Below are 52,163 nucleotides of genomic sequence, written 5' to 3' on the forward strand. Positions count from 1 at the left end.
AACTTGAACCTCGACGGCCTGGTCCCGGTGCTCAACAACCTGGGACTGCTGTCGCCGGGCACCACCCTGCACAACCTGAACATCCAGTTCGGTGGGCTGTTCAGCCCGGGTTCCACGGGTGTGGACCCAATGACTGGCGAGCCAGTCGACACCACGTCGAAGACGGCCGGCGCCGGTGAGAGCAGCACCGACAGCGGCGACGGTACGGACTCCGCGAGCGGCTCGCAGGAGTAGCTTTATCCGACCAGTGGGCCCTCGCGGTGCGGGGGCCCACTACGTTTCGCGCTAGATCAGTTCGATCGCGCCATCGACGCCGACGGCGTCGATGGCGGTGTTGGCTCGTCTAGCCCGAAACCTATTGGGGCCACCAGCGTTCCAGCACGCGGGCCACGCCCTCCTCGTTGTTGGTCGAGGTGACCTCGTCGGCGACGGCCAGCGCTTCGGGGTGGGCGTGGGCCATGGCCACCCCCAGCCCGGCCCACTGCAGCATCGGAATGTCGTTGGGCATGTCACCGAACGTCACCACTTCGTCGGCGGCGATCCCCGGTGGCCGGGCCACCTCGTCGATCCCCGACGCCTTGCTGACGCCCAGCGGCATGACCTCGATCAGGCCGTTGTTGGTGGAGTAGGTGATGTCGGCGAGGTCGCGGACTTCGTCGGCCAGGACGGCGGCCATGTCGGCGCTGTCGGCACCGGCCTTGCGGACGAGCAGCTTGATGGCCGGCGCGCTGAGCAGGTCCTCCATCGACACCTCGGTGTTGTCCGGGTTGAGCCAGGCGTGCTCGTAGCCCGGTGAGCTGACGAACTGTGGCGTCGCGGCGTCGTGTGCGCTGTTTCCCACCCGTTCGACCGCCAGCCCGGCACCCGGGATGGCCCGGGTGGCGATGTCGGCGAGTTCGGCGAGCAGTTCGGCGGACAACGTTCGCGCGGAGACGATCCGGTCGGTCGACGGGTCGTAGATCACTGCGCCGTTGGCGCACACCGTCATCGGCGCGAACCCGAGCGCGTCGACGACCGGCTGCACCCAGCGCGGCGGACGGCCGGTCGCCAGCACGAACTGCGCCCCGTCCTCGACGGCCGCGTGCACGACGGCGCGGGTGCGCGGCGTGACCTTCTCGTCGTCGTCCAGTAACGTGCCGTCCACGTCGGAGGCGATCATCGCGGGCCGGTTCATCAGCGGCTCTTGGCTTCTCGCTCAGCGCGCCGTCTGGCGCGTTCCGCGAGTTCGGCTTCGTCGAGCGCCCTGGCCTCCTCCGGCGTCGGTGCGCTGCCGCCCAGCCGCCGCGGCACCCAGAACGCGCCGGGCGGATGTGGGTACTGCCGTTGCGCCTTGTCCAGCAGCGCGTTCATCGACGCCCGTAGTTCTGTCAGGGTCTGCTCCATGCTCTCCGCGGCGCGCAGCGGCGCACCGACCTCGACGATGATCGGGATCTTGCTGCGGCCCAACTGTCTTGGGTGGTCCTTGGTCCACATGCGCTGGGCACCCCAGACGATGAGCGGGATCAGCGGGACGTCGGCGTCGCGGGCCATCCGGGCGGCGCCGGTCTTGAACTCCTTGAGCTCGAAGCTGCGGCTGATGGTGGCTTCGGGATACACGCCCACGAGTTCGCCCGCGCGCAGCCGATCGACCGCGACCGCGTACGCGCCGGCGCCGGCACGGCGGTCCACCGGAATGGTGCCGGTGTGGCTGATGAGGAAGCTGACGATTTTCACGTCCAGCATCTCCTCTTTGATCATGAACCGCAGGCGCCTGCCGCGGTAATGCGCGGCCAAGGCGGCCGGCAGCCAGTCGATGTAGCTGGTGTGGTTGATGGCGATCACCGCGCCGTCGTGAGCGGGTATGTGCTCGAGCCCGTTGTAGGTGATGCGGATCCCGTTGACCCTTACTGCCGCCTTGACGAGAACCTCAAGCGTCCGGAATACGGGTTCCATCGACGCTACTCCGGCGCGCCCGTCGTGTCGGGAGGGCCCTGACGCCGCGAGGCCTTCTCGGCGGCCTCCTCGGCGTCCATCCGGCTGGCCTCGGCCAGCGAGGGCGCCCCGCCGCCCAGCCGGTGCGGTACCCAGTACTCGCCGGGCGGATGCGGGCCGTACTCGTCCTGCACGCGCTCCAGCAGATGCTGCATTCGTGAGCGCAGCAACGCGGTCAGCTCGGCGGCGGGCAGCGTTGGGTAGATCGGCTCGCCGACCGCGACCGCGATGGGCACCTTCGGGCGCCGCAGGTTCTTCGGGTGGCCCTTGGTCCAGATGCGCTGGGCGCCCCAGATGATGTGCGGCACGATCGGCACGTCGCAGGCGATCGCCATGCGGGCCGCACCCGACTTGAGCTCCTTGATCTCGAAGCTGCGGCTGATGGTGGCCTCCGGGTAGACCCCGACCAGCTCCCCGTCCTTCAGCTTCTGGCAGGCCATGTCGAACGACTCGGCGCCGCTGTTGCGGTCCACCTCGATATGGCCCAGGCTGCGCATCAGCGGTCCGCCGATCTTGTGGTCGAAGACCTCTTTCTTGGCCATGAACCGCACCTTGCGCCCGAGGCCCTGCCGATAGGCGGGCAGCCCGGCGAACGTGAAATCGAAGTAGCTCGTGTGGTTGACGGCCACCACCGCCCCGCCGCTGGCCGGCAGGTTCTCCAGGCCGGTGACGGTGAACGTCAACCCCTGCGCACGCCACACCAGCCGCGCGAGTTGGATGACTGTGCCGTATACCGGTTCCACAGCCGCCAGCGTAGTGCGCCCGCGCGGGTGCGACTTCTGCCGTCTGCTCCCGTTAAGCTCGAAAGGTCACCATCATCGAGGGGAAAGGGCGTTAGTGCAGGTCACAAGCGTCGGGCATGCGGGTTTCCGCATCGACACCAAGGCCGGAAGCATTCTGTGCGACCCCTGGCTGAACCCGGCATACTTCGCGTCATGGTTCCCGTTCCCCGACAACAGCGCGCTGGACTGGTCCGCCATCGGCGACTGTGACTACCTCTACGTCTCGCACCTGCACGCCGACCACTTCGATCCGAGGAATCTGCGCGAGCACGTGAACAAGGACGCGGTGGTGTTGCTGCCGGACTTCCCGGTGCCGGACCTGCGGCGCGAACTCGAGAAGGTCGGCTTTCACCGGTTCTTCGAGACCACCGACTCGGTCAAGCACCGCGTCAGCGGCCCCAAGGGCGACCTCGAGGTGATGATCATCGCGCTGCGGGCCCCGGCCGACGGGCCGATCGGCGACTCCGGGCTGGTGGTCGACGACGGCGAAACGGTCTGCTTCAACATGAACGACGCCCGCCCGGTCGACCTGGACGTGGTGCACGCCGACTTCGGCCAGGTCGACGTGCACATGCTGCAGTACTCCGGGGCGATCTGGTACCCGATGGTCTACGAGATGCCCGCGCGCGCCAAAGAGGCGTTCGGCATCCAAAAGCGCCAGCGGCAGATGGACCGCTGCCGGCAGTACATCGCGCAGGTGGGGGCTCCCTGGGTGATTCCGTCCGCGGGCCCGCCGTGCTTTTTGGATCCCGAGTTGCGCCACCTCAACGACGATGCGGGGGATCCGACCAACATCTTTCCCGACCAGATCGTGTTCCTCGAGCAGATGCGCGCGCACGGTCACGATGGCGGATTGCTGATGATTCCCGGGTCGATGGCGGATTTCACCGGCTCGCAACTGAATTCGCTCACCCACCCGCTTCCCGATGACGAGGTGCAGGCCATCTTCACCGGTAAGGCGGCCTACATCGCCGACTACGCCGAGCGGATGGCGCCGGTGCTGGCCGCCGAGAAAGCGAGCTGGGCGCCCGCGGCCGGTGAGTCGCTGCTGGAGCCGTTGCGCGCGGTGTTCGAGCCGATCATGATCCAAAGCGACCAGATCTGCGACGGTATCGGCTACCCCGTCGAGCTTCGGCTGCGGGGCCGCGAGCATTCCGAGACCGTCGTGCTCGACTTCCCCAAACGCGCGGTACGCGAACCGATTCCGGATGAGAAGTTTCGCTACGGTTTCGAGATCGCCCCAGAGCTGGTGCGCACTGTGCTGCGCGACAACGAGCCGGACTGGGTCAACACCATCTTCCTGTCGACGCGGTTCAAGGCGTGGCGGGTCGGTGGCTACAACGAGTACCTGTACACGTTCTTCAAGTGCCTGACCGACGAGCGCATCGCCTACGCCGACGGCTGGTTCGCCGAAGCCCACGACGACACGGCGACGATCACGTTGGACGGCTGGGAGATTCAGCGCCGTTGCCCCCACCTGAAGGCCGACCTGTCGAAGTTCGGGGTGGTGGAGGGTGCCACGCTGACCTGCAACCTGCACGGGTGGCAGTGGAACCTCGAGAACGGTCGGTGCCTGACCAGCAAGGGCCACGAGCTGCGGTGCAAGAAACTGTGAGCGCGCCGCGACAGTACTACGACGACGGCCTGATCCAACTGGATCGCGAGGCGATCACGTTGCGCCGCTATCACTTTCCCTCCGGTACGTCGAAGGTGATCCCGCTGTCGTCGATTCGCGACTACACCGCGACACCGCTGAACTGGCTCCACCGGTTCCGTATCTGGGGCAGCTCGGACCTGCGCCGTTGGCTACCGCTGGACGTGGGCCGGCCGCTGAAGAAGACCCTGATCACCCTCGACGTGACAGACAACCGGTGGCGGCCCGCCTTCACGCCTTCCGATCCCGAGCAGTTCACCTCGATGCTCGACGAACTGCTCGCCCACTAATCTTCGCTCCAGCTACGCCAAGTCGGCTTTAAGTCGTTCTTAAGCGCCGCCGGTCACTGTCGTCGCAGCACTCGATCAACCGACGAAGGAGCGTGCCCCATGAGTTCGACGACCCGGCCGACCGTCACCCCGCGCCGAGCGGGCGACCCGGAACCGGACCTGACCGGTATCAGGCTTTCGCACCGCGCGATGGTCAGGGATTGCGGGCGCATTGCCGCTGTCGTGGCGGCGATCGCAAGTGGCCGCCGGCACTGCACACCGGCTCGGGCACGTGCCGTCAGCCGTTACGTGGATCTGCTGTGCGAGTCGATCCACCACCACCACAGCACCGAGGATCAGGTGGCCTGGCCGGTGATCGAGGCCAGCGCGGGCAGCCACGTCGACCTGACCGAGTTGACCGAAGACCACGCGGCGCTGGATCCGCGATTGGCTCAGTTGCGTGCGCGGGCCGCGGCGTTTCGCATCTCGGACGGCGATGCCGCGACGGCCAGGCCGTTGGCCGAGTTGAGCGACCTGCACACGTTGATCGGCGAGCACATCGTCGAGGAGGAGCGTGAGATCTTCCCGGTGATCACCGCGCACGTGTCGTTCTCGGACTGGGAAGGCGTCGAAAAGGCGGCGCAGAAGCGCGGCCGGATGTCGTTCGACGCGCCGCGGCATCTGGCGGTCATGACCGAAGAAGAGTGGATCCGATTGGGCGCCACCATCAATCCGCTGTTGCGTGTGCTCTTCGCATTGTTGTCGGTTCGACACCGCCGCATCGAACGCGCCGTGTTCGGATGAGCCTCAACCGATCAGGCGTGCCGCGTCGGCCGCCAGCGGCGGAGCAACGCCAGCGCCGACGCGTGCAGGCGGGTGCGGCGCAGTAGCGACGTGTCCTCGTAGAGGGTGTCGCGGATCAGCGCGTGCGTGAACCGGACCCGCGACGGCCCCGGCTCGTCGAGCAGCCCGGCCAGCATTGCGGGTTCCAGCGCGTCGAGCAGATCATCGGCGTCGCGGCCGCTGAGTTCTGCCAGCACGTCGACGTCGATCTCGCGTCCGAGCACGGCTGCCTGCCGCAGTGCCGTCACCGTCGGACCCGGCAGCCGGGCCAACCTGCGCCGCAGGACATCTCGCACGCCGACGGGCACCGTACCGATCGCGTGCCAACCCTCAGCCGTGATCAACCGGGCCGCCTGACGCCACGCAGCACATCCAGGGCAGCCGCCTGGTTTCCCGTCCGGTGCAGCGCGGTCGCAAGCAGACACGCGGCGCTCTCCCGGCCGGGATGCTGGTCGACGTGGCGCTGCATCGTCGCGATCACTTGGCTGTCGTGTCCGAGCGCGAGGCGGGCTTGCGCAATGGCCTCGAGGGCGCCGAGATGCAGTTCCTCGAGCCGCGCGACCTCCGCACTGGCCCACAGCGCGTCGCGCACGTCGAGGAACGGGTCACCACCCCACAACATGACGGCGTCCTCGAGGAGAGCGAGACGGCGCTGAGCTTGTTGTTCCTGCTGAGCCTCGGCCAGCCTGGCTTCGAAGTGCCACGCGTCGACGTGCTCGACGGGCAGCTTCAAGCAGTATCCCGGTGCCGCGCTCACGATCACGGTCGCGGGCGTGCGGCGGCGCCTGTCGGGTTCCAGTGCCTTGCGCAGGTGGGACACGTAAACCTGGAGCGCGGCAAGCGCTTTCGGCGGTGGCTCACCGGACCACAGGTCGTCGGCGAGCCGGTCAACCGACACCACCTGGCCTCTCGCCAAGACCAACCGAGCCAGCAGCGCGCGTTGGCGTCGTCCACCGAGGTCGACTTGCTGGTCTGCGATCCGCGCCCGCATCGGGCCGAGCACGGCGAGGCGCACGGGCGCGGACATCGACTGGCCGCGTTACTTTTTCGGCTCAAGCACCTCGGTGCCGACGAACGGCACCAGCGCTTCGGGAACGCGCACGCTGCCGTCGGGCTGCTGATGGTTCTCCAGGATCGCCACCAGCCAGCGGGTGGTGGCCAACGTGCCGTTGAGCGTCGCGGCGATCTGCGGCTTGCCGTTCTCGTCGCGGTAACGCACCGCCAGCCGGCGGGCCTGAAAGGTCGTGCAGTTCGAGGTGGAGGTCAACTCGCGATAGGTCTGCTGCGTGGGAAGCCACGCCTCACAGTCGTACTTGCGGGCCGCCGACATCCCCAGATCCCCGGCGGCGATGTCGATCACGCGGTAGGGCACGTCGATCTTGGCCAGCATTTCGCGCTGCCAGCCGAGCAGCCGGTCGTGTTCGGCCTCGGCCTGATCAGGGGTGCAGTAGACGAAACCCTCGACCTTGTCGAACTGATGCACGCGGATGATGCCGCGGGTGTCCTTGCCGTGACTGCCCGCTTCCCGGCGGAAGCACGACGACCAGCCGGCGTAGCGCAGCGGGCCGCCGGACAGGTCGAGGATCTCGTCGGCGTGGTAGCCGGCCAACGGGACCTCGGAAGTGCCGACCAGGTAAAGGTCGTCGGAGTCGATGCGGTACACCTCTTCGCTGTGAGCGCCGAGGAACCCGGTGCCCGCCATCACCTCGGGTCGGACGAGCACCGGCGGGATCATCAGCGTGAAGCCGTTGTCGGTGGCCAGCCGCGCCGCGAGCTGCATGAGACCGAGTTGCAGTAGCGCACCCGCGCCGGTCAGGAAGTAGAACCGCGCCCCGGACACCTTGGCGCCGCGCTCCAGATCGATCAGCCCCAGCGACTCACCGAGTTCGACGTGGTCCTTGGGATCGTCGATGGCGCGCGGTTCGCCGACCGTTTCCAGCACGACGAAGTCGTCTTCACCGCCGGCGGGCACACCGTCGATGACCACGTTGGCGATCGCCATATGCGCTGCGGTGAACGCCTTTTCAGCCTCGGCCTGCGCGGCTTCGGCGGCCTTGACCTTCTCCGCGAGGCTCTTGGCCTCTTCGAGCAGCGCGGGCCGCTCCTCCGGTGAGGCCTTACCCACCTTCTTGCTGGCGGCTTTCTGCTCGGCACGCAGGTTGTCCGCCGCTGTGACCGCGGCCCGGCGTGCGGCGTCGGACTCGAGAAGCGCGTCGACGAGCCCCGGATCCTCGCCACGGGCGCGCTGCGAGGCGCGGACGACATCCGGGTTTTCGCGCAGCAGCTTGAGGTCGATCACGGGCGTCACACTACTTTCGGCCGGCGGCATCGGGCATCTCGAGGTCGTCTCGAGGTCGAGCCAGGGCGCCCGGTGTGCCGATTTCTGCCGCGGGGCTGTGCTGCGGCGACGGCAACGACCCTGGTGTAGAAGTCGCGGCGCGCCCGGCGCAGCCACAACCACATAACTTTACAAACGCATCACTTGTCGCAGTCCCCGACACGCCTGTCACAATGGAGCAGATGTTGGACGAACCCGAACGCGACGAGCGGCCGCAGCGGGTGGCGTGGTGGCACAGCCTGCATGCCACGCCGACGCGCCGCGGTCTCCTGCTGACCGCGCTGGGTGCGCTGCTCGTCGCGGGTCTGATCATCGCGGTACCGCAGCGTGAGGGCACCGCAGGCCTGACCGCCAGCACGATCTCGCTGGGCCCCCGCGGCAACGAGACCTTCGAGCACGCCAAGGCCGGCGACTGCCTGAACTGGCCGGATCGCACGCCGGACGCCGCCGAGATCGTCGACTGCAAGGACGAACACCGCTTCGAGGTGGCGCAGTCGGTGGACATGCGCACCTACCCGGGCCGCGAGTACGGCCCCGACGCCGAGCCGCCGTCGCCGACGCGGATCCAGCAGATCAGCCAGGAGCAGTGCTCGACGTCGGTGCGGCGCTACCTCGGCGCCAACTACGACCCGAACAGCCGGTTCACGGTGAGCATGCTGTGGTCCGGCGACCGGGCGTGGCGTAACCAGGGCGAACGCCGGATGCTGTGCGGTCTGCAGCTGCCCGGTCCCAACAATCAGCAGCTGCCGTTCAAGGGCAAGGTCGCCGAGATCGACCAGTCCAAGGTCTGGCCTGCGGGCACCTGCCTGGGGATCGATCCGTCGACCAACCAGCCGACCGACGTTCCCGTCGACTGCGCGGCCCCGCACGCCATGGAGGTGACGGGGGCGGTCAACCTGGCCGAGAAGTTCCCCGACGCGCTTCCGCCCGAGCCCGAGCAGGACGCCTTCATCAAAGACGCCTGCACCCGGATGACCGACGAGTACCTGGCGCCCATCGAGCTGCGCAGCACCACGCTGACGTTGATCTACAGCACGATCTCGCTGCCGAGTTGGTCGGCGGGCAGCAAGCAGGTGTCCTGCAGCATCGGGGCCACGCTCGGCAACGGGGGATGGTCGACACTGCTCAACAGCGCCAAGGGACCGCTGCTGATCAACGGCCAGCCACCGATCCCGCCGCCCGACATCCCCCAGGAGCGGCTCAACTTCCCGCCGATCCCGATGCCCGAGACCAGCTCGTCGGCGGTGACCAGCGACCAGTCCTATAGCGGCAGCGGAAGCAGCAGTAGCAGCGGAAGCAGCAGCGGCACCACGCACGGCGGCGGCAGCAGCGCCACCACCGACTCGACCCAGCACGGCAGGCAGGCCGGCACCGAGGGGACTTCGGAGGAGGCCACCGAGCCGGAGCAACCGGGCAACACCTTCCTCAACGGACCCCCGCCGCCGCCCGATGCCCCGCCGCCACCGCCTGGTGTTCCGCCCCCACCGCCGCCGCCAGGCGTGCTGCCACCGCCGCCGGCACCGGCGCCTCCGCCGCCGCCCGCCCCGGCACCTGTGCCACCCGCACCTGCACCTGTGCCGCCGCCACCGGGGCAGTAACCACGTGGCCGTGCCGATGAGCCCGCAACGGTTCGACGAGTTGGTCTCGGAGGCGCTCGATCTCATCCCGCCGAAGCTCGCGGAGGCGATCGACAACGTCGTCGTGCTCGTCGAGGACCGCAACGACGAGGAGCCCCATCTCCTCGGCCTCTACCAGGGCATCGCGCTGACCGAGCGCGACTCCTGGTACGCCGGCTCGCTACCGGACACCATCACCATCTACCGCGGGTCGCTGCTGGACAGTTGCGACACCGAGGAACAGGTGGTCGAGGAGGTGGCGATCACGGTGATCCACGAGATCGCGCACCACTTCGGCATCGACGACGAGCGCCTGCACGAACTGGGTTGGAGCTGAGCGGGCGCGGCATCCCCGAATTGTCGCCGCGCAGTGCTATGAACGGGCCATGAGCAGTGACTGCCGCGACTGCCGCGCCGGTCTCGAACACTGCCACGGCACCGTCATCCACCACGCGGCCGATCGTGCCGAATGCACCGAACCGGACTGCGCGGCGCCGGAGGTGGTGCACACGTTTCGGATCGACTGCGAGGCAGTCGGCTGCGCCTGCGCCGTGGTGGTGGTGTCAGCCCATCGGGTCGGCTGACTGCAGCGCGTCCTCGACCGGCCGCACGTCGGGCTCCGGATAGAACGGCGGAATCCGTGCGCCCCACTGCACGCAGCTCCAGCGGCCGTCGGTGATCGGCGCCAACACGATCGCTTCCGCGTTGCCGAGGTGGTGGTCCAGCGCGAAGCTGCTGTCCACGCCGGCCAGCACCGCCGACACCAGCCGGATCGCCGCGCCGTGGCTGACGACGACGATGTCGTGGTGCCAGGAGTCGTCGTCGAGATGGCGCAGCCGCAGTTCCGTGATCGTCGGCAGGTAGCGGTCCAGCACGTCGCGGCCCGATTCGCCGTTGGGCATCGCCACGTTCAGGTTGCCTTGATGCCACTGCTGGTAGACGGTCTCGAACTCGGTGATGGCCTCGTCGTCGTTGCGGTTCTCGAGGTCACCGACCTGGACTTCGTGGATGCCCTCGAACTCGTAGGCCTCCAGCCGGAGCTCGCCGGCGATCTCGTGGGCGGTCTGTGTCGCCCGCACGGCCTCGGAATGCGCCAGCAGCGCGGGCCGCTGGGCCGAAACCGAGCGCCTGGCGAACGTGCGCGCCTGGTTGCGCCCCAAATCGGTCAGCTCGGCGCCTGGCGGGCGGGTGTCGAGTCGCCGTTCGACGTTGGCATGTGACTGCCCGTGCCGGACCAACACCAACCGCCCACTCACTGCTTGCCCTCCCGAAGTCGCGTCAGCCAGCGCGATGCCTCGTCCAGTTGCGGCGGCACCGCGCCGACGGCCGATCCCGTCGGCCAGGAGCCCAGATAACGCACATCAGCACAACGTCTGTGCAACGCCTTTAGTGCCTCGGCGACCGCCGCGTCGTCGATGTGCCCGACGCAATCGAGGAAGAACACATAATTGCCCAACTCCGTTCGGGTGGGCCGTGATTCGATGCGGGTGAGGTCGATGTCGCGCACGGCGAACTCGGTCAGCGCCGCCACCAGCGCGCCGGGCACGTTGTCGAGACGAAGCACCACTGAGGTGCGGTCGGCCCCGGTGCGTTCCGGCGGCGCCGCGGGCGATCCCACCAGGACGAACCGGGTGCGGGCGCTGACCTCGTCGACGACGTCGGCGGCCAACGCCGCCAACCCGCAGCGTTCAGCGGCCAGCGCCGTGCTCACCCCGGCGTCGGCGCGGCCCTCGGCGACTTCGTGCGCGGCCGCGGCGTTCGAGTAGGCGGGCACCAGCTTGGCATCGGGCAGGTTGGCCGCCAGCCACTGGCGCACCTGCGCCGCGGCGACCGGAAACGCGGCGACGGTGGCCACGTCCGCGGCCGTCGTGCCGTGCCGGACGACGATCGTGAACGCCACGTCCAGGCTGAGTTCGGCGAAGATCTGCAGCGGGGTGCCGGCGGCGAGGCTGTCGAGGGTCGGCAGCACCGCGCCCTCGATCGAGTTCTCGATCGGCACGCACGCGAACTCGGCGTCGCCGGAGCGGACCGCGGCCAGCGCGGCCGCCGCGCTTTCGTACGCCACCGGGGTCACGTCGGCGGACGTCGCCTGGCCGGGGACCATGCCGCTGGCCGCCATCTTGCGCAGCGCCACCTCGGTGAAGGTTCCCTCGGGTCCGAGATAAGCGATGCGTGGCACGGGTCAACCCTATCGGTTCACGTCGGTAATCCCGTTCCGCTGCACGTAGGCCTTGCGCAACACCAACGGCCTAGTTAAGTTAGGCTCACCTAATCTTAGGAGGGCCATGGGGACCACCGCCATTGCACCGACGACGGCCGAGCGGATCCGCAGCGCATGCGCCAAGGCAAGGGGCGTGATGCTCGCGGTCGAAGGCATCGACCCCGCCGAAAGTCCCGTCCATCACCTGCTTCCCGACGGCTCGTTCGCGGTCACCGTCCCGCGCGGCGGTCCGCTGGCCGGCAAGGTGAGCACCTCGGAGCCCACCGGGGTGCCCGCCATGCTGGAGATGACGGACTACGCGCCGCTGCCGCTGCGTGAGCCGGTGCGCTCACTGGTGTGGATCCGCGGTCGCCTACACCACGTTCCCGAAGCGGCGGTGGCACCGCTGCTCGACGTGATCGCATCGGAGGATCCCAGCCCGGCGCTGCTTCAGGTGAACGCCGGCCCGCCCCGCGACGACGACGACCTCCGCTACGCCCTGCTGCGGCTGGAGGTCGACTCCGTGGTGGCCGCGGACTCGACCGGCGCCGAATCGATCGGCGTGAGCGAACTGCTGGCGGCCCAGCCGGATCCGTTCTGCGCCATGGAGTCCTGCTGGCTTCAGCACCTGGAGTCCGCGCACCGCGACGTGGTGGACCGGCTGGCCAGCCGGCTGCCGATGTCGATGCGGCGCGGGCGCGTGCGCCCCCTGGGACTGGACCGGTACGGCGTGCGGCTGCGCGTGGAGAACGACGAGGGCGACCACGACGTGCGGCTTCCGTTCGCCAAGCCGGTCGACGACGTCACCGGGCTGAGCCAGGCGATCAGGGTGCTGATGGGCTGCCCGTTCCTCAACGGGTTGCGCGCGCGCCGGGCCTGACGTCGAAACCACCGCCGGTACCGTATCTGCGGTGACCGGCGGCGCAGACGAACTCAGCGCACCGCAGCGACGGGCGCTGCGCATCGAGGTCGGCGTCGTACTGGCCGTCACGTTCGTTCTCTCGGCCTACGCCGCGGTGCTGCGCCTCATCGAATCGGTACTGCTCGGCCTGGCCGGTCAGGTCGTCGCGCTCAACCCGAGGCGCTCGCAGTTCGACCTGATCGACTTCGGCCTCAACCTGGCCGGCGTGTTCCAGCTGCTGGCGTGGGGCGCGCTGGGCGTATATCTACTGTGGCGCAGCGGTTTGGGTCCCGAGCGAATCGGCCTCGGCCTGCCGCGGTGGCGGCCGGATGTGCTCGGCGGCATCGGTCTTGCGGCACTGATCGGCGTTCCGGGCCTGGCGCTCTATCAGATCGCCCGCACCCTCGGTCTCAACGCTTCGGTGGAGCCGGCCGAGCTATACGACACGTGGTGGCGGATCCCGGTGTTGCTGCTGATGTCCTTCGCCAACGGCTGGGCCGAGGAAGTGATCGTGGTCGGCTTCCTGCTCACCCGGTTGCGGCAACTACGGGTCAGCCCGGTGGTCGCCGTACTCGCCTCGAGCGCCTTGCGCGGGCTGTATCACCTCTACCAGGGCTTCGGCGCCGGGCTCGGCAACCTCGCGATGGGTCTGGTGTTCGGTTACGTGTATCTGCGCACCGGACGGCTGTGGCCGCTGATCATCGCGCACGCGCTGATCGACGCCGTGGCGTTCGTCGGGTACGCGGTCGCCGCGGACCACCTGAGCTGGCTGCAATGAAAACCTGCGGTCACCACGTAGATTTCTTTGTGTGAACGAGCCGCGACCGCCCGGGGGCAAAGACCCCCGGGTCCGTCGAGAGCCGTCACAGGTGATCCGCCGAGATCCCGCCTACCGGCCGCCGCCACCACCCCCGCCACCGGGACCACCCCACCCGCCGCCCCGCAGGCCACCCCATCCGCCGACGCCGCAGCGCAGGCCCCCACCGCCTCCCCCGCGCCAGGCGCCTCCCCCGCGCCGCCCACCGCCCCGCAGACCACCACCGCCGCGCACGCCGCCACCGCCGCGTAAAGCGCCGCCCGTCGTGCGTCAGCCGCCACCCGCCCCGCCGAAAGCGAAAAAGCCACGCCGCCAACGACATTGGGGCCGCATATTGATGGCGTGCCTGCTGGTGGCGGTCGTCGCGGTGGTGGCCACCGGGGTATGGCTGGATCGCTCACTGCAGCGCATCCCGGCGCTGTCCGACTACCCCGGCCGGCCCGCCGCCGGGGCGGGCACCACCTGGCTGCTCGTCGGATCTGACAGCCGCCAGAACCTGACGCCCGAGCAGCAGGCCGACCTGGCCACCGGCGGGGACCTCGGCGACGGGCGCACCGACACCATCCTGCTCCTGCACGTCCCCGCGCTCTGGTCGAGCACCGAGACCACGTTGGTGTCCATTCCCCGGGACTCCTACGTCGAAGTGCCCGGCTACGGCAGCGACAAGATCAACGCGGCGTTCACTTTCGGCGGGGCGCCACTGCTGGTCCAGACCGTGGAACAGGCCACCGGGTTGCGCCTCGATCATTACGCCGAGATCGGGTTCGACGGCTTCGCCGTGATGGTCGACGCCGTCGGTGGCGTGACGATGTGCCTCGACGAGCCGGTGGACGACCCGTTGGCGGGCGTCAACCTGCCGGCGGGATGCCAAAAGCTCGACGGCCGCAGCGCGCTCGGATACGTCCGCACCCGCGCGACGCCTCGCGCCGATCTGGACCGGATGTTGCGCCAGCGTGCCTTCATGGCCGCCCTGCTGCACCGTGCGGCCAGCCCCGTCGTGCTGCTCAACCCACTGCGCTGGCAACCGATGGCCGAGGCGCTGAGCAAGGCCGTCGCCGTCGATCAGGGCGCGCACATCTGGGACCTTGCGCGGCTGGCGTGGGCGATGCGCGGAGACGTCTCCACCCTGACCGTGCCGATCGGCGAGTTCACCGGCAGTGCGTCGGGCTCGGTGGTGGTGTGGGACAGCGACGCCGCCGACCAACTCTTCGACGCACTCCGCTCCGATTCCCCGGTGCCCCAAGCTGTCCTCGACGCGCAGCCATGAGCCCGCTGCGGCTAACGACCGGCGCCGGTCAGCCCGTCCTGCAGCCAGGTCTTGGTACGACCCGGATGGTTGGTGGCCACCCACCCCACCCCGAGGTCGCGGCAGTAACCGACGTCCTCGAAATGGTCGACGGTCCAGCAGTACATCGCCCTACCCTGTGCGGCAGCGCGATCGACGAGCTCGGGATGCTGACGCAGCGTCATGATCGACGGCCCGACGGCGGTGGCCCCGACCGTGGTCGCGGCGCTGCCGCCCAGAAAGCGCGAGGTGTCGCCGAGCAGCACCGTCGGAAGCATCGGCGCCGCTCGCCGGATCCGCCACACCGCGGCCGCCGAGAACGACATCACCACCGCCCTGGCCAGATCCGCGGATGCGGGTGATGCGATGCCGAAACGGTGCAACAACGCCAGCACCTTGCTCTCGACGAGCGCGCCGTAGCGGACCGGGTGTTTGGTCTCGATGAAGAGCTTGACCGGACGGTTCCAGTCCAGCACCAGCGTCACCAGCTCCTCGAGGGTCAACAAACCGGTCTGAGCGTGGCCGGTGTTCCGGCGCCCGCTGGGATGCCATGAGCCGTAGTCGAGTTCCCGTAACTGCGCCAACGTCATCTCGCTGACGACCCCGGTGCCGTTCGACGTGCGGTCGACCTTGCGGTCGTGCAGGCACACCAGGTGACCGTCGCGGGTGAGCCGCACGTCGCACTCGACTCCGTCGGCGCCCTCTTCCAGCGCAAGCTGGTAGGCCGCCAGGGTGTGCTCGGGCCGGTCGGCCGAGGCGCCGCGGTGGGCGACGACAAACGGGTGGCCGCCGGGCTCTGGTGCGGAACCCGCCGACGCGGCTCCCCCTTCGGCCGAGGTCATACGGATACGGTAGCCGGGTCCTGCTCCGAGGCCTCCACCGCCGCAACGGCTTCGGGCTCCGACACCATCACCCAGCGTTTGGTCGGGCGCTCCACCGGTTGTCGTTCGAAGCCTTCGAAGACCTTGAACGCCAACAAGAATGCCGCCAAGGCCAACAGGTATGCGACGGTGGTCGTCACGGTGTTGTCGGCGATGCCCTGGGCGTCCTGGGCGAAGCTGGTCACGATCGACCAGATCGATACGACGTAGCTGGCCAGCCACACCAGCCACCACGCCACCACAGGCCGGCGCAGCCAGGTCAACCGCTCCTCGACACCCGCGAGTTCGAGCACGAACACCGGCGCCCACGCCAGGTTGACCAGCGGCACCAGGCAACCCGCGCGCAGCGCCCAACCCGGACGGGGATCGACGTGCCCGCGGTGGGCGAACGCGGCAGCCCGCCGGGCGACCAGCCAGTTGGCCAGGACCACGATGCTGGCGAAGACCAGGAACATCGCGATCACGCTGATGCCGACCCCCAACCACGTCGCCGACCCGGCGATCCACGGGTTGAGCAGCATGCTGCGGTTGATGATCAACAGCGCATAGCGCACCAGGTGGATGAACGCGGCAGCGCCCAGCGTGATCATGGTCGCGAGGAGGAGGGTACGCACCTTCTCCGGCGCGGGACCGGTGCGCGGCGCCGACGGCTGCTGATCGACGGCGTCGAAATGCTCGGTCAACCCCCACCGTGGGATGGCCGTGTAGCGCGGGGTGGGGCCGAGCGGTCTGGGCCCGCGCCGCGGGGGCGGCGGGGCGCCAGGACGCACGGCGATCCATCGATAGCCCGGCGGCAACCGCGGCGGTGTCGCCCGCGCCGACGAGCGCGCCGGGGCGGCCACGGCCGACGCGCTCCACTCGCTGCCCGGTCCGGACCCGGTCGGCGCGAGAAGGGCACCGTTGCAGCGCGGGCACCATTCCCGGCGCCGGTCGCGCACGTTCCACCGCGTTCCGCACTGGGAACACACCTGGATCATCCGACCAGCCTAGCGACGCCGAGACGCGGGCCCGCAGGTACAGCCCGGCTCGGCGACGTCAGCAATTTGGGGCTATCCACAATTTCCACAGGTTCATCCACAGGCCATGATCAGCTGGAACCGCTGTGAGCCGCTCAATCTGTGCGGTCACTGAAGATCACTGTGGATAACCTGGACGCCTTCACGCAAGCAGTCCACGGGTCCGAGCGAAATCGATAGCCGACCTAACGCTGATCTGGGCGGAGGATGCCCCGCCCGGCATGCCGGCGACTGATTTTCGCGTCGCCGAATCCAGCGGCTATGATCGGCGTCACAACGGCGCGCCTGTGACAGGGCTCACTGAGCAGAACTAGCGAACGTGCAGGTCAGGAGTACTTGATGGGGTCATATCCGATGGGTCCGGGATCCGCGGTACCGCCGTCTGAATGGCAGTCCTCCTCGAACGTCTACAACCGCGCGCAGTTGGTGGCATGCGTGCGCGCCGGCGTGATCGCCCTGGTGCTGCTGGGCATCCTCGCCCTCATCGTGCTGTTCTGAACGCAAACCTGACACGAAAGAGCCGCCGGACGTTCGATCTGTTCCGGCGGCTCTGGTGTGGATGGAGTGGACGCGATCAGGCGGGCGGGTAGACACCCATCTGCTTGCCCTTGTCGGTCTGCCAGAAGATGTCGGCGATCTCGTCGATCGTCTTGATCAACTTCTCGGCCACGGCGACATCGAGCGATTTCTTCACGTCGCCGGCGCCGTGCACGCCGTCCCAGAACAGCTGATGCAGGTTCGGGAACTGCTCGAAGTGCTCCTTGGCGAAGAAGTCGGCCCACAGCACCATCAGGTGATGCTTGACCTCCTCGGCCTGGCGCTCCTTGATGATGATGCAGCGGGTGCGGAAGTGCTCATCGTCTGAGTCGTGGTACTTCTGAATCGTCTTCAGACACGAGAGCGCCTCGATCTTGGCCTGCGCGGGGTCGTAGACGCCGCAGTACAGATCGCAGTGGGCATGGGCAGGGGTTGCGTTGGCGAACAGTCGATGCAGCATGGCTCCTAACTTACCCTTCGGGAGTGGGCCGCAACCATCCACTCTGTAGTTGGCCGCTACGACGATTCGCTGTCGTCGAGGATTCGATGCTGCCCACGCTGTCGCCCGGCGACGGGCTGCTCGGACTGCGCTGCCCGAGGCCGCGCACCGGGCAGCTGCGGGTGTTCCGCGACCCAACGCTGTCCTCCCGATGGCTCGTCAAACGGGTCGGCGAGGTGCGCGGATCCGGTCGCAGCGCGACTTTCGAGGCCCGGTCCGACAACCCCGGCATGCCGGGGGCGATGGACTCGCGCGAGTTCGGCTGGGTGCCCGCGGCCGATTCCTACCGCGTGGTGTGGACGGTCCGGCGGCGCAAAGTCGGCGGTTAGCACTCGTGTCGTCTTGTGTGCCAAGCGTTTGCACCGCATCCTGAGCCAATAACGAAGGCGCGGAGGCAAGATGGAAAGAAGCTCCGGTCGGGCGATCGGAATCGCCCCGTTTCACTCACGAGGCACGCTCAAGGGCTTCGTCATCTCGGGTCGTTGGCCGGACTCCACCAAAGAATGGGCCCAGCTTCTGACGTTGGCGGTACGGGTCGCGTCGCTGCCCGGCTTGTTGGCCACCACAACGGTTTTCGGGGCTCGTGAAGAGCTACCCGAGGAACCCGAGCCCTACACCGTCGGCCTCGTCGTCGCCGAAGGCACGGTGGTCGGCGACTCAGCGGTCGCGCCAGGGCATTTCGCACAGCAACAGCCCCCGGCGCTGCTGCTGCTGCATCCGCCGTCGGAGACCACGCCGTCACTGCCGGAGTGCACGGGCGCCGCGTCAGGGTGCGTCCTGCTACCCGGGCTTCCGCATCTCGGCCTGGAACATCGCGCCGCGTGGGTCGAAGCCGAGGCGGACGGCACGGTCACGTCGATGGTGAGCCGCGTCGGTGTCGACCCGATCAGCCATCCCGACACCGCCATTCTGGCGATGCTGCTTGCGGCGTAAGCCTTTTCGAAGTTCGAAGCTTCAAGTCGCCAGCCTGAACGCTTGTTTCGGGTACCCGAAATCATCGCGCCGGGTGGCGCCCCGCGCACAACGCGGCTAGGGTCGGTCACGTCAGCGAAGGGGAGTAGCCCCCAATCGACGGGTCGACACACTGGCGCAAGCCCGGCCCGCGAACCGCGACTCGACCGAGTGGCGGTGGGCGAGACCTTCGACCGGAGCTGACGGGCCACTGAGCACTCGGCCTGTCGGCGACGCGTCGGAAGGTCGATCTCATGCTCACCGCGATAGTCATCAGCCTCGCCGTGGTGTTCGTCGCCGAACTGGGCGACAAGTCGCAGCTGATCGCCATGACCTACGCGCTGCGCCATCGGTGGTGGGTGGTGCTCTCGGGCATCGGTCTGGCGGCGATGCTCGTGCACGGCCTCTCGGTGACCATCGGCCATTTCCTCGGGTTGACGCTGCCCGACCGTCCGATCGCGTTCGCCGCGGCCATCGCCTTCCTGCTGTTCGCCGTGTGGACGTGGCGTTCCGGGCGCACCGGCGACGACGGTGACGACGGTGACGTGCGCGTCGCCGAGACGCGGTTCGTCGTTCCCGCGATCGTCTCGTCCTTCGTCCTCGCGGAACTGGGCGACAAGACCATGCTCGCCACGGTGGCCCTGGCGAGCGATCACCACTGGATCGGGGTGTGGATCGGTGCGACGGTCGGCATGGTGGGCGCCGACGGCGTGGCGATCGCGGCCGGCGCGTTACTGCACAGACGATTGCCGGTGCGGCTCCTGCACAACCTCGCAAGTGTGCTGTTTTTGTCGTTCGGCGTGTGGATCCTGTTCGACGCGGCCCTCGGGATGAGGTGGGTCGCGGTGACGGCGACCGGATCCCTGGCCGCCGTCGCCGCCCTCGCCCTGGCCGTCGGAGTGGTGCGAAACCGGGCGGCGCCGACCGCGTCGGGTACGCCGATAGCGAAACTTTAATAAGCTTGCCTTACTAGCAAACGTTCTCGGCTTGCGGCATGGGCGTGATGGGCGTTGCCAGTGAGGTTTAGCGCCACTACTGAGGTTCCGAAGCCGAACACGCTGGCAAATTGAATACGACGCGAGCGTTATTATTTGCCAGAACGCCCCACAGGCCGGCGCGGTAGGCATACCCTACAAGGGTCGCCACCGCCCGTGGCGGCTATCGACAACGACAAGGTGGGTCAACTTTTAAGCGGTTTGCACTTGGTTGTCAGCACAACACTGGCTACGATGATCAGCAAATACGCCGCCAACACCCGCTCGTCTACGCATGTGGAGGTCATATCGATGAGCACGACGTTCGCCGCCCGACTAAACCGCCTGTTCGACACGGTTTATCCGCCCGGCCGGGGCCCGCACACGTCGGCTGAAGTGATTGCAGCGCTCAAGGCAGAGGGCATCACCATGTCAGCCCCCTACCTGTCTCAGCTTCGCTCAGGCAACCGCACCAACCCGTCCGCAGCGACCATGGCGGCCCTTGCCAACTTCTTCCGTATCAAGCCGGCGTACTTCACCGACGACGAGTACTACGAGAAGCTGGACAAGGAACTGACCTGGCTCGCCAACATGCGCGACGAGGGTGTCCGTCGTATTGCGGCGCGCACCGTCGGCCTGTCGCCAGAGGCCCAGCAGGACCTCGTGCAGAAGGCAGACGAGCTGCGTCGCCGGGAGCATCTGGACGATTAGCCCTCGCTCGCGGGGCGTGAGTGCCCGGCGAAGTGCTGCGCTGAGGTTTCAGCGGCTTTCCAGCGGTGCCGGTTGAGGCTGTGTATTTCCGGACGCGTCACCCGAGCCGCCCTGGGCTCGGGTGAGCGCGCGGTATTGCTGCGCGATCTCGAGGATCCATTCGCGGTCTGAATACGTCTCCGGCTGGCGCAGCCAACCGGGCCCGGGAAAATCCACCTTGTGGCCGTTCGGGGCGTCTTCGCGGCCGGTGTAGATCCATCGCGCGATCGCCCTCGCCTGTTCACTCGGCGGCACGTCGGGCGTCTCGATCTCCTCGCCGTCGTCGTCGCTGTGGGAACCGTCGCGGTTGGCGTCCGCTGCGGTGGCCTCCAGGAACAGCGCATCGGAGATCAGCGACATCCGTTCGGCCACCCGGAACGCCAGCGGGCCGCGCGGGCGCACCCCGATTCCGATGTCGGAATGCCGCCGCCCCAACTCGGTCAGCAGCGGTTGGATCACCCTGAGTTCCCGGCGCGCGCCGAACCAGTCCTCGACGCTGGGCAGCAGCGATCCCGCCGCGACGACGAGCATGGCGCACCCCAGCAGCGTCGCAGCGGTGCGCACGCCCACGGGCCCGGTGTCACCGACCACCCGCAGGAAGAAGAACCCCGAAGCCGCCACGATCAGCACGATCCCGACGGTGAAGACGAACAGTGCGCGGCCCCGCCGGCTGCGGTTGGAATAGCGCATCCCCGCCCACGACACCAGCGAAAGCGCGAGCAGGACGTACAGCAGCGGCAGCAGCCACGGAAGCGAGTTGCCGCCGCCCGAGTTGAGGTTCTGTCGCAGGTACTCGTCGGGCGACATCTCCGGCTGTTGCCCGGCGCTGAAGAAGCCCACCAGGCTCACCACGGCGATCACCCCCGCGATGCCGTACTGCACCATGGCGACCTTGCGGATGGTGGCGGGTTTACGTCCTGAGGAGACGGTGGTGATCATCACGCAGCTGCCGGCCGCGCAGCCGATCAAGGCGACCTGGGTCAACCCCATCGACATGTTCGGCCAGCGCAACGCCGTGTCGATCAGCAGCGTCAACGGCGGCCAGTTCAGCGCGGCGACCAGCCCCAGGCTGCCCAACGCCAGGATCATCGCCGTGCTCACCAGGGACTGCTTGTTGACCAGTGCCCAGCCGATACGCAGTCCGGTGGCCAATCCGAGCAGACCGGCGATCACCCAGACGATCAACCAAATGCCTCTCCGAGCCGTACTTGGACGATCGAGGACCGGTCCGACGGCAACCGGCCCAACCGGTACAGCAGCAGCGCCGCGAAGTCCTCGGCCTCCTGCTCAGCGTCCTCACCCGCGGGCCCCATGCAGCCAGTCCGCTGGTTGAGCATGTATCCGATGAGGTCGAAGCTGGCCACCTCGACGTTCTCGCGGGCCGCCTCCACCACCGGCATGCCCTCGTGGCCGAGCACCAGATGACCGAGTTCGTGGGCCAGGGTCCGGTCCCATGCGGGCAGGCCCTTCTGGATCAGGAACACGTCGCGGTCGGTGTACTGCCGCCACTGCCCACACACCCCGGGCGGCAGGTCGGCCATCTTGAGTTCGATCGGTCGGCCCCGGTCCTCGCTGACCGCTTCGACGAGTCGGGTCAGTGAGACCTCACCTTGTCGCGGGGCCAGGTCTAGCACCGCACCCACGGCGCGGGTGACACGGCGGCTGGCAGCCATCAAAACCCCCTTCAACGCGTCCACTATGCTCGCTTCGCCCCGTCGGGGCGGGCATTTCTGGCCAGTTGACCCAATCTCGCGGTTCCCCCAGTGGTCCAGCATGCCCGCATCGCATGGTGCTGCCAAGCCCACCACCGTCGACCCGGCTGCACCGGACGATAATGTTGGGCTGCACCGCAACCAGAACCACAGCCGGGAGGCACTCGGGATGAGCCCGTTCAAGCGACGCAAGACTCGCGCCACCCGTCGAGCCGAGGCGCGCGCCATCAAGGCCAAGGCCAAGCTCGAGGCCAAGCTGGCGGCCAAGAACGAGCAGCGTCGCTTCAAGGCTGAACGCAAAGCCGAGGCCAAAGCGCTCAAAGCCCAGCTGAAGGCGCAACGCGAAAGCGACAGGGCCGCGCTCAAAGTGGCCGAGACACAGCTGAAGGCCGCACAGGAAGGCAAGATCTTCGCCCCCGGCCGGATTCGCCGGCTGCTCACGGTGACCCGGCTGCTCGCCCCGGTCGTGGTGCCGATCGCCTACCGCGCCGCCACCTCGATGCGGGGCGTGCTCGACGAACGGCGCGCCGAACGCCTGGGCGTTCCGATCACCCAGCTCGGCCAGTTCTCCGGGCAGGGCGGCGAACTCTCGGCCCGCATCGCAGGCGCGGAGAACTCGGTGCGGCTGGTCGCGCAGAAGAAGCCGAAGGACGCCGAGACCAAGCAGTTCGTCGCGGCCATGACAGAGCGGCTCAGCGACCTGTCGGCCGCCGTCACCGCCGCTGAGCACATGCCGACGCCGCAGCGGCGCGCCTCGCACGCCGCGATCGCCCGCCAACTCGATGGCATCGACGCCGACCTGATGGCACGGCTCGGCGTGGCCTGAGGTTACCATGTCGCCATCCCGCGTCGCGGCCCGGATTCGGGGGCTGTCCTGCGGTCTGCTGACCGCGGCGCTCGCGGTCGCCGCACACGGCACGGGCGGCGGCACGCCACCGGCCGGAGCGTCGGCCATCCAACTGGCCGTGCTGGCCGCGACCGTGGGAGCGGCGGCAACGGCGATGCCACGCGCAGGCGACATCCGCGTCTTGACCGGCGTGCTCGCCGTCGGGCAACTCCTCGGGCACCTCATGCTCGCCGCCGGCCACGCCCACACGCACGGCGCCGCCCCGCCCGCATGGGCGATGCTGGTCACCCACGCGATCGCCGTCGGGGCCGGTGCGGTCCTGATCGCCACCGGCGAGCGGTTGTGGCGCGCCGCCTCGCGCGTCGTGGGCACGATGGTGCGCGTCGTGCGCCCGCCGGTGGCCGCGACGACGGTCACCGCCGTTCGCCGCGCCGAGCAGCCGCTACGTTCGGCGCTGTTGCTCGCCGCTTCGGTGTCACACCGGGGTCCACCCGTCGGCGCCCTCCGCTGACCTGACCCTTCATCGACACCAGAAAGCAAAGAAAAAGATGAGTTCCATTGCGAAGGCGTCCTCGCGCGCCCTCATCACCGTGGCCGCCGCTGCCTCGACCGCGTTGGTCGGTGGGTTCGCGGCCGCCGGGGCGGCGTCGGCGCACGTCCATGCCGAGACCGACCACGCCGCACCCGGCAGCACCGCCATCGTCACGTTCCGGGTACCCGGTGAGTCCGACACCGGCGCGCTGACAACAGAATTGAGCGTCGAACTGCCCGACGTGACATCGGTCCGCACCGAGGCGATGCCCGGGTGGACGGCTCGCCTCGACCGTGACGTCGCCGCAGGCACGGTCCGGTCGGTCACCTGGACCGCCGAGCCCGGCACCGGCATCTCCTCCGACCAGTTCGCCCTGTTCCGGATATCGGCGAAGCTGCCGGACGGCGACTCGGTGAGCTTCCCAACCATCCAGACCTACTCGGACGGCACAGTGGTTCGCTGGGATCAGCCCCCGGTGCCCGACGGTGCCGAGCCCGAATACCCGGTCCCCGTGCTGGAATTGGCCGAGCCCGCCCCGGCGCAGCCGGCGACGGTCGACGCGGCGGCCCGCTGGCTGGCCGGCGGCGCACTGGCGGTGGCCGCGGCCGCGGTGGCGGTGGCCCTGACAAGGAGGCGGTCATGAAACGCGTTCTCGCGATGGCTCTGTTGACGGTCGGGCTGGTGGCCGGCGTGCTGGCCGGGGCACCGGACGCGTCCGCGCACGCCACCCGCATCGCCACCGACCCGGCCGAGAATGCCGAGCTGACAGAGTCACCGCCCACTGTCAGCGCGACGTTCAACGAAGCGATGCAGCCGCAGTTCGCGGCGATGACCGTGGTGGGACCCGACGGCAACCTGTGGTCGACCGGCGAGCCCACGGTCGAGGGCGCGGTCGTCAGCGTCGGGGTGCGCCCACTCGGCCCGGCAGGCACCTACACGGTGAACTACCGGGCGACCTCGGCTGACGGCCATGTCGTCTCCGGTTCGTGGAGCTTCGAGCTGACGGTCGCCGGCACCGGGACGCCCGGGCCGTCGGCGACCACGGCCGACGATTCGGGCGACGGCGGGATTCCGATGTGGCCGCTTTACGTCGGGGTCGTCGTCATCGTCGGCGCGGGCGTCCTGTGGGCGGTACGGCGACGCACGTGACGCGGCACAGCGCGGTGGCCGGTGGAGCGTTGGTGGTGGCGGCCGCGGCGGTGCTGGCGTGGGCGCTGGCCTACCCGCAGGCCTCGCTCACCGCGACGCTGGTGCGCGCGATCTCGGTCTGTGCTGCGGTCGTCACCCTGGGGCTGGCGGCGGTGCCGATGCTCGAAGGGGATCGGCACCGCGCCGAGGTGACATCCAGGGCCGCGACGCCGCTGGCCGCCGCCGCCGGAGTCTGGCTGCTGGCCGAGTTGACCCGGTTGGTGGTGGCGGCCGCGCAGACCGCCGGCGTCGGGGTGTTGCGGCTTGACCTCGGCACGCTGGCTGATTTCCTGGTCGCGACGACGGCGGGGCGGTCCGGGCTCGTCGCGCTGGGCGCGGCGGCGGTGGTGTGCGTGGCGGCGCTCGCAGCGCCCCGCGGCATGCCGACCGTCGTGGTGCTGACCGGGGTGGCCGCCGTCGGCGTGGTGGCGCGGCCGCTGACAGGGCACTTCTCGGACAGCGCGCTGGGCGGGTTCGCGGTGGCGGTGCACATGCTGGCCGCGGCGCTGTGGTGCGGCGCGCTGGCCGCGCTGCTGCTGACGGTCGAGCATCGCGGCCAGTGGGCACGGCTGTTGCCGCGGTTCTCGACGCTGTCGCTGTGGTGTGTGCTGGCGCTACTGGCCGGCGGTGTGCTCGGTGCTGCGGTGCGACTGGATTCGGTCGCGGAGTTGTACGCCACCGGATGCGGCCGGGTGTTGTCGGTGAAAATCGCGGTGACCGCCGCGTTGGTGCTGCTGGGCTGGCGAAACAGGACGATGTGGCTGCCCGCCGCGCGGTCGCATCGGGCCACCGCGGTGGTGTCACGGTCACGGTCGGTGGTCGAATTGACGGTGATGGCCGTCGCGCTGGCCCTTGCCGCTGGACTGGCCGTCACCAGTTAGCGCATGGCCGACCTGGCATGATGGGACCGTTGCCGGTTCCCGCGCGCATGCCCACAGGCCGAGACAGAGAAACTGCAAAGGAGCAGCCCAATGGCAGACCAGCAGGGCCGACCCGACGAGAAGCCGGAAGGTGTGCCGCCGGCCGCCGAGTCGGGACCGCCGGTGCCGGACGCGCAGTCCAGCGAACAGCCGCCCGCCGAGAAACCACCGGCCAAGGCAGCGAAGAAGACGCCGGCCAAGAAGGCCCCCGCCAAGGCAGCGAAGAAGACGCCTGCGAAGAAGGCGGCCCCGGCCAAGAAGGCGCCGGCCAAGAACGGCGCGGCCAAGAAGGCACCGGCCAAAAAGGCGCCCGCCAAGAAGGCTCCGGAGCCGGCCGCGGCGCCGAAACCGCCGACCCCCGACGAGAGCCTGACGTCGGCAGCGAAAGTCACCGCTGCGCAGGCCAAGGCCGCGGTGGCGAGCGCGAGCAACCCCGTCTCGGGGCCCGAGCCGCTTCCGCCGCCGGGCCCGGAGTCGTCGCGGCTGCCGATCGCGGCCGCCGTCGCGGCCGTTGTGCTGGCGATCCTCGTCGTGCTGCTGGTGCGCCGCAGCGGCGGCAAGAACTGATCGCACTTGACCCTCACGCGACGTCAGGGTCGATAGTGGCGTCATGGACGCCAGAACCGTCGGCGCGGTAGCCGCCCTCATCGGGGTTTCGGTGCGGACCCTGCACCACTTCGACCACATCGGTCTGGTGGTGCCGAGCATCCGCACCTCGGCCGGCTACCGCGGCTACACCGATGCCGACATCGAGCGACTGCATCTGGTGCTGGTGTACCGATCGGTCGGGCTGCCGCTCGAGGAAATCCGCGCCCTGCTCGACGGGGACGCCGATGTGCTCGAGCGCCTCCAGCACCAGCACCGCCTGCTGCTGGAGCAGGCCGACCGCCTGCAGCACACGATCAAAGCAGTGGAGGAACTGATGAGCGCACACCGCAGCGGAATTCAACTCACGGCCGAGGAGCAGATCGAGATCTTCGGCACCGAGGCGTTCAGTGACGAGTACGCCGCCGAAGCCGAAGAGCGCTGGGGCGGCACCGAGGAGTGGCGGCAATCGCAGCAGCGAACCGCGCAGATGACCAAACAGGACTGGATCGACTTCAAGGCGGAGAACGACGCGCTTCTGGCGGCGCTCGCGTCGGCCAAGCGCGACGGCGTCGAACCCGGTTCGGCGACGGCCAACGAGCTCGCGGCGCGCCATCGGGCCAACATCGAGCGGTTCTACGACTGCAGCGATGACATGCATCGTTGCCTCGGCGACATGTATGTCGAGGACGAGCGCTTCGGCAACTTCTACAACGACGCCGAACCCGGCCTGGCCCAGTGGGTCCGCGACATCATCGTCGCTAGCATCGAGCGGTGAGCATCGAGCCCCGCCCCACCGCAGACCTGGTCGACGAGATCGGCCCCGACGTCCGTAGTTGCGACTTGCAGCTGCGCCAGTACGGCGGCCGTGCGCAGTTCGCCGGACCGATCACCACGGTGAAGTGCTTTCAGGACAATGCGCTGCTGAAATCGGTGCTGTCCGAAGCGGGCCACGGCGGGGTGTTGGTGATCGACGGCGGCGGCTCGCTGCACGCCGCGTTGGTCGGCGATGTCATCGCCGGCCTGGGCGTGGAAAGCGGCTGGGCGGGGCTGATCATCAACGGTGCCGTGCGGGACGCCGCGACGCTGCGCACCCTCGACATCGGTGTCAAGGCGCTGGGCACCAACCCCCGTAAGAGCACCAAGACCGGTGCCGGGCAACGGGATATCCCGGTGGGGTTCGGCGGCGTCGTGTTCACGCCCGGCGACGTCGCCTACAGCGACGACGACGGCATAGTGGTCGTCAGCCCCTAGACCTTCACCGGCGCGCGGTGTTTGGTGAACTTCAGCGCCTCGTCGTCGACCTTGCCGTGGCGAATCAGGCGCAGGTCGAAGAAGTAGTTCTGCTTGAGCCGCCACGGCGGGACATGGCCGGCCTTGGGCAGGTAGTCCAGCGCACGCAGCACGTAGCCAGGGGTGAAGTCCATCAGCGGGCGTTCGTCGACCTTATTGCCGGGATGCTGCGGTTCGACGGTGTCATACCCCTTGGCATCCATGTAATCGAGCAGGCGACAGACGAACTCGGACACCAAGTCGGCCTTCAGCGTCCACGAGGCGTTGGTGTAGCCGATGGTGAACGCCATGTTGGGCATGTGGGTCAGCATCATGCCCTTGTAGGCCATCGTGCTGTTGAGCTCGATGGTCTCACCGTTGCGCGAGATCGACGCACCGCCGAACAGCTGCAGGTTCAAACCCGTTGCGGTGACGATGATGTCGGCCTCGAGCTCTTTGCCGGACGCCAACTTGATACCGGTCTTGGTGAACCGCTCGATCGTGTCGGTGACGACGTCGGCCTTACCCTTGCGGATGACCCTGAACAGGTCGCCGTTGGGCGCCAGGCACAACCGCTCGTCCCACGGGTTGTACTTCGGGTTGAAGTGCGTGTGGACGTCGTAGCCCTCGGGCAGCCGCTGCTGGGCCATCTTCAGCAGGATCCTGCGCATCGCGTTCGGGAAGCGCCGGGCGAACTGGTAGCGACCCGACTGCACTGCGATGCTCTTCCAGCGGTTGATCACATAGGCCGCCTTCTCGGGCAGCGTCTTGTTCATCCGGACGCTGAACTGGTCGACGTCGGGCAGTGAACCGATGTAGGTGGGCGAGCGCTGGAGCATCGTGACGTGGCCGGCACCCGAATCGGCAAGCGCGGGAACGAGAGTCACCGCCGTCGCACCGCTGCCGATCACCACGATCTTCTTGCCCTGGTAGTCGAGGTCCTCCGGCCAGTGCTGCGGATGGATCAGCGTCCCTTCGAAGTCGTCATAGCCCTCGAACTTCGGCAGATAACCCTCGTCGTAGTTGTAGTAGCCGCTGCAGGCGAACAGGAAGGATGACTTGATCTCGACGTCCTGCCCGTCGCGCTGGACGCGCACTGTCCACTGGTGCTCGTCGTCGGACCAGTCGGCGCCCAGCACCTTGTGGCTGTAGCGGATGTGCTTGTCGATGCCGTACTCGGTGACCGTTTCCTTCAGGTAGGCCATGATCGACGGGCCGTCGGCGATGGCCTTCTCCGACGTCCAGGGCTTGAACCGGAAGCCGAGGGTGAACATGTCGGAGTCCGAGCGGATGCCCGGGTACCTGAACAGGTCCCAGGTGCCGCCCAGGTTCTCGCGGCGCTCCAGTATCACGTAGCTCTTGCCGGGACAGCGGTCCTGCAGGTGCCAGGCGGCGCTGATACCGGAGATGCCCGCACCCACGATTACGACGTCGACAAATTCAGTCATGCTGTAAAGCTATCAACGGTGCGTCGAGCGAGTCAACATGGTGTCGATAATTTCGACATCGTGTAAAGTCGCGTGGGTGACCACCGCCAGCCAACCCCGCACCGCCCGTGGCCGCCGCACGAGCCGGCCCTCCGGCGACGAACGTGAACAGGCGATTCTGGCGACGGCGGAGCGCCTTCTCGAGCAGCGTGGCTTGGCGGACATCTCGGTCGATGACCTGGCCAAAGGGGCGGGTATCTCGCGGCCGACGTTCTACTTCTACTTCCCGTCCAAGGACGCGGTCGTGCTGGCGCTCGTCCGGCAGGTGATCGATGAGGCGGATCACAATGCCGATGAAGCCATGGGCGGCCTGGATGCCTCCGTCGACCCCGCCGGCGTGTGGAAGGCGATCAATGCGCTGTTCGAAACGTTCGGTTCGCATCGAGCCGTGACGCTCGCCGGCGCTGCCGCGCGGCCGTCCAACTCCGAGATCCGGGAGGTGTGGTCGCGGTTCATGCAGAAGTGGATCGACTACACGACCGAGTCCATCGATGCCGAACGCGCCCGCGGCGCAGCGCCGGTGACCATCCCCTCGGCCGACCTGGCCGTCGCGCTCAACCTGATGAACGAGCGGACGATGCTGGCGGCGTTCGCCGAGCAGCAACCGGCCGTCGCCCCCGAGAACCTCGTCGACACGCTGGCCCACATCTGGGTCACCAGCATCTACGGCGAACCGCCACACTGACCGCGATTGTCGGCCGGTGATGCGAACATATGTTCGTGTCCAAGTCGGCCGCGGCCATCTTGCACGCTGACCTCGACTCGTTCTACGCGTCCGTCGAGCAGCGCGACGACCCGGCGCTGCGCGGTCGGCCCGTGATCGTGGGAGGCGGCGTCGTGTTGGCGGCGAGCTACGAGGCGAAGGCCTACGGCGTGCGCACCGCGATGGGCGGGCGTCAGGCCCGGCAGCTGTGTCCCCACGCCGTCGTCGTGACCCCGCGCATGTCGGCGTACACGGAGGCCAGCCGGGCGGTGTTCGAGGTGTTCGAGGACACCACGCCCCTCGTCGAACCGCTCAGCGTGGACGAGGCCTTCCTCGACGTGTCCGGGCTGGGGCGGGTCTCGGGCACCCCGGTGGAGATCGCCGCGCGGCTGCGGGCCCGGGTCCGCGACCGGGTCGGGCTGCCCATCACGGTCGGCATCGCGCGCACCAAGTTCTTGGCGAAGGTGGCCAGCCAGGAGGCCAAGCCCGACGGGCTGCTGCTCGTGCCGCCCGACCGGGAACTGGCGTTCCTGCATCCATTGCCGGTGCGACGACTGTGGGGCGTCGGCGCCAAGACCGCCGACAAACTGCACAGCTACGGCATCCAGACGGTGGCCGACGTCGCCGAGCTCAGCGAGTCCACACTGGGCTCGCTGGTCGGCGGGGCGATGGGCAGCAGGCTGTTCGCGTTGTCGCGCAACATCGACCGGCGCCGGGTGGTCACCGGCGTGCGCCGCCGCTCGGTGGGTGCCCAACGCGCCCTCGGCCGGGCAGGCAACGCGATGTCGGCGGCCGAGGTCGACGCCGTCGTCGTCAACCTCGTCGACCGGATCACCCGCCGGATGCGCAAGGCCGGTCGCACTGGACGAACCGTGATGTTACGGCTGCGGTTTGACGATTTCAGCCGGGCCACCCGCTCACACACCATGCCGCGCGCGACGGCGTCGACGGACGCGATCCTGGCCACGGCGCGGTCTTTGGTGGCGGCCGCCGCTCCGCTGATCGCCGAGCGGGGCCTGACGCTGGTCGGCTTCGCGGTGTCGGGCATCGACCGCGAAGGCGCACAACAGTTGGAGTTGCCGTTCGAGGAACACGCCGATCCGATCGCGCTCGCCGCCGCGGTCGACCAGGTGCGACGGCGGTTCGGGAATGCAGCGGTCACCCGCGGGGTGCTGCTCGGCCGCGATCCGGGCCTGGAGATGCCGCAGCTGCCGGACTAGAAGAACTGCGCGGCAACAAATCCGGCGAACAGCACCGCGAACCCGCCGATCTCACCGACGATGAGCGCCACCATCCCGGCATGCAGGGCCGCGGTGGGGTGCTCGAACTGGTTGGTGGTGTCGCGGCGGGAGCCGTGGTTGATATAGCTCGCGATCGCGACGACGAAGAAGAACACCACCACCATCGCCGCGATCAGGTTCACCCACGCGGGCCAGCGGCTCAGTTCGACGAACACCGCGAGCAGCAGCGTGGCGAACGAGTACAGCAGCGCCGCGCGGTGCGCGATGTCCACATACGGGTGCGCCAGGTGGTTCTCCGCCGTGGCCATCTGCCGGTACTTCCACACGCCGAGCACCAGCGCCAGCAGGAAGATCAGCCCCGCGGCCAGCAGCGTGATCGTCGTGTCGATACCAAGGTCAGCGCGCATGCGCGGAGTGTATCCACCCCGGCTGACGCCGCCGCAGCAGCGTTAGCTCAGAGCTGCTGCTGCGTTTCCAGGAGCGCATAGATGTCTTCGGCTGAAACGATCGAAATGCCGTCCCTGACCGTGACGTAAACACTGTCGGCATCCACCGCGAAATCGATATCGCTTGGGTTGTTACCGACCTCGATCGCTCCACGCACGCCGTACTCGGGGCTGACAACGCGGACGCTGCCGTCACCGCGGGTGGCGACGAGAATCACGTCACCCTCGCGCGTCGCGGCCACGCTTGACGGACGCGGCCCGACGTCGTCGAAGACGGCGATGACCTCGTCGGATTTCGTGTCGATGACGACCAAGTTGTCATTGAGCCCGTCGGTCACGTACGCCCGGTCGCCCACGACGGTGATGCGTTGATCCGCAATGTACCAATAATTCCAGTCACCTTCATACACCACCTTGTACGTCCCGGTCGCGACGTCGACCGCGCCCACATCGTTGATGACGCTGCCGACGTACAGGGTCGTGTTGTCCTCGCTGACGGCGATGACTGCTGTCCGCAGAGCCACGTCGATGACCCGGTTATCCCCGGTTGCCGTGTCGATCACCGACACGGTGCCGTCCTGAAAGTTCGTCACGTACAGCGTGCCGCCGTCGGCGCTGAGCGCCATTGCCGTAGGTTGGCGAACCGCGCCGATCTCGGTCGAACGACCGGTTACGAGGTCCACCTTCCTCACCGCCGTGGCCTCAGCGCCGGACGAAGAGTTGGTGCCGACGTAGGCGTAGCGTCCGTCGCGGCTCATCGTGAAACCCGATGGCGTTACGCCGAGTTCGACGGTGTCGACCCACTCACGGGTGGCGCGGTCGACGATTCGCAGTTCACCACCGGTCAGCACATAGATTCGGTTCCCGTCGTCGGAGAGAAAGGTTTCCGACGGCCGCGCTCCGTCGTCGAACGTGATGGTGTCCGCGTCCTTCGCCGTGACGGTCACGGTCGCGGTGGCCGAGCCACCTCTGCCGTCTCCGATGGTGTAGGTGAACGAGTCGGTACCATCGAAGTCGGGGGATGGCGTGTAGGTGACGACGCCATCGGTCAACTTGACCGTGCCGTTGCCCGCGGGGCCGACGGCGGTCACCGAGAGGTCGTCTCCGTCAGCGTCGGTGTCGTTTCCCAGCACGTCGATGACGTTGGTCGTGGAGTTTTCGTCGACCCGCACGATGTCATCAACAGCGACCGGGGCGTTGTTGACCGGGTCGACCGTCACATACACTGTGGCACTGGCGGTTCCGCCGTTACCGTCGGCGATGGTGTAGGTGAACGAATCGGTGCCGTGGAAGTCGACGTCCGGGGTGTAGGTGATGACACCGTCGGTCAACGTGACCGTCCCATTGCTTGCGGTGCCGACACCAGTCACCGTGAGCTCGTCACCCTCGACGTCGGTGTCGTTGCCCAACACATCGACCACAGTGGCGCCGGAATCCTCGTCAACCGTCACGAAGTCATCGACGGCCTCGGGAGCATCGTTGACCGGATTCACCGTCACATACACAGTGGCCGTGGCGGTTCCGCCGTTACCGTCGGCGATGGTATAGGTGAACGAATCGGTGCCGTGGAAGTCGACGTCCGGGGTGTAGGTGATGACACCGTCGGACAACGGCACGGTCACGTTGACCGACGGTGTCATCACCTACACCCCGGACGCGGACTTCCACGGCACCGATTCGTTCACCTACACCATCGCCGACGGTAACGGCGGCCGTGGCGGTTCCGCCATTACCGTCGGCGATGGTATAGGTGAACGAATCGGTGCCGTGGAAGTCCGCGTCCGGGGTGTAGGTGATGACACCGTCGGTCAACGTGACCGTGCCGTTGTCCGACGGTGTCATCACCTACACCCCGGACGCGGACTTCCACGGCACCGATTCGTTCACCTACACCATCGCCGACGGTAACGGCGGAACCGCCACGTTGTCCGCGGAGCCGACGGTAGTCACCGAGAGCGCGTCCCCGTCGACGTCGGTGTCGTTCCCCAACACGTCGATGACTTTCGCGCCGGAGTCCTCGTCGACCGTCACCGCGTCATCCTCAGCCTCAGGGGCGTCGTTGACCGGATTCACCGTCACATACACAGTGGCCGTGGCGGTTCCGCCATTACCGTCGGTAACGGTATAGACGAACGAATCGACGCCGTGAAAGTCACTTGTCGGCGTATAAGTGAACGAACCATCCTCGTTGAGCGAGACAATGCCATGCAGGGGTTGTTGGGCGAGCTGCACCGACAGGTCATCCCCGTCGACGTCGACGTCGTTGCCCAACACTCCCGGCGCGGGGATGTTCAGCGTCGTGTCCTCGTCGGTGGTGTACATGTCATCCGCCGGGGCAGGCGGATCCTGCTCGGCGGTCACCGTGACCGTCACGGTGGCGGTGGCGGTACCGCCCATGCCGTCGGAGATGGTGTAGGAGAACGAATCCGTGCCGTAGAAGTCCGCATTCGGGGCGTAGGTGATGACCCCGTCGGTCAACGTGGCAGTGCCGTTCGCCGCGGACCCGACGGCGATGACCGCGAGGTCGTCACCGTCGAGATCGGTGTCGTTGTCCAACACGTCGATCACGGTTGCCCCGGAATCCTCAGCGACGGTGACGAAGTCGTCGACCGCCTCGGGGACGTCGTTGACCGGGTTGACCGTCACAGTGACGGTGACGGTGCTGGCATGGCCGGCGTCGCCGCCGAACAGGACGGCCCACAGTCCCCGCAGCCCATGGACATGCAGGGGGCTCTCCTCATCGGAGATCGTGTAGGTGAAGGTATCGGTGCCGTGGAAATCGGCATTCGGGGTGTAGGTCAGGGTGCCACCCTCGTAGGTCACCGTCCCGTTCTGCGGCTGGGTCAACTCGGTCATGGTCACCACATCCCCGGCGACCGCGTCGGGGTCGGTGCCGGTGACGACATCGACGGTGATCGGCGTGTCCTCCGAAGTGGTGATGTCATCGACCACCGGGGTTGGCGTGCGGTTCAGGAGCATGTGCTGCCACTCGCGACGCACCCAGCCCAGCAACGCCCACGCCAACGGTGGCTCGGCAGGCGCCCCAGGTCCTGGCGCCACGAAGGGCGACAGCAGCGCGGCCATGACTGTGCTCGCAATCCCGACCACGTCGCTTGAGGTTTCCGTCGCCGTCGGGGTCGGCTCGTCCTCCACCAAGATCGTCGCCACCTGGACAGATTCGTCCACGAGGGTCTCAGCACTCACCCGGCTCGTCGATGACTCTGCCGGCTGCTGCTGTTCGGTCAGCTCGGAGGCGCGGGGATCATCGACGGGCTCGGCGACGGAAGCCATATCGTCGATACGCTCCGCGGCCTTCTCAACATCATCTGACGCGCCGCCCTGCAGGGCGGAGTCGCGTTGAGTGACTATTGATTCCGGCTCGACCGTAGCGGCCGTACTGTCCTGATCGTCGCCCTCGACGCCGTCGTGCTCGTCGGAGTCTTCATACTCGTCATCGTCGGTCGGCAGGGTGGTGTCGGTGGGCTGCCCGGCGTCGGCGGCGTCATCGGCATCCGAATCGAGACCGTCGCCGTCGTCTCCATCAGGCTCATCGTCGACGGTCCCGCTCTCGGTCTGCGTCGCAGCGGATTCTCCGCCGGCAGCCTGCCCCGATGATGAATCCGCGCCGTCACTCGACGACTCCCCCGAACTGGGCGAATCGCCCGCTGAACCCGGGTTGGCCCACGCCAATCCCGTCCCACCCGTCGCGACGGCGACGCCGACGCCCAACGCCACCGCCAAGGCGCCAACTCGACCTACATACCGCGCATAAGAAGCTGAATTTGCCGCGCGCTCCGCGCGGAAATTATGCCACTTGACGTTGCTGGAAAAACCCTCAATTTTGCTTGCGGCGACCATCGAGTTACCCCTTTCCCCCGACCGCGCATTACAGCGGCGCGTTCACCCATCCCCGGATGCATTCAATGTGGCGACACTAGCAAGGTTGGTAAGCAGGTATAACGTTTTGGGATTAATTGCTTCAGAAACTGTCGCGAACCACGCGCGTACAGGCAGCATTACGCGAGCATGCGGAGTCGGACGCTTTTCAGGGCGCAATATTTATTGCAGATTCCGATTAGCTATCGACGCACGCGTTATAGCCACGGAGCGAATCGATGCGAACGCCGCTTACGGTAACGCCATTTTACGATTCAGTCCAGGCCAACAATTTGTCGGCCGGCCAGGTGTTGACGATCCGCTCCACGGGCACATCCACGTCAAGCGCACGTGAGGCGCCGTAGCCGAGAAACTCGAGCTGGCCGGGCGCATGCGAGTCGGTGTTGATAGAGAACACGCAGCCGATGTCCAGCGCCAGGTTCAGCAGTCGGGTGGGTGGATCGCGGCGTTCGGGCCGCGAGTTGATCTCGACGGCGGTGCCGTGCTCGGCACAGGCGGTGAACACCTTCTCGGCATCGAACTTCGACTCCGCCCGCATGCCGCGCCCGCCGGTGACCAGGCGTCCGGTGCAGTGTCCGAGCACGTCGGTGTGTGGATTGGCCACGGCCCTGAGCATGCGGCGCGTCATCGACGCTTCGTCCATCGCCAGCTTGGAGTGCACGCTGGCCACCACCACGTCGAGGCGTTCCAGCAGCTCCTCCTCCTGGTCGAGCGATCCGTCCTCGAGGATGTCGACCTCGATGCCGGTGAGGATCCGCATCGGCGCGACGGCCTCACGCAGTTCGTCGATCGCGTCGAGTTGCTTGCGCAGCCGGTCGGCGGACAGTCCGTTGGCCACTCGCAACCGCGGCGAGTGGTCGGTCAACGCGCAGTACTCGTGGCCCAAATCCCTTGCCGCCAGCATCATCTCTTCGATCGGCGCGGATCCGTCGGACCAGTTCGAGTGCACGTGTAAATCGCCACGCAGCGCTGCGCGCACGTCGCCGCCACCGAGATCTGCTGCGTTGGAACGTAGTTCGACAAGCGCATCGGGCTCGCCTCCGGCCCACGACTGTGCGATGACCTTTGCCGTCTTGGGCCCGATACCGGGCAGCGATTGCCAGGAGTTGGCCGCCCCATGGCGTTCCCGCTCCTCCGCGGACAGGCGTTCCACGATGTCGGCGGCATTCCGGTAGGCCATCACCCGGCGGGGGTCTTCTCGCGCGCGGTCCTTGTAGTAGGCGATCTGGCGCAGGGCGATGACGGGATCCATACCTCCAGTGTGCCCGGTCAGGGCGCGCGCCATGCCGGGTCACGTCCCGTCAGACCCCCGATAGGGCCAACAGCTCGTCCATACGCGTGTCCTCGCACGGCGTGGCCGCGCTCAGCTGGGCATCGGTCACGGTGGTCAGCGCGACGTCACAGATCGTTTCCGGCGTAGGACAGGTTGAAGCTCTTGTTGGTCAACGGGAAGTCGGGAACGATCGTGTCGGCCATCGCAACGGGAAGGGCCGGCCAGTTGAACCAGGACGGGTCGACGATCTTGGCCCGGGTGAGTTTCCCGTCGGCGCCCACCTCGACGCGGTGCACGATGGTGCCGCGCCAGCCCTCGACGATGCCGACACCGCTGGACGACCCACCGCGCCCGTCGACGGGTTCCTGGTATTCGAGCGAGCCGCTGTGTGACTCGATCAGCGCGCACGCCAACTCGACCGATGCGGCGAACTCGTCGCGTCGCACCGTGTATCGGGCGAGCACGTCCCCGGTGGTCGCGCCGACCTCGGTGACCGGAAGTTCGGTCGTCGGGTGGTCGACGCGGGCATCGGTGCGAACGCCGCTGGCCCGGGCGGCGTAGCCGAGACATCCCAAGGCGAGGGCGTCGTCCTTGGCGAGCACCGAGGTGCCTGCGAAGCGGTCGTAGACCACGTTGTTGCGCAGGGTGAGCTCGGTCACCTCGGCCAGGTCGGCCACGATCTCCCGCAGCACGACGGGGTCGGGCAGCGTGCGCAGCACCACCCCACCGGGGCGGATGGCGCCCCGCAGCAGACGGTGGCCGGTCACCTCGGCGTTGAGGCGCAGGAGGCGTTCCTTGATCCGCAGCGCGTGGGTGTTGGCGATCCCGAGCGAGACGTCGTTGGCCAGGGCACCGAGGTCGGTGGCGTGGTTGTAGAGCCGCTCCAGCTCGACGACAAGGGCCCGGAGCCGGTGTGCGGTGTCGGGAAGCGTGATGCCGAGGGCGTCCTCGACGGCGAGGCTGTGGGCCAGCGCGTGGCCGGCCGAGGTGTCGCCGCTGACCCGTTCGGCCAGCGCCGCGCCCGCGCCGGCGGGTGTGCCCTCGAACAGCTTCTCCACGCCGCGGTGCACGAACCACAGCCGGGCTTTGAGCCGCAGCACCGTCTCGCCGACCACCGAGAACCGGAAATGGCCCGGCTCGATCAGTCCGGCGTGTACCGGCCCCACCGGGATCTCGTACACGCCCGTACCCTCCACGGTGACGAACGGAAAACGCCCCCTCGGCTCGAATTCCGGTGGCGGGCCGGCGTCTTGGCGCATGGGATGCCAATCCTGCGGCCAGTGCGCGTGCCGGACCAACCGGCGGGGGCGCGGATGTCCAACCGGGCGAATCCCGTACAGGTCGGCCATCTCCCGCTCGAACCGGCTGGCCGGAAACGACAGGTATGCCAGCGACGGCACTTCGGGATCGCCTGGCGGCAGGACGCATTCGAGTTCCACCCGACGGTCGGGGTGACCGGCGAGGAACAAATACACCGTCCGTAGCACACCGTCGCCGTCATCGTGCCCCGCCACCAGCGCGAGCCGGAACCCAGACCCGAAGAGCTCCTCGGCCTTGTCCCTGAGGGACTCTCGCGAGATACGATGCCGTACATAGCTTCTCATCGCAGCCCTCCGAGCAGGCTTGCGGCGTCGGCGAACAGCTCCGTGAGCGGACCCACCGTGATACCAAGGACGATCGAGACCGCCACGCCCACCACCAGCGCCGCCGCCACCGAGCCGGGCACCGCGATCGCGGGCGCGCCGGCCGGTGCCGTCCCGAGCAGCATGCGACCCGAATTGCGCACGAGCGCCGTGAACGCGACCGCGACCAAGAGTATCGCCGCGGCGAGCGCCCAGGCCAAGCCGGCGTCGGCGAGCGAGCGCGCGATGGCGAGTTCACTGGCGAACATCGCGAACGGTGGCAACCCGAGCAGCACAATCAGTCCGACCGAGAACGACCCGCCGACCATCCGGGAGCGGCGCACCACCCCGCTGATGTCACGGATCGCGGTGGAGTCGTGCGCGATCTGCAGCTGACCGCCCGCCAGGAACAGCACAGTCTTGCCGACACCGTGGGCGAACACGTGTAGCAGCAGGCCCGCGATCGCCAGCGGTGTGCCTGCCGCGGCGGCGATCGCGATCAGTCCCATGTTCTCCATCGACGAGTATGCGAGCATGCGCTTGACGTCGCCGGTGACCACCAACATCAGCGCGGAGATGAGCAGCGTCATCAAGCCGAGCACGATCAACCCGGTGCGCAGGAAGCCGGGCCCGGTCGCGGCATCGATGACCGGTTTGATGCGCAACAGCACCGAGAACGCCACGGCCAGAAGCACACCGCTCATCAACGCCGACACCGGCGCCGGGGCCTGGCTGTGGGCGTCGGCGAGCCAGGTGTGGAACGGGAACAGGCCGGCCTTGGCGCCGTAACCGATGAGCAGCAGCCCGCCCGCTAGGCGCGCCACGCCCGGATCGAGCCCGGCCGCGTACGCCGCGAGCACGTCGAGGTTGAGCGCCTGCGCCTCGGGTGCGCCCGCGTGCTGAGCGGCGAAGTACATCAGGACGGTGCCCAGCAGCGCCACCGCGATGCCCACTGAGCAGATCATCACGTACTTCCACGTCGCCTCCAGCGCGGCGCGGGTGCGACGGTGCCCGACAAGGAACGCGGTGACGACGGTAGTGGCCTCCACGGCGACCCAGATCACCCCGATGTTGTTGGCGCTCACCGCAAGTGCCATCGCTGCGATGAACGCCGGAGTCAGGACGCCGTACAGCCGTGCACCGCCCGCATCGGTGTGACCGTGTTCGAGTTCGGCGCCGATGTAGCCGACGCTGGCCCATGTCGACAGGCTGGCCACCACGCCGATGACGATCAGCATGGTGACCGAGAGCGCGTCGGCGCGCAGCAGACCGCCCAGCGCCAGGTGCGGAGCGGACTCGACCCGGGTGGCGAGCACGATGCCGCAGACCAGCACGGTGACGGCCGAGACCAATGACAGCGCCGCGGTCCAACGCCGCCATCCGGCAAGGAGATTCACCAGCGCCGCGGCGGCGGGCACGAGGACGGGGGCGAGCAGAAGTGTGGTCATCAGTCCCGCAGCTCCTGCAGGCGATCGAGGTCGGCGCCGCCGAATGCCCGACGCAACCGGCCGGTCAGCACCCCGATGATCAGCACCACGAACAGCACGTCCAGCGACGCGCCGAGTTCCACGATCAACGGCACCCCGGCGGTCAGCAGGAACGCCGCGGCGGTGATCCCGTTGTCCAGCATGAGAAAACCGGCCGCCTGCGACACTGCGTGCCGTCGGGTGGCCATCACGAACAACGCGATGAGGATCACCGCGAACGCCGCGGGCACTGCGCTGACGACCGGGTCCGGCGACAGGTCGACCAGCGGGCGGGTGATCGCGAACGCCACGATGGTCAGCACGCCGGCGATCAGCAGCGAGGTAGCGGTGTTCACCAGCGGTGTCGCTTCACGCTGGGCCTCCTGCTCGGCGGCCAGCGCGCGAGCCAGCAGCCACGGCAGTACCCCGGCGCGCAGCACCAGCACCGCGACTCCCACGGCGACCAGCGCGATTTCGGCGTCGTGCAGACCACGCACCACCGGAATCGCGGCCAGCGCCACGCCCTGCCAGGCCAGCAGGCGGACGATGGCACGCAGGTCACGCCGCCACACGATGAGCACCGCCGCCAGGGTGAGCCCGCCCGCGGCGAACCCGATGAGCGTGATGAAGTTCGAGTCGATCATGCGGCCCCCACCGTGAAGAAGCTGGCCGCGGTCACCGCGAGCAAGGCGAGCAGGAAGGACCCGGCCAGGAGTTCGGGCACCCGGAACAGCCGCAGCTTGGCGATGAACACCTCGACACTGGCCAGCAGCAGCGCCAGCACACCGACCTTCACCGCGACGGCGACCACGCCGACTGCCACCGCGAGCGCGGTCGGCTGGTCACCGGCAATTCCCCACGGCAGGAACAGGTTCGCCAGCAGCGCCAGCAGTACGGTCATCCGCATCGCCGACGCCCACTCCACCAGGGCCAGCTTCGGCCCGGCGTATTCGAGGACCATCGCCTCGTGCACCATCGTCAGCTCGAGGTGGGTGGCGGGGTTGTCCACCGGCAACCGGCCCGTTTCCGCGATGATCACCACCACCAGCGCGGCGAACGCCAACACACCGGACAGCGACACCACCTGGCCCGGGTTGTCCAACGTATTAGCCACCAGTGCACCCAGATTCGCCGATCCGGCCGGGATCGACAATGCGAAGACCGCCAGCAGGATCGTCGGCTCCACCAGAGCGGCGATGGTGGTCTCACGGCTGGCGCCCATGCCGCCGAACGAGGTACCGGTGTCGATGCCTGCGAGGGTGAGCGCGACCGTGCCCAGGAACAACAGCCCGACGACGGCGAACAGATCGGCGCTGGAGTCCAGCGGCGACCCGGTGGCCACCACCGGGGCGATCGCTGCGATCAGGAGCGTGGTGCCGGCGAGCACGAACGGCGCGGCGGCGAAGATCAGCGTGGTGCCCTCGGGCGTGATCTGTTGTTTGCCAAGCTGTTTGCGCAGATCCCGCCACGGCTGCAGCACCCCCGCACCGGCGCGGCCCTCCCAGCGCGCACGGACCTGGCGCATCAACCCGATCACCAGCGGCGCACCGAGGACCACCGTGGCCAGTTGGGCCACCCCCGCGAGGTAGGACATCAGGTTCATTTGGCGACCACCAGGATGATCAGTACACCCAGCGCCCCGTAGGCCAGGTAGAGGTGGATGCTGCCGGTGTGGGCGCGGCGGATCACCGCGGCCGCGGTCGCCACCGCGCGCACGACCGGTGTGTACAGCCGCTCCTCGATGGCGTCGCCGATCCGGTTCCGGTAGGTGACACGGTCGGCCATGTACCGCGATTCGGCGGTCGGGGTGACCTCGATGGCGGTGTCGGGGCGAAGAACGTCGTCGAACACCCGCTGCAGCGGTTCGGCGAACGACGTTGCGGTGTACTGCATCCGCGCGGTCAGGTCGCCCGCGCCGCAGGCCCACAACGGCAGCCGTTCGGCGGCCGGCCGGCGTCGGGACCGCCACTGGCTGGCGACGACCACGGCGAGGATCGCCAGCACCAGCGCCCCCGCGATCACCGCAGGCGCGAGGGACCCGGGGACACCGGGCAGCCGGATCATGATCCCGAAGTCGGTGAAGTTGACCGTCTGCGCTGCGGGCAGCGTCTCGAGCACCCGCCGTAGTGCGGGGGCGACCAGCCCGGGAACCACCGCGATCAACGCACAGCCGATGGCGGCGATGGTCATGGCGCCGACCATCGTGCGCGAGGATTCCCTTGCCGCCGAAGCGGGTTCGGAACGCGGCCGGGCCAGAAAGCCGATGCCGAACGCCTTGACCATGGTGGCCACCCCGAGGCCGGCCGTCAGCGCGACCGCCCCCATGGCCAGCGGCCCCAGCAGCGACACCACCGTGTCGTTGCCCGGGGCGCGGATCAGCGACTGAAGCAGCAGCCACTCGCTGACGAAGCCGGCGCCGAGCGGCAGCCCGGACGCGCCGAGGGCAGCCACCCCGAACAGTGTCGTCGTCGCGGGCATCCGCCGCGCCAGCCCGCCGAGCCGGTCGAGATCACGCAGCCCGGTCACCGACAGCACCGACCCCGCGGCCATGAACGCCAGGCACTTGAACGCCGCATGCGCGAGAAGATGCAGCACGGCCGCGGTCATCGCGATGGTCGCAGGTGCGCCCGCGCCGGCGTCGGCGAACAACGTCGCCGCGCCCAGCCCCAGGGTGATCAGGCCCATATTCTCGGTGGTCGAATACGCAAGCAGCCGTTTGAGATCCGCCGCCACCGAAGCCTGCAGCACGCCGTAGAGCGCCGACGCCGCCCCGACGGCCAGTAGCGTCAGCGCCCACCAGCGGGGTCCAGGTCCGAGCAGCTGCAGGTCGATGCGCACGATGCCGTAAATGCCGAGGGTCACCATCGCCGCGCTCATCAACGCCGACACCGGGCTGGGCGCTTCGGGGTGGGCCCGCGGCAACCAGGCGTGCAACGGCACCAAACCGGCCTTCGACCCGAAGCCGGCGAGCGTGAGCAGAAAGACCATCGTCCGCGTGCCTTCGGACACACCGCCCAGGTCCGCGAAGCGGTCCGCGCCGCCCGCCGCGGACAGCACCATGAGGCCGACCAGGATCGCGACGAAGCCGAGTTGGGTCATCACCGCGTAAACCAACGCCGCCGAGCGCACCGGGGGCCGGGTGTGGTCGGTGAGCACCAGGACCAACGAGGCGATGGCCATCAGCTCCCAGGCGAACAAGAACGTCGTCACCGATCCCGCCGCGGGCACCAGCAACATGGCGGCCACGAACAGGGGAAGCACGGTCGTCGCGGTGCGGCTCAGCTCGTGTGCGTATCCGATCGCATAGATGCCGACCGGCACCGCGACCGCGCCGGTCAACGCCATGAAGAACCCGCCGAGCGGATCAAGGTGCAGGTGCACGCCGGCCAACGGCAGCAGCCAGCCGATGCGTACGTCACGGGCGGGGCCGAACACGGCGATCAGGCCCAGCCACACTCCGATGGCGCCGACAGCCGAGGTGCTCAGTCCCATGATGATACTGAAGCTGCTGCGGGACAAGGGTTTTCGCGAGCTCCTTGGTGGAGCCGCCAGCGTCGCGGTCACTTGCCGGTCACCGATCGCAGTGCGGCGACGATCTGGTCGGGGGTGGGCGGACAGCCCGGTATCTCGACGTCGACGGGGACCACTTCGCCGACCGCGCCGACCACCCCGTAGGCGTCGGCGAAGACGCCCCGGTTCAGGGCGCAGTCACCACAGGCGATGACCACCCGCGGTTTGGGGGTGGACTCGACGGTGTTGCGAAGTGGTTCGGCCATGTTGCGGGTGACGACGCCGGTGACCAGCAGGGCGTCGGCGTGCCGAGGGGAGGCCACCAGGCGGGCTCCGTACTGCTCGGCGTCGTAGACGGGGCCGAACGCTCCGCCGACCTCCACCTCACAGCCGTTGCACGAACCGGCGTCGACGTGGCGGATCTGCAGCGAACCCCGCACGCCCGCAGGCGGTTGTACCGTCGGCTCCGGTGCCGGCGGCTTCGGCTCGACGATGCGCCCGATGCGAAATATCTTGCGCAGCCAGCTCATTGCTCGCCCTCGACATCGGCACGAAGGTCCTCCAGGACGGCGACGCGGTCACTGAGCACCGTCGTCAGCACCTTGCGTGCGACCGCGAGCAGCTCGGCGATGTCCGGTGAGGCGATGGAGTAGATGACGCTGTTGCCCTCCTTGCGGGCCGTCACGACCCCGGCCCTGCGCAACACACCCAACTGCTGCGAGAGGTTGGAGGATTCAAGTCCGACCTCCGGCTGCAGTTCGCCGACGGAACGGTCCTTCTCGACCAGCAGCTCCAAGATCAGGACGCGTGCCGGATGGCCGAGGGTCTTGAAGAAATCGCCCTTGAGCTTGTACAGCGGCTCCACCGACACCCCTGAAGAAATGTTGTTTTCTAAAATTTAATAGTTGAAAACTTTATCAGATAGTTGAGCGAGCGCATAACCGCGCGGCTTCATCCGGTCCGATCAGTCGGCGGGATGGGCCTGGTCGTCGAGGGGTTCGATGACCCCCTGGACAAGCGCCGACACCTCGTTCGTCACGCCGCCGCCGACGAAGAACAGCATCTCGTCGCCCGCTTCGAGCACATCGTCGGGCGTCGGGAGAACGATCCCGCTCTCCCGGATGACGATCGCCAACGCGCTGTTCTCCGACAGCGGCAAGTCGGCCATCCGTCGGCCCACCAACGGATCCCCTTCGGGCAGCGTGAGTTTGGCCAAGCTGACCTGCCCCTGCCGCAGCTCCATCAACCGAACCACATGCCCGATGTCGATGGCGCCCTCGATCGCCGCGACCAGGGCCGCCGGCGCGGACACCGCGAGGTCGACGCCCCACGCCTCGTTGAACAGCCACTGGTTGCGCATGTCGTTGACGCGCGCGAGCACCCGGCCCACCCCGAACTCTGTCTTGGCCAACAGCGACATGGTCAGGTTCACCTTGTCGTCGCCCGTTGCGGCGATCACCACGTCGCAAGTCTCGATCCCCGCCTCCTGCAGCACAGCCACTTCGCAGGCGTCGGCCAACAACCAGTCGGCCTCGGGCACGGTGTGGGGCTCGTAGTGCCGGACGCTGTGCTCGATCAGCAAGACCTTGTGCCCGTAGTCGATCAGCTCCTGGGCGACCGAGCGGCCGACCGCTCCCGCACCCGCGATGCCGATGCGCATCGAGCGGCGTTCCTCCGCACCGCTTGACACCTCGGCAGATCGCTTCCAAAGGCGGACCACCATTTCATACTGACTTATCCGCTGCCGTGGTAGGTGTTGACTGCACATCGCACCAGCCACCCGGTCCCGAACGGGGAAGAGATGACCCTGCAGCAGCTGTATCTGATGCTGCTCGCGGGTGGGCTCGTGCTGTTGGCCAGCATCGTGGCCACGCGGGCGGCCAGCCGCATCGGCTTACCGAGCCTGCTGCTGTTCCTGGCCGTCGGCGTCATCGTCGGCGAGGACGGGCTGGGACTGCAGTTCGACAACTATCTGCTCGCGGACCACCTCGGCACCGTGGCCTTGGCGATCATCCTCATCGAGGGCGGCCTGACCACCAATTTCGCCGACATCCGCAAGGTATTGGCTCCAGCCGGGGTGCTGGCCACCGTCGGCGTCGGCGTCAGCATGATCGTCACCGCGGCGGGTGCGCATCTGCTGCTGGGCATGGACTGGCAACTGGCGCTGCTGCTGGGTGCAATCGTCTCGTCGACCGACGCGGCCGCGGTGTTCTCGGTGCTGCGGGTCGTGCCCCTGCCCCGGCGGGTCGCGGGGTTGCTCGAAGCCGAGTCGGGTTTCAACGATGCCCCGGCCGTCATCCTCGTTCTGTTGTTCAGCGCCGCACCGCTGGAGCTCTCCCCGGTGCACACGCTCGTGACGGTGGCCTATGAGTTGGCGGCGGGCGGCGTGATCGGCGTGGTCCTCGGCGTGGTGGGTGCCTTCGGCCTGCGCCGGATCGCGCTTCCGGCCTCCGGCTTGTATCCGCTCGCGGCGTTCGGTCTGGGCATGGTGGCCTTTGCGGCGGCGGGTGCGGCACACGCCAGCGGGTTCCTTGCGGCGTACGTGTCTGCGCTGGTGCTCGCCAATTCCGGGCTCCCCCACCGCTCGGCGACGCGCTCGTTCGCCGAGGGACTGGCCTGGCTGGCACAGATCGGCCTGTTCGTGTTGCTCGGCCTGCTGGTGGATCCGGGCGATCTGGCCGCCGAGGTGCTGCCCGCGGTCGTCATCGGACTCGTCCTGTTGTTGATCGCACGGCCACTGTCCGTCGCGATTTCCCTTCTCGGGTTCCGAATACCTTGGCGCGAACAGCTTTTCGTGTCATGGGCGGGATTGCGGGGTGCGGTCCCGATCGTGTTGGCGACCTTTCCGATCGTCGGCGGCGTTCCCGACAGCCTTCGGTTGCTCAACATCGTGTTCATCCTCGTCGTGGTGTTCACCCTGGTGCAGGGGCCAAGCCTGGGTCTGGTGGCGCGCCGGTTGGGGCTGATATCGAAGGAGGCCACCCGCGAGATCCAGGTGGAGTCGGCTCCGCTGGACGTGCTCGAGGCCGAACTGCTCACGATGACTGTGCACGCACCGTCGCGCCTGCACAACGTCACCGTCCGCGAACTGCGGCTACCCGACCCGAGCGTGATCACGTTGATCATCCGCGACGGAAACACGTTCGTGCCGCAACCCGACACCCGGCTTGCCATCGGCGACGAACTGCTCATCGTCACCACGAGCAAGACACGAGCGGCCACCGAGCGGAGGCTGCGAGCGGTCAGCCGGCGCGGAAAGCTCGCGCACTGGTTCGACGAGTACGGCGAAGCCGGGTAACGGCGACTACGCTCGACGAAATGCGCTTCGCATTCAAGACGTCCCCGCAGAACACCACCTGGGCGGACATGCTGGCCGTTTGGCAGGCCGCCGACGATATCGAGATCTTCGAGTCTGGTTGGACTTTCGATCACTTCTACCCCATCTTCTCCGACTCGACCGGCCCGTGTTTGGAAGGTTGGATCACGTTGACGGCGTTGGCGCAGGCAACCAAGCGACTACGGCTCGGGACGTTGGTGACCGGCATCCACTACCGTCATCCGGCGGTGCTAGCCAACATGGCCGCGTCGCTGGACATCATCTCCGACGGCCGTCTGGAGCTCGGCATCGGCGCCGGCTGGAACGAAGAGGAGTCCGGTGCCTACGGCATCGAGCTGGGCACCATCAAGGAACGCTTCGATCGTTTCGAGGAGGCCTGCGAGGTGCTCACCGGGCTGCTGAGCCAGGAAACCACCACGTTCGACGGCAAGTTCTACCAACTCAAGGATGCACGCAACGAACCGAAGGGGCCGCAACAGCCGCACCCGCCGATCTGCATCGGCGGCAATGGAGAGAAACGCACGCTGAAGATCACCGCCAAGTACGCGCAACACTGGAATTTCGTCGGTGGACCGCCGGATGTGTTCGCACGTAAGCGCGAAGTGTTGGCCGCGCACTGCGCAGACATCGGCCGCGATCCCGGCGAGATCATGCTGTCGGCCCATGTCCGGCTGAACCCGGATCTCAATTACGGCGCGGTCGTCGAGGAGGCGGCGGCGCTGGGGAAAGAAGGGCTGGACCTAGCGATCGTCTACCTGCCACCGCCGCACGACCCACGCGTTCTGGAGCCGCTGGCGGAAGAGATCAGGGTGTCGGGCCTGCTCGACGGGCAATGATCACAAAAAGGTAACGGCCGGCAAACGAGTGACAGGCGGCCGGCCGTCGCCAATGGGCTGTGGCTGGTGAGTTCGCTAGAACCCGTAACGAAGGAGTTCGTCCGGCGTGATCAGGCGCTCAGCCTTCGCGGGGAATCCGCGGCTCTTCAAGGGATGACGGAAAAGTGACCAGGCGATTCGACTCACCCGTGAACGAGAAAGCGGGTTGAGGTACACGGAACTGACTCCTGTGTCGATATATGTTGCTGATCAGGGCTCTACCATATCGCAGCGCCCCCCATGAAGTCATTAGATACCTGGGGTCAAGCAAACGGTCCGAGGCGCGCCGAAATATCATCTGATGTTTTTTCTGATGCAGTTGTGACTGATGTGAATATCTGCGATGGGGTGCTCCTGCACTCCTGTCGCGCCGGGCGCGCGTCGGGCGATGCCTCGCGTGCCGGCCTGAGATTGTTTGCTAGCTGGCCGGCTTGCGGACTCTTTTCCTGGGATAGTCTGGGCGCGCGTCGGATCGGCCTCGTAACTCTCCGACGTGGCCATTACTCGAGTTTTGGCTGGTAGACGACGGTGTCGATCGAGCATTCCGGCGCCGTCTTGGGGCCGCAAATTCGTGCGACTGCGGGGGTTGCTGTTCAGGTAGCATTTGCGAAGTGACGCCTGACGAGGCTTGCCAATCAATTCGGCGCCGAGATGGCCGCTGTGCGGAGTGCCAATGACAGAGACCCTGCGGATCGACGCGCCGTTGGTGCTCGAGGCTGGGAGCAGACTGCAGGCGCTCGCGGCGGCGATCCCTCCCCCGCCGGCCTCGTTCAGTCCGACGGGCGCGGATGCGCTGTCGGTCGCGATTGCGGGCAAGGTCGCCGAAGTGGTGGACCCGGTACTGGCTCAACTCCCGGTGACCAAAGAGGAGTTGACGCGTTACGCGCAGAACGTGTTGACCGCGGCCGGTATGTATGACGCGGCTGATCGGCAGCTTGCCGAAGAGATTCTGAAGCGCCTGAGCGAGTTGGACGGGGATGAAGCAGGGTCCACAGGCGGTGGCTCGGGTGCTGGTGCGGCGGAGGGTGCAACGACGTCGGGTGCTGGTGCAGCTGAGCAGGCCGGCCAGATGGGCCAGATGATGCAGATGCCAATGCAATTGGCGCAACAGGCAGCTCAGATTCCGATGCAGTTGGCTGGCATGGCAGGGGCAATCCCGGCGGCGATGATGCAGGGCTTGCAGAGCGCCATGCAACAGGTCGGGCAGGTGTCGGAGATGGCAAGTGCCGAGGATGAACTGAAACCCGAAGGAGACGAGGCGGTTTCGGCGTCGACGACAGAGAAAGAGCCGCCTGGGGCAGAGACGCCACGGGCCGAGGTCCAGGGAGCCGCGCCTAGCACTGCTGGCGGTGAACGGGCGCCCGAGCCGCAGGTGCAGGAGTTCGAACCGCCGCCGCCCGCGGTGCCACCGAAGCCGGCGCCGACGCGCCCGGCTGAGGCGGCGCCGGAGACCGCACTATGAGTCATCCGCCGCCGGGAGGCCCCTACCCTCCGCAGCAGCCGCCGTGGCCGCCACAGCAATGGTCTCCGGGGCCGCCGCCGAAGAAGCGGGGCAACGGCTGGAAGTGGGCGTTGGGCGCCGTAGCGTTGCTTGTGGTCATCGGAGTGACTGTGGCAGTGACGATTTCGGTGACGAAGGACGACGGCAGCGACGGCTCGAATCCGTCGGCCAACACATTTGGCCTAGCGAGCGCCGACGACAAAGGCCCCGCCAACATCATCACCGAAGACCCGACATGTGCAGCGTGGACTCCGATCAACAGCACGCTTGCTCAGGCGCAACATAACGGATGGGACAGCATCGACCGTTCCATCCCCGCCGAGCAATGGACAACCGAACAGCGCACGCAGTACCACGCGGTGGGGCGGGCGATGATCGCAGCAGCAGACCAATCGACACGGCTGGTCGAGATCACACCTCATCGCGTGATCCGCAAACTCTACGAGCAGTTCATTGCATATGCGCGCGCTTACGGAAACGCCATTCCCACTTACGAGCCCGTCGACAATTATCTAGCCATCGTCGCTGCTGACACATCGTCGGCTTTGGCGAACTTGTGTGCCTCGATCACCTACGGCACTGCTCAAGCGTGGGCGCCTCTGCTTCCAGCTCCCGATCCACCATCTCGAATTGCAGCGATTCAGAATCCCAACAACCCGGAACAATTCTTAACAACGCCGGATCCAACATGCGGGGAGTGGGAAGGCTTATTGCGTCGGTTCCAAGCTGACACCACCGCTTGGGGCACAATCGACGCGAGTAAACCTTTTGCTGAATGGAATCCCGAGCAGCGCTCGGTTGCCGATTCACTTAAGACAGTGATTAGCACATTCGCCGATGACGTAGAGGATCTCGGTCGCCGTAGCGAGAGCGCAACACTGGAGGATTTCGCAGTCCTCGCTGCGCAGTACCGCCGTGCGTTTGTTGAAGCGCTGCCTACTTACACGTCAGCCGATTCTTACCTCTCTGGAGTGGCTGTCGACCTCACCAACGCGATATTCGATGCATGCAAGGCGGCGGGTGCGTAATGGAGCAAAGGACAGTTGAGCCATCCAGTCTTACTGCCCCTAAACGTGTACCGCGGCTGGTTGGCTGGCCATGGCGCACAACGACATCGCGATGGTCGCCGCACAGTCTTAACGATCCCTTCATCGAGTGCGCGTGACTTAACAATGGGTATCTCGCGACCAAACGATCGGTACGGGATGGCAGCGCCACCGGCATGGCCTGACGTAGACGAAGATGTACTGCAAGCATGCGCAGATGCAATCGGCATAGTTTCGAAGACTCTTGGCGCACAGCTTGATGCCGCAAGACAAGAACGCAGTGCAATGTTCGGCGGAGTCGGCCTCTGGTCAGGGGGAGGGGCGATATCCGCTAACGCTGCGCTCGATAAGCGGATCGCCGATATACAGGCGGTCAAGGGCAAGCTCGACGCCTCCGAACAGCTCTATCGTGACAGCGTCATCTCTGTGACGAGTGCGAAGAACGGCATCATCGATAACGTCGATCTCGCACACGAATTGATTGACATCATTCTGCGTGCAGATGGCTTGGAGTCGGAGAAGAAGTCGGCAGTCGATGCGGTCGTGGAATCAACCCGTAACGAGAACCTCGACATCGTCGCTTTGGCGGCTTCGCACGTCTCGGGGAAGGCGTCGCCATCTATCGACAGCATAAATGGCACAGCAGGCAACGAGTCCCAACTTGGCGCTGCAGCCGACACTTCAGCCACTCGAGTCGTTCTCGTTAGCCATCTGTCCGGTGTCGGCGGAGATGAGTTGAAAACCACGCCACCAGTATTGACGCGCACACCACCACCTAACGCTCTGCCGGCAGATGGCGCCCTGGCGGGCGTCGGCGGGAAGGAAGTGCACACAAACCTGCCGCCCAAAGTGCCGGCCGAAGACTATGGCCCCGTACCTTCCCGTAGTGGTTTGTCGGGTGTGGGTGGCGACGAAGTTGTGGCTGATCCGTCGCCGCCCATCCCACCGGAAGCCGGCCCAGGCGCTCCTATTGCAGTGGCCCCTGTAGCACCCGTAGTCCCCAGCACCCCAGGCGCTTCCGTCGCACCATCCGCGCCCAGCGTCGGCACATCGGCGAGTCCCTTGTCGGGCACGTCGGCACCGTCGACGTCCACCTCCAGCCCGCCGATCACCTCGAATCCTGCTGCAGCAGCGGCCAATCAACAGACACAGCTCGCGGAGTTTCAACGCTCGATGGCGGATGCCGCGGCGAAAACCGCAGCGCAGACGTCGATTCCACCTCCACAGCCAGCCGCAGCTCCGATAGAGGCCGCGCCCACCGCTCAACCTCTCAATGCACCCCTGGTAGCCGATACTCCGACGGCAACCCCTCCACCCGCACCAACCTCACCTGCCGGCGCCAGCGCTGGCGTCACCGCCCCAGCGCCCGTCACACCCGCGCCCGGCAGCGGTGCCGCGCCTGGAGGTGCTGTCCCGCTGGGCCCACCGCCGACGCCTCCACCGGCGGCACCCGCTACTCCGGCAACTGCCGGGCCCAGCGTCGCTCCGGCTGCGGCCGCAGCGGGTTCGAGCACTGTCGGTGCGCCCGCACCGGTACCGGTATCGGCGGCACGTGCACAGCGTGAGGCCATCGCTGCCGCGACACTACGGCGACCCTCGGCAACTGATCCGGTCCAAGTCGCCCATCGCATCGCCGCAGCTCTCAACGTGGGGATCAACGATATCGGGTTCTTTTGGATCACCGGCCTCGCCAAGGATGGCACCATCGTCGTCGCCAACAACTACGGACTGGGCTATATACCCGAGGGCGTCAACCTGCCGGACCCGGTGAAGATGGCGTCAGCAGATGAGTCCATCCCGGCTACCATCCGCGGCACCTGGGCTACGTATCCGATTCTGGCGCTGCATGGTTGGGCACAGCACCACAACACTGAACTGCGAGCGGTCATCGCCACCGAGGACCAGTTCAAGGGCTTCGATCCCGGCGCACCCAAAATTGTTCTGCGGCCCGACGACATACCGCAGAGCGGCGAAATGAAAGGCCGTCGCCGCTTGCAGGTGATCGCCGCCGATGCCGCAACTAGGCTCGCCGCCATTAGCGGCGGTGGCCTGTCCGACGTATTGCCTCCAGCGCCCACAGACACCGAAGCGCCCCAAGATCAACGCGCGGAGTTGTGGTTCGAAGTATTTCGACCGCTCCTTAGCAATGCGCCCGACCGCGGACAGGTTCAGCTGGCAGCCTTTGTCACCTACGCGGAGCATGCCCAGGAGTTGGCGCTCCACGACGCGCACATCGCAACCGATGAAGCCAGCCAACGTGCCGCGATCGCCGATTGGATCTATTGGCAACACCTGAGCGTCCTGTCGGCGGACGCGATCGCTGCAAGTGCCAGCGTCTGAAACGAACCCGGTACGACGGCGCGCCCATTTTGATGCTCCTATTGATGTCAAGCGATTTGGAGCCAGGTTCTGTAGGTTT

Annotated in this window: 54 protein-coding genes and 3 pseudogenes (1 of these 57 cut by a window edge); 31 read left to right on the forward strand and 26 right to left on the reverse strand. The window is 67.5% G+C overall.

All coding sequences use genetic code 11. The features are described from left to right. Window positions 1-234, forward strand: a pseudogene (gene gjpA, locus MELE44368_RS03900) (outer membrane porin GjpA) (its annotated part extends 285 nt beyond the left edge of the window); the annotation flags it as partial. Window positions 235-355: 121 nt separating this feature from the next. On the opposite strand, the gene MELE44368_RS03905 reads toward gjpA, so the two are convergent. From MELE44368_RS03905 to MELE44368_RS03915, 3 genes are read right to left on the reverse strand one after another with little or no spacing between them, the layout of a single operon-like run. Beyond that, window positions 356-1,174 (reverse strand): HAD family hydrolase, encoded by an 819-nt coding sequence (locus MELE44368_RS03905; RefSeq protein ID WP_128107284.1) that lies wholly within the window; start codon window positions 1,172-1,174, stop codon window positions 356-358. Next, entirely contained in the window at window positions 1,174-1,932 is a 759-nt protein-coding gene (locus tag MELE44368_RS03910) for a lysophospholipid acyltransferase family protein (RefSeq protein ID WP_128107285.1), read from the reverse strand. Before MELE44368_RS03910 ends, MELE44368_RS03905 begins: the two co-directional genes overlap by 1 nt. 5 nt (window positions 1,933-1,937) lie before the next feature. Next, window positions 1,938-2,714, reverse strand: a complete 777-nt coding sequence (locus tag MELE44368_RS03915; protein WP_128107286.1) for a lysophospholipid acyltransferase family protein — start codon at window positions 2,712-2,714, stop codon at window positions 1,938-1,940. Window positions 2,715-2,808: 94 nt separating this feature from the next. On the opposite strand from MELE44368_RS03915, the gene MELE44368_RS03920 reads away from it, so the two are divergent. The 3 genes from MELE44368_RS03920 (at window position 2,809) to MELE44368_RS03930 (ending at window position 5,480) form a co-directional block, all read left to right on the forward strand. Continuing rightward, on the forward strand, window positions 2,809-4,368 hold the full coding sequence (locus MELE44368_RS03920) for an MBL fold metallo-hydrolase (protein ID WP_128107287.1): 1,560 nt from the start codon (window positions 2,809-2,811) through the stop codon (window positions 4,366-4,368). Beyond that, window positions 4,365-4,697: a hypothetical protein gene (locus MELE44368_RS03925; protein WP_128107288.1), complete on the forward strand. Its 333-nt coding sequence runs from the start codon at window positions 4,365-4,367 to the stop codon at window positions 4,695-4,697. The genes MELE44368_RS03920 and MELE44368_RS03925 overlap by 4 nt, the downstream gene beginning before the upstream one ends. Before the next feature lie 99 nt (window positions 4,698-4,796). Then, window positions 4,797-5,480 (forward strand): hemerythrin domain-containing protein, encoded by a 684-nt coding sequence (locus tag MELE44368_RS03930; RefSeq protein ID WP_128107289.1) that lies wholly within the window; start codon window positions 4,797-4,799, stop codon window positions 5,478-5,480. Window positions 5,481-5,491: 11 nt separating this feature from the next. Here MELE44368_RS03930 and MELE44368_RS26975 read toward each other — a convergent pair whose 3' ends face one another. The 3 genes from MELE44368_RS26975 to serS are packed head-to-tail and all read right to left on the reverse strand — an operon-like array spanning window position 5,492 to window position 7,818. Then, complete coding sequence (locus MELE44368_RS26975; protein ID WP_241566467.1) at window positions 5,492-5,863, reverse strand: hypothetical protein; 372 nt, start codon at window positions 5,861-5,863, stop codon at window positions 5,492-5,494. After that, window positions 5,860-6,546, reverse strand: a complete 687-nt coding sequence (locus MELE44368_RS03935; RefSeq protein WP_241566468.1) for an AfsR/SARP family transcriptional regulator — start codon at window positions 6,544-6,546, stop codon at window positions 5,860-5,862. The genes MELE44368_RS26975 and MELE44368_RS03935 overlap by 4 nt, the downstream gene beginning before the upstream one ends. Window positions 6,547-6,558: 12 nt before the next feature. After that, entirely contained in the window at window positions 6,559-7,818 is a 1,260-nt protein-coding gene (gene serS, locus MELE44368_RS03940) for a serine--tRNA ligase (protein ID WP_128107290.1), read from the reverse strand. A gap of 212 nt (window positions 7,819-8,030) precedes the next feature. Between serS and MELE44368_RS03945 the strand changes: the two genes are divergently transcribed. The 3 genes from MELE44368_RS03945 to MELE44368_RS03955 are packed head-to-tail and all read left to right on the forward strand — an operon-like array spanning window position 8,031 to window position 10,057. Beyond that, window positions 8,031-9,455, forward strand: a complete 1,425-nt coding sequence (locus tag MELE44368_RS03945) for a septum formation family protein (RefSeq protein WP_128107291.1) — start codon at window positions 8,031-8,033, stop codon at window positions 9,453-9,455. A gap of 4 nt (window positions 9,456-9,459) precedes the next feature. Continuing rightward, on the forward strand, window positions 9,460-9,810 hold the full coding sequence (locus MELE44368_RS03950) for a metallopeptidase family protein (protein ID WP_164890021.1): 351 nt from the start codon (window positions 9,460-9,462) through the stop codon (window positions 9,808-9,810). 49 nt (window positions 9,811-9,859) lie between these two features. After that, window positions 9,860-10,057, forward strand: coding sequence for a hypothetical protein (locus MELE44368_RS03955; RefSeq protein WP_128107292.1), 198 nt, complete (start codon window positions 9,860-9,862; stop codon window positions 10,055-10,057). Here MELE44368_RS03955 and MELE44368_RS03960 read toward each other — a convergent pair. Together MELE44368_RS03960 and pheA are read right to left on the reverse strand one after the other, a co-directional pair. Continuing rightward, window positions 10,037-10,729, reverse strand: coding sequence for a histidine phosphatase family protein (locus MELE44368_RS03960; protein ID WP_128107293.1), 693 nt, complete (start codon window positions 10,727-10,729; stop codon window positions 10,037-10,039). The two genes, MELE44368_RS03955 and MELE44368_RS03960, sit on opposite strands and share 21 nt — an antisense overlap. Beyond that, window positions 10,726-11,652: a prephenate dehydratase gene (gene pheA, locus MELE44368_RS03965; RefSeq protein WP_128107294.1), complete on the reverse strand. Its 927-nt coding sequence runs from the start codon at window positions 11,650-11,652 to the stop codon at window positions 10,726-10,728. Before pheA ends, MELE44368_RS03960 begins: the two co-directional genes overlap by 4 nt. A gap of 106 nt (window positions 11,653-11,758) precedes the next feature. Between pheA and MELE44368_RS03970 the strand changes: the two genes are divergently transcribed. The 3 genes from MELE44368_RS03970 to MELE44368_RS03980 all read left to right on the forward strand — a co-directional run bounded on the left by MELE44368_RS03970 (window position 11,759) and on the right by MELE44368_RS03980 (window position 14,658). Further along, on the forward strand, window positions 11,759-12,553 hold the full coding sequence (locus MELE44368_RS03970; protein WP_128107295.1) for a DUF2470 domain-containing protein: 795 nt from the start codon (window positions 11,759-11,761) through the stop codon (window positions 12,551-12,553). 31 nt (window positions 12,554-12,584) lie between these two features. Next, on the forward strand, window positions 12,585-13,352 hold the full coding sequence (locus MELE44368_RS03975) for a CPBP family intramembrane glutamic endopeptidase (protein WP_128107296.1): 768 nt from the start codon (window positions 12,585-12,587) through the stop codon (window positions 13,350-13,352). A 91-nt stretch (window positions 13,353-13,443) separates the two neighbouring features. Next, on the forward strand, window positions 13,444-14,658 hold the full coding sequence (locus tag MELE44368_RS03980; RefSeq protein WP_128107337.1) for an LCP family protein: 1,215 nt from the start codon (window positions 13,444-13,446) through the stop codon (window positions 14,656-14,658). Window positions 14,659-14,669: 11 nt separating this feature from the next. On the opposite strand, the gene MELE44368_RS03985 is transcribed toward MELE44368_RS03980, so the two are convergent. Beyond that, window positions 14,670-15,518: a glycerophosphodiester phosphodiesterase gene (locus MELE44368_RS03985; protein WP_128107297.1), complete on the reverse strand. Its 849-nt coding sequence runs from the start codon at window positions 15,516-15,518 to the stop codon at window positions 14,670-14,672. Further along, window positions 15,515-16,534: a DUF4328 domain-containing protein gene (locus MELE44368_RS03990; RefSeq protein WP_128107298.1), complete on the reverse strand. Its 1,020-nt coding sequence runs from the start codon at window positions 16,532-16,534 to the stop codon at window positions 15,515-15,517. Before MELE44368_RS03990 ends, MELE44368_RS03985 begins: the two co-directional genes overlap by 4 nt. Before the next feature lie 378 nt (window positions 16,535-16,912). Here MELE44368_RS03990 and MELE44368_RS26540 point away from each other — a divergent pair, with 378 nt between their 5' ends. Continuing rightward, the gene (locus MELE44368_RS26540) at window positions 16,913-17,071 is read left to right on the forward strand and encodes a hypothetical protein (protein ID WP_164890022.1); all 159 of its coding nucleotides are present in this window, start codon (window positions 16,913-16,915) and stop codon (window positions 17,069-17,071) included. Window positions 17,072-17,147: 76 nt separating this feature from the next. On the opposite strand, the gene sodN is transcribed toward MELE44368_RS26540, so the two are convergent. Then, window positions 17,148-17,570 carry a superoxide dismutase, Ni gene (gene sodN / locus MELE44368_RS03995; RefSeq protein ID WP_046754420.1) on the reverse strand — a complete coding sequence of 141 codons (423 nt, stop codon included), beginning with the start codon at window positions 17,568-17,570 and terminating at the stop codon, window positions 17,148-17,150. Between the two features lie 86 nt (window positions 17,571-17,656). Between sodN and MELE44368_RS04000 the strand changes: the two genes are divergently transcribed. The 4 genes from MELE44368_RS04000 to MELE44368_RS04015 all read left to right on the forward strand — a co-directional run bounded on the left by MELE44368_RS04000 (window position 17,657) and on the right by MELE44368_RS04015 (window position 20,245). Further along, complete coding sequence (locus MELE44368_RS04000) at window positions 17,657-17,938, forward strand: S24/S26 family peptidase (protein WP_128107299.1); 282 nt, start codon at window positions 17,657-17,659, stop codon at window positions 17,936-17,938. 70 nt (window positions 17,939-18,008) lie between these two features. Then, the gene (locus tag MELE44368_RS04005) at window positions 18,009-18,542 is read left to right on the forward strand and encodes a peptidase (RefSeq protein ID WP_128107300.1); all 534 of its coding nucleotides are present in this window, start codon (window positions 18,009-18,011) and stop codon (window positions 18,540-18,542) included. A gap of 272 nt (window positions 18,543-18,814) precedes the next feature. Next, complete coding sequence (locus MELE44368_RS04010) at window positions 18,815-19,516, forward strand: TMEM165/GDT1 family protein (protein WP_128107301.1); 702 nt, start codon at window positions 18,815-18,817, stop codon at window positions 19,514-19,516. A gap of 330 nt (window positions 19,517-19,846) precedes the next feature. Continuing rightward, the gene (locus MELE44368_RS04015; RefSeq protein ID WP_128107338.1) at window positions 19,847-20,245 is read left to right on the forward strand and encodes a helix-turn-helix domain-containing protein; all 399 of its coding nucleotides are present in this window, start codon (window positions 19,847-19,849) and stop codon (window positions 20,243-20,245) included. 48 nt (window positions 20,246-20,293) lie between these two features. Here MELE44368_RS04015 and MELE44368_RS04020 read toward each other — a convergent pair whose 3' ends face one another. Together MELE44368_RS04020 and MELE44368_RS04025 are read right to left on the reverse strand one after the other, a co-directional pair. Further along, on the reverse strand, window positions 20,294-21,469 hold the full coding sequence (locus tag MELE44368_RS04020; protein WP_128107302.1) for a hypothetical protein: 1,176 nt from the start codon (window positions 21,467-21,469) through the stop codon (window positions 20,294-20,296). Continuing rightward, on the reverse strand, window positions 21,466-21,957 hold the full coding sequence (locus tag MELE44368_RS04025) for an ImmA/IrrE family metallo-endopeptidase (protein WP_128107303.1): 492 nt from the start codon (window positions 21,955-21,957) through the stop codon (window positions 21,466-21,468). Before MELE44368_RS04025 ends, MELE44368_RS04020 begins: the two co-directional genes overlap by 4 nt. A gap of 208 nt (window positions 21,958-22,165) precedes the next feature. Between MELE44368_RS04025 and MELE44368_RS04030 the strand changes: the two genes are divergently transcribed. From MELE44368_RS04030 to rraA, 8 genes are all read left to right on the forward strand, one after another. Next, entirely contained in the window at window positions 22,166-22,822 is a 657-nt protein-coding gene (locus tag MELE44368_RS04030; protein WP_128107339.1) for a DUF6474 family protein, read from the forward strand. Between the two features lie 7 nt (window positions 22,823-22,829). Further along, window positions 22,830-23,354 (forward strand): hypothetical protein, encoded by a 525-nt coding sequence (locus tag MELE44368_RS04035; RefSeq protein ID WP_206613675.1) that lies wholly within the window; start codon window positions 22,830-22,832, stop codon window positions 23,352-23,354. A gap of 37 nt (window positions 23,355-23,391) precedes the next feature. Then, a complete protein-coding gene (locus tag MELE44368_RS04040; protein WP_128107304.1) occupies window positions 23,392-24,018 on the forward strand; it encodes a YcnI family protein in 627 nt (208 codons plus the stop codon). Further along, window positions 24,015-24,524, forward strand: coding sequence for a copper resistance CopC family protein (locus tag MELE44368_RS04045; RefSeq protein WP_128107305.1), 510 nt, complete (start codon window positions 24,015-24,017; stop codon window positions 24,522-24,524). The genes MELE44368_RS04040 and MELE44368_RS04045 overlap by 4 nt, the downstream gene beginning before the upstream one ends. Next, the gene (locus MELE44368_RS04050) at window positions 24,521-25,444 is read left to right on the forward strand and encodes a CopD family protein (RefSeq protein WP_241566470.1); all 924 of its coding nucleotides are present in this window, start codon (window positions 24,521-24,523) and stop codon (window positions 25,442-25,444) included. The genes MELE44368_RS04045 and MELE44368_RS04050 overlap by 4 nt, the downstream gene beginning before the upstream one ends. A gap of 90 nt (window positions 25,445-25,534) precedes the next feature. Further along, on the forward strand, window positions 25,535-26,050 hold the full coding sequence (locus MELE44368_RS04055; RefSeq protein WP_128107307.1) for a hypothetical protein: 516 nt from the start codon (window positions 25,535-25,537) through the stop codon (window positions 26,048-26,050). Between the two features lie 43 nt (window positions 26,051-26,093). Continuing rightward, window positions 26,094-26,846, forward strand: a complete 753-nt coding sequence (locus tag MELE44368_RS04060) for a MerR family transcriptional regulator (RefSeq protein WP_128107308.1) — start codon at window positions 26,094-26,096, stop codon at window positions 26,844-26,846. Then, complete coding sequence (rraA, locus tag MELE44368_RS04065; RefSeq protein WP_064891619.1) at window positions 26,843-27,322, forward strand: ribonuclease E activity regulator RraA; 480 nt, start codon at window positions 26,843-26,845, stop codon at window positions 27,320-27,322. The genes MELE44368_RS04060 and rraA overlap by 4 nt, the downstream gene beginning before the upstream one ends. On the opposite strand, the gene MELE44368_RS04070 is transcribed toward rraA, so the two are convergent. Beyond that, on the reverse strand, window positions 27,319-28,788 hold the full coding sequence (locus MELE44368_RS04070) for a flavin-containing monooxygenase (RefSeq protein WP_128107309.1): 1,470 nt from the start codon (window positions 28,786-28,788) through the stop codon (window positions 27,319-27,321). The two genes, rraA and MELE44368_RS04070, sit on opposite strands and share 4 nt — an antisense overlap. Before the next feature lie 37 nt (window positions 28,789-28,825). Between MELE44368_RS04070 and MELE44368_RS04075 the strand changes: the two genes are divergently transcribed. Both MELE44368_RS04075 and dinB read left to right on the forward strand, forming a co-directional pair. Beyond that, a complete protein-coding gene (locus MELE44368_RS04075) occupies window positions 28,826-29,512 on the forward strand; it encodes a TetR/AcrR family transcriptional regulator (RefSeq protein ID WP_276051027.1) in 687 nt (228 codons plus the stop codon). Window positions 29,513-29,541: 29 nt separating this feature from the next. Next, window positions 29,542-30,750 (forward strand): DNA polymerase IV, encoded by a 1,209-nt coding sequence (gene dinB / locus MELE44368_RS04080; RefSeq protein ID WP_128107311.1) that lies wholly within the window; start codon window positions 29,542-29,544, stop codon window positions 30,748-30,750. On the opposite strand, the gene MELE44368_RS04085 is transcribed toward dinB, so the two are convergent. Next, entirely contained in the window at window positions 30,747-31,178 is a 432-nt protein-coding gene (locus tag MELE44368_RS04085; protein ID WP_128107312.1) for a hypothetical protein, read from the reverse strand. The genes dinB and MELE44368_RS04085 overlap by 4 nt on opposite strands. A 47-nt stretch (window positions 31,179-31,225) precedes the next feature. Next, on the reverse strand, window positions 31,226-32,857 hold the full coding sequence (locus tag MELE44368_RS04090; RefSeq protein ID WP_128107313.1) for an Ig-like domain-containing protein: 1,632 nt from the start codon (window positions 32,855-32,857) through the stop codon (window positions 31,226-31,228). Between MELE44368_RS04090 and MELE44368_RS27470 the strand changes: the two are divergent. Then, window positions 32,841-32,894 (forward strand): annotated as a pseudogene (locus tag MELE44368_RS27470) (hypothetical protein); the annotation flags it as partial. The gene MELE44368_RS04090 and the pseudogene MELE44368_RS27470 overlap by 17 nt on opposite strands. Before the next feature lie 81 nt (window positions 32,895-32,975). On the opposite strand, the pseudogene MELE44368_RS27400 reads toward MELE44368_RS27470, so the two are convergent. The 10 genes and pseudogenes from MELE44368_RS27400 to MELE44368_RS04140 all read right to left on the reverse strand — a co-directional run. Further along, a pseudogene (locus MELE44368_RS27400) lies at window positions 32,976-35,075 on the reverse strand (Ig-like domain-containing protein); the annotation flags it as partial. Window positions 35,076-35,361: 286 nt separating this feature from the next. Next, window positions 35,362-36,366, reverse strand: coding sequence for a PHP domain-containing protein (locus tag MELE44368_RS04100; protein ID WP_128107315.1), 1,005 nt, complete (start codon window positions 36,364-36,366; stop codon window positions 35,362-35,364). Window positions 36,367-36,512: 146 nt separating this feature from the next. Then, window positions 36,513-37,991 (reverse strand): hydrogenase large subunit, encoded by a 1,479-nt coding sequence (locus MELE44368_RS04105; protein ID WP_128107316.1) that lies wholly within the window; start codon window positions 37,989-37,991, stop codon window positions 36,513-36,515. Further along, on the reverse strand, window positions 37,988-39,457 hold the full coding sequence (locus MELE44368_RS04110; RefSeq protein ID WP_128107317.1) for a proton-conducting transporter transmembrane domain-containing protein: 1,470 nt from the start codon (window positions 39,455-39,457) through the stop codon (window positions 37,988-37,990). Before MELE44368_RS04110 ends, MELE44368_RS04105 begins: the two co-directional genes overlap by 4 nt. Then, complete coding sequence (locus tag MELE44368_RS04115) at window positions 39,457-40,119, reverse strand: hypothetical protein (RefSeq protein WP_128107318.1); 663 nt, start codon at window positions 40,117-40,119, stop codon at window positions 39,457-39,459. Before MELE44368_RS04115 ends, MELE44368_RS04110 begins: the two co-directional genes overlap by 1 nt. Continuing rightward, entirely contained in the window at window positions 40,116-41,069 is a 954-nt protein-coding gene (locus tag MELE44368_RS04120) for a respiratory chain complex I subunit 1 family protein (protein WP_128107341.1), read from the reverse strand. The genes MELE44368_RS04115 and MELE44368_RS04120 overlap by 4 nt, the downstream gene beginning before the upstream one ends. A 5-nt stretch (window positions 41,070-41,074) precedes the next feature. Further along, window positions 41,075-42,967, reverse strand: coding sequence for a proton-conducting transporter transmembrane domain-containing protein (locus tag MELE44368_RS04125; protein ID WP_128107319.1), 1,893 nt, complete (start codon window positions 42,965-42,967; stop codon window positions 41,075-41,077). Between the two features lie 68 nt (window positions 42,968-43,035). Beyond that, window positions 43,036-43,515 carry an NADH-quinone oxidoreductase subunit B family protein gene (locus tag MELE44368_RS04130; protein WP_128107320.1) on the reverse strand — a complete coding sequence of 160 codons (480 nt, stop codon included), beginning with the start codon at window positions 43,513-43,515 and terminating at the stop codon, window positions 43,036-43,038. Further along, complete coding sequence (locus MELE44368_RS04135) at window positions 43,512-43,856, reverse strand: lsr2/espR transcriptional regulator (protein ID WP_128107321.1); 345 nt, start codon at window positions 43,854-43,856, stop codon at window positions 43,512-43,514. The genes MELE44368_RS04130 and MELE44368_RS04135 overlap by 4 nt, the downstream gene beginning before the upstream one ends. Before the next feature lie 93 nt (window positions 43,857-43,949). Further along, window positions 43,950-44,645, reverse strand: a complete 696-nt coding sequence (locus MELE44368_RS04140) for a potassium channel family protein (RefSeq protein WP_128107342.1) — start codon at window positions 44,643-44,645, stop codon at window positions 43,950-43,952. A 141-nt stretch (window positions 44,646-44,786) separates the two neighbouring features. Here MELE44368_RS04140 and MELE44368_RS04145 point away from each other — a divergent pair, with 141 nt between their 5' ends. The 5 genes from MELE44368_RS04145 to MELE44368_RS26985 all read left to right on the forward strand — a co-directional run bounded on the left by MELE44368_RS04145 (window position 44,787) and on the right by MELE44368_RS26985 (window position 52,084). Further along, window positions 44,787-46,283 (forward strand): potassium/proton antiporter, encoded by a 1,497-nt coding sequence (locus tag MELE44368_RS04145; RefSeq protein WP_128107322.1) that lies wholly within the window; start codon window positions 44,787-44,789, stop codon window positions 46,281-46,283. Window positions 46,284-46,303: 20 nt separating this feature from the next. Further along, window positions 46,304-47,158 carry an LLM class F420-dependent oxidoreductase gene (locus tag MELE44368_RS04150; RefSeq protein WP_128107323.1) on the forward strand — a complete coding sequence of 285 codons (855 nt, stop codon included), beginning with the start codon at window positions 46,304-46,306 and terminating at the stop codon, window positions 47,156-47,158. Window positions 47,159-47,870: 712 nt separating this feature from the next. After that, complete coding sequence (locus MELE44368_RS04160; RefSeq protein ID WP_128107324.1) at window positions 47,871-48,659, forward strand: PE domain-containing protein; 789 nt, start codon at window positions 47,871-47,873, stop codon at window positions 48,657-48,659. A gap of 149 nt (window positions 48,660-48,808) precedes the next feature. Beyond that, complete coding sequence (locus MELE44368_RS04165) at window positions 48,809-49,726, forward strand: ESX-1 system-associated protein (protein ID WP_241566471.1); 918 nt, start codon at window positions 48,809-48,811, stop codon at window positions 49,724-49,726. Window positions 49,727-50,029: 303 nt separating this feature from the next. Then, window positions 50,030-52,084, forward strand: a complete 2,055-nt coding sequence (locus MELE44368_RS26985; RefSeq protein WP_241566476.1) for an EspK C-terminal domain-containing protein — start codon at window positions 50,030-50,032, stop codon at window positions 52,082-52,084. The last annotated feature ends 79 nt before the right edge of the window (window positions 52,085-52,163 follow it).

Origin of the sequence: Mycolicibacterium elephantis DSM 44368, assembly GCF_004014805.1 — a bacterium.
Taxonomy (GTDB): Bacteria; Actinomycetota; Actinomycetes; order Mycobacteriales; family Mycobacteriaceae; genus Mycobacterium; species Mycobacterium elephantis.

What these genes read in the sequence shown, in the direction of transcription:
- MELE44368_RS03910 (WP_128107285.1), bottom strand. Translation starts at nt 1,932, where the DNA reads ATGGAACCCGTATTCCGGACGCTTGAGGTTCTCGTCAAGGCGGCAGTA.
- MELE44368_RS03930 (WP_128107289.1), top strand. Translation starts at nt 4,797, where the DNA reads ATGAGTTCGACGACCCGGCCGACCGTCACCCCGCGCCGAGCGGGCGAC.
- MELE44368_RS04010 (WP_128107301.1), top strand. Translation starts at nt 18,815, where the DNA reads ATGCTCACCGCGATAGTCATCAGCCTCGCCGTGGTGTTCGTCGCCGAA.
- MELE44368_RS04070 (WP_128107309.1), bottom strand. Translation starts at nt 28,788, where the DNA reads ATGACTGAATTTGTCGACGTCGTAATCGTGGGTGCGGGCATCTCCGGT.
- MELE44368_RS04045 (WP_128107305.1), top strand. Translation starts at nt 24,015, where the DNA reads ATGAAACGCGTTCTCGCGATGGCTCTGTTGACGGTCGGGCTGGTGGCC.
- MELE44368_RS04055 (WP_128107307.1), top strand. Translation starts at nt 25,535, where the DNA reads ATGGCAGACCAGCAGGGCCGACCCGACGAGAAGCCGGAAGGTGTGCCG.
- MELE44368_RS04160 (WP_128107324.1), top strand. Translation starts at nt 47,871, where the DNA reads ATGACAGAGACCCTGCGGATCGACGCGCCGTTGGTGCTCGAGGCTGGG.
- MELE44368_RS04125 (WP_128107319.1), bottom strand. Translation starts at nt 42,967, where the DNA reads ATGGGACTGAGCACCTCGGCTGTCGGCGCCATCGGAGTGTGGCTGGGC.
- MELE44368_RS04035 (WP_206613675.1), top strand. Translation starts at nt 22,830, where the DNA reads ATGTCGCCATCCCGCGTCGCGGCCCGGATTCGGGGGCTGTCCTGCGGT.
- MELE44368_RS04060 (WP_128107308.1), top strand. Translation starts at nt 26,094, where the DNA reads ATGGACGCCAGAACCGTCGGCGCGGTAGCCGCCCTCATCGGGGTTTCG.
- MELE44368_RS03985 (WP_128107297.1), bottom strand. Translation starts at nt 15,518, where the DNA reads ATGACCTCGGCCGAAGGGGGAGCCGCGTCGGCGGGTTCCGCACCAGAG.
- MELE44368_RS04115 (WP_128107318.1), bottom strand. Translation starts at nt 40,119, where the DNA reads ATGATCGACTCGAACTTCATCACGCTCATCGGGTTCGCCGCGGGCGGG.
- MELE44368_RS03990 (WP_128107298.1), bottom strand. Translation starts at nt 16,534, where the DNA reads ATGATCCAGGTGTGTTCCCAGTGCGGAACGCGGTGGAACGTGCGCGAC.
- MELE44368_RS03935 (WP_241566468.1), bottom strand. Translation starts at nt 6,546, where the DNA reads ATGTCCGCGCCCGTGCGCCTCGCCGTGCTCGGCCCGATGCGGGCGCGG.
- MELE44368_RS04030 (WP_128107339.1), top strand. Translation starts at nt 22,166, where the DNA reads ATGAGCCCGTTCAAGCGACGCAAGACTCGCGCCACCCGTCGAGCCGAG.
- dinB (WP_128107311.1), top strand. Translation starts at nt 29,542, where the DNA reads ATGTTCGTGTCCAAGTCGGCCGCGGCCATCTTGCACGCTGACCTCGAC.
- MELE44368_RS04120 (WP_128107341.1), bottom strand. Translation starts at nt 41,069, where the DNA reads ATGTCCTACCTCGCGGGGGTGGCCCAACTGGCCACGGTGGTCCTCGGT.
- MELE44368_RS04040 (WP_128107304.1), top strand. Translation starts at nt 23,392, where the DNA reads ATGAGTTCCATTGCGAAGGCGTCCTCGCGCGCCCTCATCACCGTGGCC.
- MELE44368_RS04140 (WP_128107342.1), bottom strand. Translation starts at nt 44,645, where the DNA reads ATGCGCATCGGCATCGCGGGTGCGGGAGCGGTCGGCCGCTCGGTCGCC.
- MELE44368_RS26985 (WP_241566476.1), top strand. Translation starts at nt 50,030, where the DNA reads ATGTTCGGCGGAGTCGGCCTCTGGTCAGGGGGAGGGGCGATATCCGCT.
- MELE44368_RS03955 (WP_128107292.1), top strand. Translation starts at nt 9,860, where the DNA reads ATGAGCAGTGACTGCCGCGACTGCCGCGCCGGTCTCGAACACTGCCAC.
- MELE44368_RS04025 (WP_128107303.1), bottom strand. Translation starts at nt 21,957, where the DNA reads ATGGCTGCCAGCCGCCGTGTCACCCGCGCCGTGGGTGCGGTGCTAGAC.
- MELE44368_RS04150 (WP_128107323.1), top strand. Translation starts at nt 46,304, where the DNA reads ATGCGCTTCGCATTCAAGACGTCCCCGCAGAACACCACCTGGGCGGAC.
- MELE44368_RS04085 (WP_128107312.1), bottom strand. Translation starts at nt 31,178, where the DNA reads ATGCGCGCTGACCTTGGTATCGACACGACGATCACGCTGCTGGCCGCG.
- MELE44368_RS03945 (WP_128107291.1), top strand. Translation starts at nt 8,031, where the DNA reads ATGGAGCAGATGTTGGACGAACCCGAACGCGACGAGCGGCCGCAGCGG.
- MELE44368_RS04145 (WP_128107322.1), top strand. Translation starts at nt 44,787, where the DNA reads ATGACCCTGCAGCAGCTGTATCTGATGCTGCTCGCGGGTGGGCTCGTG.
- MELE44368_RS04005 (WP_128107300.1), top strand. Translation starts at nt 18,009, where the DNA reads ATGGAAAGAAGCTCCGGTCGGGCGATCGGAATCGCCCCGTTTCACTCA.
- MELE44368_RS04015 (WP_128107338.1), top strand. Translation starts at nt 19,847, where the DNA reads ATGAGCACGACGTTCGCCGCCCGACTAAACCGCCTGTTCGACACGGTT.
- MELE44368_RS26540 (WP_164890022.1), top strand. Translation starts at nt 16,913, where the DNA reads ATGGGGTCATATCCGATGGGTCCGGGATCCGCGGTACCGCCGTCTGAA.
- MELE44368_RS04075 (WP_276051027.1), top strand. Translation starts at nt 28,826, where the DNA reads ATGGTGTCGATAATTTCGACATCGTGTAAAGTCGCGTGGGTGACCACC.
- MELE44368_RS04090 (WP_128107313.1), bottom strand. Translation starts at nt 32,857, where the DNA reads ATGACACCGTCGGTCAACGTGACCGTGCCGTTGTCCGACGGTGTCATC.
- MELE44368_RS04100 (WP_128107315.1), bottom strand. Translation starts at nt 36,366, where the DNA reads ATGGATCCCGTCATCGCCCTGCGCCAGATCGCCTACTACAAGGACCGC.
- MELE44368_RS04105 (WP_128107316.1), bottom strand. Translation starts at nt 37,991, where the DNA reads ATGAGAAGCTATGTACGGCATCGTATCTCGCGAGAGTCCCTCAGGGAC.
- MELE44368_RS04110 (WP_128107317.1), bottom strand. Translation starts at nt 39,457, where the DNA reads ATGACCACACTTCTGCTCGCCCCCGTCCTCGTGCCCGCCGCCGCGGCG.
- MELE44368_RS04130 (WP_128107320.1), bottom strand. Translation starts at nt 43,515, where the DNA reads ATGAGCTGGCTGCGCAAGATATTTCGCATCGGGCGCATCGTCGAGCCG.
- MELE44368_RS03905 (WP_128107284.1), bottom strand. Translation starts at nt 1,174, where the DNA reads ATGAACCGGCCCGCGATGATCGCCTCCGACGTGGACGGCACGTTACTG.
- MELE44368_RS04000 (WP_128107299.1), top strand. Translation starts at nt 17,657, where the DNA reads ATGCTGCCCACGCTGTCGCCCGGCGACGGGCTGCTCGGACTGCGCTGC.
- MELE44368_RS03970 (WP_128107295.1), top strand. Translation starts at nt 11,759, where the DNA reads ATGGGGACCACCGCCATTGCACCGACGACGGCCGAGCGGATCCGCAGC.
- sodN (WP_046754420.1), bottom strand. Translation starts at nt 17,570, where the DNA reads ATGCTGCATCGACTGTTCGCCAACGCAACCCCTGCCCATGCCCACTGC.